Source organism: Pseudomonas versuta (assembly GCF_001294575.1).
Classification (GTDB): domain Bacteria; phylum Pseudomonadota; class Gammaproteobacteria; order Pseudomonadales; family Pseudomonadaceae; genus Aquipseudomonas; species Aquipseudomonas versuta.
Genome location: NZ_CP012676.1, coordinates 3,451,220 through 3,508,890 on the forward strand (window position 1 = coordinate 3,451,220; position 57,671 = coordinate 3,508,890).

The 57,671-nt window shown below is 59.2% G+C and carries 50 protein-coding genes and 2 pseudogenes (1 of these 52 cut by a window edge); 23 read left to right on the plus strand and 29 right to left on the minus strand.

All coding sequences use genetic code 11. The features are described 5' to 3' along the window. From AOC04_RS15470 to AOC04_RS15480, 3 genes and pseudogenes are all read left to right on the plus strand, one after another. Positions 1-622, plus strand: partial view of a cytochrome C assembly family protein gene (locus AOC04_RS15470; protein WP_060694857.1) — the 3' portion only. 191 nt of this gene lie to the left of the window's left edge; 622 of the gene's 813 nt are visible here — the last part of the coding sequence; the start codon falls outside the window, past its left edge; it ends in the stop codon at positions 620-622. Between the two features lie 195 nt (positions 623-817). Further along, positions 818-1,513, plus strand: a pseudogene (locus AOC04_RS15475) (transporter associated domain-containing protein); the annotation flags it as partial. A gap of 277 nt (positions 1,514-1,790) precedes the next feature. Next, positions 1,791-3,107: an MFS transporter gene (locus AOC04_RS15480; RefSeq protein ID WP_060694861.1), complete on the plus strand. Its 1,317-nt coding sequence runs from the start codon at positions 1,791-1,793 to the stop codon at positions 3,105-3,107. Positions 3,108-3,156: 49 nt separating this feature from the next. Here the strand turns inward: AOC04_RS15480 and purT are convergent, their stop codons facing one another. From purT to AOC04_RS15505, 5 genes are all read right to left on the minus strand, one after another. After that, positions 3,157-4,338 (minus strand): formate-dependent phosphoribosylglycinamide formyltransferase, encoded by a 1,182-nt coding sequence (purT, locus tag AOC04_RS15485; RefSeq protein WP_060694864.1) that lies wholly within the window; start codon positions 4,336-4,338, stop codon positions 3,157-3,159. A gap of 73 nt (positions 4,339-4,411) precedes the next feature. After that, positions 4,412-4,888, minus strand: a complete 477-nt coding sequence (locus AOC04_RS15490; protein ID WP_060694866.1) for a 7-cyano-7-deazaguanine/7-aminomethyl-7-deazaguanine transporter — start codon at positions 4,886-4,888, stop codon at positions 4,412-4,414. 203 nt (positions 4,889-5,091) lie between these two features. Next, positions 5,092-5,298 (minus strand): DUF1289 domain-containing protein, encoded by a 207-nt coding sequence (locus AOC04_RS15495; protein WP_060694868.1) that lies wholly within the window; start codon positions 5,296-5,298, stop codon positions 5,092-5,094. Continuing rightward, entirely contained in the window at positions 5,295-5,819 is a 525-nt protein-coding gene (locus AOC04_RS15500; protein ID WP_060694870.1) for a gamma carbonic anhydrase family protein, read from the minus strand. The genes AOC04_RS15495 and AOC04_RS15500 overlap by 4 nt, the downstream gene beginning before the upstream one ends. A 41-nt stretch (positions 5,820-5,860) precedes the next feature. Next, a complete protein-coding gene (locus tag AOC04_RS15505; protein WP_003440220.1) occupies positions 5,861-6,463 on the minus strand; it encodes a CoA pyrophosphatase in 603 nt (200 codons plus the stop codon). Positions 6,464-6,607: 144 nt separating this feature from the next. Here AOC04_RS15505 and AOC04_RS15510 point away from each other — a divergent pair, with 144 nt between their 5' ends. The 7 genes from AOC04_RS15510 (at position 6,608) to nagE (ending at position 15,218) form a co-directional block, all read left to right on the plus strand. Beyond that, positions 6,608-7,165 (plus strand): NUDIX hydrolase, encoded by a 558-nt coding sequence (locus AOC04_RS15510; protein ID WP_060694871.1) that lies wholly within the window; start codon positions 6,608-6,610, stop codon positions 7,163-7,165. 35 nt (positions 7,166-7,200) lie between these two features. Further along, positions 7,201-7,767, plus strand: coding sequence for a L,D-transpeptidase family protein (locus tag AOC04_RS15515; RefSeq protein ID WP_060694873.1), 567 nt, complete (start codon positions 7,201-7,203; stop codon positions 7,765-7,767). Positions 7,768-8,037: 270 nt separating this feature from the next. Continuing rightward, positions 8,038-8,781: a GntR family transcriptional regulator gene (locus tag AOC04_RS15520; RefSeq protein WP_162232794.1), complete on the plus strand. Its 744-nt coding sequence runs from the start codon at positions 8,038-8,040 to the stop codon at positions 8,779-8,781. A 27-nt stretch (positions 8,782-8,808) separates the two neighbouring features. Then, complete coding sequence (gene nagA, locus AOC04_RS15525; protein WP_060694876.1) at positions 8,809-9,906, plus strand: N-acetylglucosamine-6-phosphate deacetylase; 1,098 nt, start codon at positions 8,809-8,811, stop codon at positions 9,904-9,906. 13 nt (positions 9,907-9,919) lie between these two features. Further along, complete coding sequence (locus AOC04_RS15530) at positions 9,920-10,930, plus strand: SIS domain-containing protein (protein WP_060694878.1); 1,011 nt, start codon at positions 9,920-9,922, stop codon at positions 10,928-10,930. Positions 10,931-10,966: 36 nt separating this feature from the next. After that, positions 10,967-13,483, plus strand: coding sequence for a phosphoenolpyruvate--protein phosphotransferase (gene ptsP / locus AOC04_RS15535; protein ID WP_060694880.1), 2,517 nt, complete (start codon positions 10,967-10,969; stop codon positions 13,481-13,483). Between the two features lie 31 nt (positions 13,484-13,514). Then, positions 13,515-15,218, plus strand: a complete 1,704-nt coding sequence (gene nagE / locus AOC04_RS15540; protein ID WP_060694882.1) for an N-acetylglucosamine-specific PTS transporter subunit IIBC — start codon at positions 13,515-13,517, stop codon at positions 15,216-15,218. A gap of 104 nt (positions 15,219-15,322) precedes the next feature. Here nagE and AOC04_RS15545 read toward each other — a convergent pair whose 3' ends face one another. Both AOC04_RS15545 and purL read right to left on the minus strand, forming a co-directional pair. Then, positions 15,323-15,634 (minus strand): YqfO family protein, encoded by a 312-nt coding sequence (locus tag AOC04_RS15545; protein WP_060694884.1) that lies wholly within the window; start codon positions 15,632-15,634, stop codon positions 15,323-15,325. A 4-nt stretch (positions 15,635-15,638) separates the two neighbouring features. Then, on the minus strand, positions 15,639-19,535 hold the full coding sequence (gene purL, locus AOC04_RS15550; protein ID WP_060694885.1) for a phosphoribosylformylglycinamidine synthase: 3,897 nt from the start codon (positions 19,533-19,535) through the stop codon (positions 15,639-15,641). Positions 19,536-19,820: 285 nt separating this feature from the next. Between purL and mltF the strand changes: the two genes are divergently transcribed. Then, positions 19,821-21,278 carry a membrane-bound lytic murein transglycosylase MltF gene (mltF, locus tag AOC04_RS15555; RefSeq protein WP_060694887.1) on the plus strand — a complete coding sequence of 486 codons (1,458 nt, stop codon included), beginning with the start codon at positions 19,821-19,823 and terminating at the stop codon, positions 21,276-21,278. 152 nt (positions 21,279-21,430) lie between these two features. Here mltF and pdxJ read toward each other — a convergent pair whose 3' ends face one another. The 9 genes from pdxJ to lptF form a co-directional block, all read right to left on the minus strand. Beyond that, entirely contained in the window at positions 21,431-22,174 is a 744-nt protein-coding gene (pdxJ, locus tag AOC04_RS15560; protein ID WP_060694889.1) for a pyridoxine 5'-phosphate synthase, read from the minus strand. A gap of 43 nt (positions 22,175-22,217) precedes the next feature. Next, positions 22,218-22,907: a DNA repair protein RecO gene (gene recO, locus AOC04_RS15565; RefSeq protein ID WP_060694891.1), complete on the minus strand. Its 690-nt coding sequence runs from the start codon at positions 22,905-22,907 to the stop codon at positions 22,218-22,220. Positions 22,908-23,083: 176 nt separating this feature from the next. Then, complete coding sequence (gene era, locus AOC04_RS15570) at positions 23,084-23,986, minus strand: GTPase Era (RefSeq protein WP_060694893.1); 903 nt, start codon at positions 23,984-23,986, stop codon at positions 23,084-23,086. After that, entirely contained in the window at positions 23,979-24,668 is a 690-nt protein-coding gene (rnc, locus tag AOC04_RS15575) for a ribonuclease III (protein WP_060694895.1), read from the minus strand. Before rnc ends, era begins: the two co-directional genes overlap by 8 nt. Next, positions 24,665-24,832: a hypothetical protein gene (locus AOC04_RS23830; RefSeq protein WP_157883481.1), complete on the minus strand. Its 168-nt coding sequence runs from the start codon at positions 24,830-24,832 to the stop codon at positions 24,665-24,667. The genes rnc and AOC04_RS23830 overlap by 4 nt, the downstream gene beginning before the upstream one ends. A 96-nt stretch (positions 24,833-24,928) precedes the next feature. Further along, positions 24,929-25,783, minus strand: coding sequence for a signal peptidase I (gene lepB, locus AOC04_RS15580; RefSeq protein ID WP_060694898.1), 855 nt, complete (start codon positions 25,781-25,783; stop codon positions 24,929-24,931). Positions 25,784-25,788: 5 nt separating this feature from the next. Further along, positions 25,789-27,588: a translation elongation factor 4 gene (gene lepA / locus AOC04_RS15585; RefSeq protein WP_029612404.1), complete on the minus strand. Its 1,800-nt coding sequence runs from the start codon at positions 27,586-27,588 to the stop codon at positions 25,789-25,791. 162 nt (positions 27,589-27,750) lie between these two features. Continuing rightward, positions 27,751-28,812, minus strand: coding sequence for an LPS export ABC transporter permease LptG (gene lptG, locus AOC04_RS15590; RefSeq protein ID WP_060694899.1), 1,062 nt, complete (start codon positions 28,810-28,812; stop codon positions 27,751-27,753). Continuing rightward, the gene (lptF, locus tag AOC04_RS15595; RefSeq protein WP_060694901.1) at positions 28,805-29,923 is read right to left on the minus strand and encodes an LPS export ABC transporter permease LptF; all 1,119 of its coding nucleotides are present in this window, start codon (positions 29,921-29,923) and stop codon (positions 28,805-28,807) included. The genes lptG and lptF overlap by 8 nt, the downstream gene beginning before the upstream one ends. 318 nt (positions 29,924-30,241) lie before the next feature. Here lptF and AOC04_RS15600 point away from each other — a divergent pair, with 318 nt between their 5' ends. From AOC04_RS15600 to rlmF, 5 genes are all read left to right on the plus strand, one after another. Next, positions 30,242-31,732, plus strand: a complete 1,491-nt coding sequence (locus tag AOC04_RS15600; protein ID WP_060694903.1) for a leucyl aminopeptidase — start codon at positions 30,242-30,244, stop codon at positions 31,730-31,732. A gap of 63 nt (positions 31,733-31,795) precedes the next feature. Next, positions 31,796-32,236, plus strand: a complete 441-nt coding sequence (locus AOC04_RS15605) for a DNA polymerase III subunit chi (protein ID WP_060694906.1) — start codon at positions 31,796-31,798, stop codon at positions 32,234-32,236. Positions 32,237-32,243: 7 nt separating this feature from the next. Further along, a complete protein-coding gene (locus AOC04_RS15610) occupies positions 32,244-32,636 on the plus strand; it encodes a DNA polymerase III subunit chi (protein WP_060694908.1) in 393 nt (130 codons plus the stop codon). A gap of 181 nt (positions 32,637-32,817) precedes the next feature. Further along, the gene (locus AOC04_RS15615) at positions 32,818-35,664 is read left to right on the plus strand and encodes a valine--tRNA ligase (RefSeq protein WP_060694910.1); all 2,847 of its coding nucleotides are present in this window, start codon (positions 32,818-32,820) and stop codon (positions 35,662-35,664) included. 144 nt (positions 35,665-35,808) lie between these two features. Next, positions 35,809-36,825 (plus strand): 23S rRNA (adenine(1618)-N(6))-methyltransferase RlmF, encoded by a 1,017-nt coding sequence (gene rlmF, locus AOC04_RS15620; RefSeq protein ID WP_060694912.1) that lies wholly within the window; start codon positions 35,809-35,811, stop codon positions 36,823-36,825. A 166-nt stretch (positions 36,826-36,991) separates the two neighbouring features. On the opposite strand, the gene AOC04_RS15625 is transcribed toward rlmF, so the two are convergent. Next, on the minus strand, positions 36,992-37,273 hold the full coding sequence (locus AOC04_RS15625; RefSeq protein WP_003440137.1) for an HU family DNA-binding protein: 282 nt from the start codon (positions 37,271-37,273) through the stop codon (positions 36,992-36,994). A 386-nt stretch (positions 37,274-37,659) separates the two neighbouring features. On the opposite strand from AOC04_RS15625, the gene yejK reads away from it, so the two are divergent. Continuing rightward, positions 37,660-38,664, plus strand: coding sequence for a nucleoid-associated protein YejK (yejK, locus tag AOC04_RS15630; protein WP_060694913.1), 1,005 nt, complete (start codon positions 37,660-37,662; stop codon positions 38,662-38,664). Next, positions 38,664-39,014, plus strand: a complete 351-nt coding sequence (locus tag AOC04_RS15635; RefSeq protein ID WP_060694915.1) for a glutaredoxin family protein — start codon at positions 38,664-38,666, stop codon at positions 39,012-39,014. The genes yejK and AOC04_RS15635 overlap by 1 nt, the downstream gene beginning before the upstream one ends. A 165-nt stretch (positions 39,015-39,179) precedes the next feature. On the opposite strand, the gene AOC04_RS15640 is transcribed toward AOC04_RS15635, so the two are convergent. The 7 genes and pseudogenes from AOC04_RS15640 to AOC04_RS15670 form a co-directional block, all read right to left on the minus strand. Then, the gene (locus AOC04_RS15640; RefSeq protein ID WP_060694917.1) at positions 39,180-40,115 is read right to left on the minus strand and encodes a glutathione S-transferase family protein; all 936 of its coding nucleotides are present in this window, start codon (positions 40,113-40,115) and stop codon (positions 39,180-39,182) included. A 43-nt stretch (positions 40,116-40,158) separates the two neighbouring features. Next, positions 40,159-40,452, minus strand: a complete 294-nt coding sequence (locus tag AOC04_RS15645; RefSeq protein ID WP_060694919.1) for a GIY-YIG nuclease family protein — start codon at positions 40,450-40,452, stop codon at positions 40,159-40,161. 63 nt (positions 40,453-40,515) lie between these two features. Next, positions 40,516-41,808, minus strand: a complete 1,293-nt coding sequence (locus AOC04_RS15650) for an MFS transporter (RefSeq protein ID WP_060694921.1) — start codon at positions 41,806-41,808, stop codon at positions 40,516-40,518. 425 nt (positions 41,809-42,233) lie between these two features. Continuing rightward, positions 42,234-42,997 (minus strand): annotated as a pseudogene (locus tag AOC04_RS15655) (amino acid ABC transporter ATP-binding protein). Positions 42,998-43,010: 13 nt separating this feature from the next. Further along, positions 43,011-44,108 carry an amino acid ABC transporter permease gene (locus AOC04_RS15660; RefSeq protein ID WP_060694923.1) on the minus strand — a complete coding sequence of 366 codons (1,098 nt, stop codon included), beginning with the start codon at positions 44,106-44,108 and terminating at the stop codon, positions 43,011-43,013. Between the two features lie 10 nt (positions 44,109-44,118). Beyond that, on the minus strand, positions 44,119-45,300 hold the full coding sequence (locus tag AOC04_RS15665) for an amino acid ABC transporter permease (RefSeq protein ID WP_060694926.1): 1,182 nt from the start codon (positions 45,298-45,300) through the stop codon (positions 44,119-44,121). Between the two features lie 65 nt (positions 45,301-45,365). After that, entirely contained in the window at positions 45,366-46,394 is a 1,029-nt protein-coding gene (locus tag AOC04_RS15670; protein ID WP_060694928.1) for an amino acid ABC transporter substrate-binding protein, read from the minus strand. A 421-nt stretch (positions 46,395-46,815) separates the two neighbouring features. Here AOC04_RS15670 and AOC04_RS15680 point away from each other — a divergent pair, with 421 nt between their 5' ends. Both AOC04_RS15680 and rhlB read left to right on the plus strand, forming a co-directional pair. After that, complete coding sequence (locus AOC04_RS15680; RefSeq protein WP_060694931.1) at positions 46,816-47,472, plus strand: alpha/beta hydrolase; 657 nt, start codon at positions 46,816-46,818, stop codon at positions 47,470-47,472. 84 nt (positions 47,473-47,556) lie between these two features. Further along, positions 47,557-49,047 carry an ATP-dependent RNA helicase RhlB gene (gene rhlB, locus AOC04_RS15685; protein ID WP_060694934.1) on the plus strand — a complete coding sequence of 497 codons (1,491 nt, stop codon included), beginning with the start codon at positions 47,557-47,559 and terminating at the stop codon, positions 49,045-49,047. Between the two features lie 79 nt (positions 49,048-49,126). Here rhlB and moaE read toward each other — a convergent pair whose 3' ends face one another. The 3 genes from moaE to moaC are packed head-to-tail and all read right to left on the minus strand — an operon-like array spanning position 49,127 to position 50,297. Then, entirely contained in the window at positions 49,127-49,579 is a 453-nt protein-coding gene (gene moaE / locus AOC04_RS15690) for a molybdopterin synthase catalytic subunit MoaE (RefSeq protein WP_060694936.1), read from the minus strand. Between the two features lie 2 nt (positions 49,580-49,581). Further along, positions 49,582-49,827, minus strand: coding sequence for a molybdopterin converting factor subunit 1 (gene moaD / locus AOC04_RS15695; protein ID WP_060694938.1), 246 nt, complete (start codon positions 49,825-49,827; stop codon positions 49,582-49,584). Then, positions 49,824-50,297 carry a cyclic pyranopterin monophosphate synthase MoaC gene (gene moaC / locus AOC04_RS15700; RefSeq protein ID WP_060694940.1) on the minus strand — a complete coding sequence of 158 codons (474 nt, stop codon included), beginning with the start codon at positions 50,295-50,297 and terminating at the stop codon, positions 49,824-49,826. Before moaC ends, moaD begins: the two co-directional genes overlap by 4 nt. 148 nt (positions 50,298-50,445) lie before the next feature. Here moaC and AOC04_RS15705 point away from each other — a divergent pair, with 148 nt between their 5' ends. Next, complete coding sequence (locus AOC04_RS15705; RefSeq protein WP_060694942.1) at positions 50,446-50,892, plus strand: DMT family transporter; 447 nt, start codon at positions 50,446-50,448, stop codon at positions 50,890-50,892. 139 nt (positions 50,893-51,031) lie between these two features. On the opposite strand, the gene AOC04_RS15710 is transcribed toward AOC04_RS15705, so the two are convergent. Beyond that, on the minus strand, positions 51,032-51,931 hold the full coding sequence (locus tag AOC04_RS15710; protein WP_060694943.1) for a LysR substrate-binding domain-containing protein: 900 nt from the start codon (positions 51,929-51,931) through the stop codon (positions 51,032-51,034). Between the two features lie 39 nt (positions 51,932-51,970). On the opposite strand from AOC04_RS15710, the gene AOC04_RS15715 reads away from it, so the two are divergent. Both AOC04_RS15715 and AOC04_RS15720 read left to right on the plus strand, forming a co-directional pair. Beyond that, positions 51,971-53,104, plus strand: a complete 1,134-nt coding sequence (locus AOC04_RS15715; protein WP_060694945.1) for an efflux RND transporter periplasmic adaptor subunit — start codon at positions 51,971-51,973, stop codon at positions 53,102-53,104. Next, the gene (locus tag AOC04_RS15720; RefSeq protein ID WP_060694947.1) at positions 53,101-56,163 is read left to right on the plus strand and encodes a MexW/MexI family multidrug efflux RND transporter permease subunit; all 3,063 of its coding nucleotides are present in this window, start codon (positions 53,101-53,103) and stop codon (positions 56,161-56,163) included. Before AOC04_RS15715 ends, AOC04_RS15720 begins: the two co-directional genes overlap by 4 nt. A 38-nt stretch (positions 56,164-56,201) precedes the next feature. On the opposite strand, the gene AOC04_RS15725 is transcribed toward AOC04_RS15720, so the two are convergent. Beyond that, positions 56,202-57,596 carry a PhoH family protein gene (locus AOC04_RS15725; protein WP_060694949.1) on the minus strand — a complete coding sequence of 465 codons (1,395 nt, stop codon included), beginning with the start codon at positions 57,594-57,596 and terminating at the stop codon, positions 56,202-56,204. Positions 57,597-57,671 lie beyond the last annotated feature (75 nt).

A 57,671-nucleotide genomic window follows, 5' to 3' on the forward strand; every position in this document is an offset into this window, starting at 1 on the left:
TCTTGAGCTGGACTTCTTCAGCGCTGCCAGCCTGATTGCCGCGGCGGTCATTATCGTTACGCTGGTCGCGTGTGCCCGCATACCGGTAGAGAACCTGCTGCTGCTTCTATACCCGCTGGGGATGCTCACGGTCCTGCTGTCGCAGTTCGCCCCACCCGGTACGGTCCAGGCCATCGATGAAGAGCCCGGCATCCTTGCTCACATTCTGTTATCGCTGCTGGCCTATGGCATGTTCACCATTGCGGTGGTTCAGGCCTTGCTGCTGACCCTGCAAAACTACCAGCTCAAAAACAAACACCCTAAAGGCCTGATCAAGAACTTCCCGCCCCTGCAAACCATGGAAAGCCTGCTATTCGGTTTCCTGTGGGCCGGCTGGTCACTGCTGTCACTGTCACTGATCTCCGGCTGGCTGTTTTTGGGCAACCTGTTTGCCCAGCATCTGGTTCACAAAACCTTGCTCGCCTGCCTGGCGTGGATAGTGTTCAGCGTGCTGCTGCTGGGGCGCCACCACCTGGGCTGGCGCGGACATAAAGCCATACGCTGGACGTTTGCCGGTTTCTGCCTGCTGATGCTGGCCTACTTTGGCAGCAAGCTGGTTCGTGAATACATTCTGCATATCTGACGGGCGATGATTATGGATAGCTTGCCCCCCGGGCCGATGCTGGCAGTTTTTGCACTTTTGATCGCTGGAGCCGGGCTGCTCGCAGGCTTCCTGTTGGGCAGAAACAGCAAGAAGGTCCTTAGTACGCAAGTGCCGCAGACGCGCCACGAATCCTCCCTGCAAGACGACGAGCAGCCCAGCAGCCGGCCACAACTGCTCTCCGGCATCCATGCGCTGGACAACATCACGGTCAACGACATCCTGATTCCGCGCAGTGAAGTTGAAGGCCTGAACCTCGATGACTCCATCGAAGAACTGATCGAACAGTTGCGCCAGACCAAGCGCACGCGCCTGCCGGTGTTTCATAACGACATCAATCAGGTCGAGGCCATCCTTAACACCCGACACATCCAGCACCTGCTGCCTGATGCCAGCCTCACCAAAGAGGCGCTGCTGTCCGTCTGCACCGAACCCTACTTCGTCCCTGAAAGCACCCCCCTGCAACTGCAATTGCTCAACTTTCACAAGCAACAGCGCCGGCTGGGCGTGGTGGTCGACGAATACGGTGAGGTGCTGGGGATCGTGACCCTGGAAGACATCCTCGAAGAAATCGTCAGCGAGTTCGAAGACGAGCAAAACGTCGACAACCCGCTGATTGAACCCCTGCCGGACGGCCGCTTTGTGGTGGACGGCGCAGCCTCCATCCGCGAACTGAACAAAACCCTGGGCTGGCACCTGCCTTGCGACGGGCCGAAAACCCTTAACGGGCTCGTCACCGAAGCACTGGAAACCATTCCTGAAACCACTGTTTGCCTGAAAATCGGCCGCTATCGCCTGGAAATTCTCGAGACTGAAGAGAACCGCGTCAGCCGCGTACTGATCTGGCACAACAGCGTCAAACCCGCGGTTTAATCGCCGCGCAAGGTCTTGTTACATTCGAACGGGCCTCCCTATAATCATTTCCGCTTACACCCCGCTTGCGGGGCAAAGCCAGTCGATTAAAACACCGCATATATTCAGTGGGCGCTGGCGGGCCGGTTCCCACCGACTTATCTCCCTGCCTGAGACTGCGCTCGCCTGACTGACTGGCATTTGCCTCCAAAGGCCAAACGACCATAAAAACCGCTCTGCCCTGTCCGCCGCAAAGGCTGATGAAGGTCACGAGCTTATAACTGTCAGGGATATGCGCATGACCATCAGCACGACTTACAGCGAAGCCTCGCCCGAGAAGCCGGTCAATTCCACAGCCCGTGTCGCTACGGCCAGTTTTATCGGCACGGCCATCGAGTTCTACGACTTTTATGTGTATGCCACCGCCGCTGCACTGGTCATAGGTCCGGTCTTTTTCCCGCAGACGTCCGGTACCGCACAGATGCTGTCGGCATTTCTGACCTTCGGCATCGCCTTTCTCGCTCGCCCGCTGGGCTCATTTCTATTTGGCCATTTCGGTGACCGTGTAGGTCGCAAATCCACGCTGGTGGCTTCCCTGCTGCTGATGGGCGTGTGCACCACCCTGATCGGCGTGCTGCCGGGCTACGCGACCATTGGCGCCTGGGCACCGATCCTGCTCTGCGTGCTGCGCTTTGGACAAGGGCTGGGGCTCGGCGGGGAATGGGGCGGCGCAGCCTTGCTGGCCACTGAAAACGCACCTAAAGGCAAGCGCGCCTGGTTCGGCATGTTCCCGCAACTGGGTCCATCGATTGGTTTTCTCGCCGCCAACGGCCTGTTCCTGGCACTTGCCTTGACCCTCAGTGATGAGCAGTTCCGCTCCTGGGGCTGGCGCATCCCGTTCCTGCTGAGCGCCGCGCTGGTGATGGTCGGTCTGTATGTACGACTCAAGCTGGAAGAAACACCGGTATTCGCCAAAGCTGTAGCGCAACACGAACGGGTGAAGATGCCGATCGTCGAACTCTTCAGCCAGTACTGGGCACCGATGCTGCTGGGCGCGGCTTCGATGGTGGTGTGTTACGCGCTGTTCTATATCTCGACAGTGTTTTCACTGAGCTATGGCGTTTCAACATTGGGCTATACCCGCGAAACCTTCCTCGGCCTGCTGTGCTTTGCCGTACTGTTCATGGCCGCTGCCACCCCCCTGTCAGCCCTGGCCAGCGACCGTTACGGGCGCAAACCGGTGTTGATTGTCGGCGGCATACTGGCAATTTTGTCCGGGTTCCTCATGGAGCCGTTGCTCACCCATGGCACGACCTGGGGGGTAGCTCTGTTTCTGTGCATCGAGCTGTTTTTGATGGGGGTGACCTTTGCCCCGATGGGAGCCCTGCTGCCTGAACTGTTTCCGACCCGCGTGCGCTATACCGGCGCCTCGGCTGCCTACAACCTGGGCGGCATTGTCGGCGCCTCGGCCGCACCGTTTTTCGCCCAGAAGCTGGTGAGCATGGGCGGCCTGAGCTGGGTGGGCGGGTATGTGTCAGGCGCGGCAGTACTCAGCCTGATCGCAGTACTGTGCCTGAAGGAAACCAAGGAGGCTGACCTGAACAAGGTCATCTAAACCTGCAGGAGCGAGCGAGCTCGCTCCTGCAGCAGCTTGTTGCGGGGGGTTATAGCTCGACGACAACCGCTTTGGATGAACGGGTGGCCTTGGCCCGTGCCGCTTCAATCGACTCATCCCGGGCCAGTGCCACGCCCATGCGGCGCTGACCATTAACCTCGGGCTTGCCGAACAGACGCAAGGCCGTATCCGGCTCGCACAGGGCCGCTCCGAGGTTGGAGAAGGCGGTGCGGGTCGACTGACCTTCCACCAGGATCACTGCCGAAGCCGACGGCCCGAACTGACGGATCAACGGAATCGGCAACCCCAGAATCGCCCGTGCATGCAGGGCAAACTGCGACAAATCCTGCGAGATCAGCGTGACCAGGCCGGTGTCATGGGGGCGCGGCGAGACTTCGCTGAACCACACCTGATCGCCCTTGATAAACAGTTCGACCCCAAACAGGCCGCGACCACCCAGCGCCTCGGTCACTGCTCTGGCCACACGCTCGGACTCAGCCAGCGCGATCGGGCTCATTGCCTGTGGCTGCCAGGACTCCTGATAGTCGCCCTTCTCTTGACGGTGACCGACCGGCGCGCAGAATGTCGTACCGCCAATATGGCGCACGGTCAGCAAGGTGATTTCGTAATCGAAGTCGATAAAGCCTTCGATGATGACCCGGCCTTTGCCCGCACGACCGCCTTCCTGAGCGTAATCCCAGGCAGTTTTGACATCGTCGGCACTGCGCAGCAGGCTCTGGCCTTTGCCCGATGAACTCATGACCGGCTTGACCACGCACGGAAAGCCAAGATCCTGCACCGCTTTGCTGTAATCCTCGAAGGTGTCGGCAAAGTGGTACGGCGAAGTTGGCAGGTCCAGCTCTTCCGCCGCCAGACGGCGAATGCCTTCGCGGTTCATGGTCAGCAAGGTCGCACGGGCGGTCGGGATTACAGTAAAACCTTCAGCTTCCAGCTCGACCAGAGTCGCGGTAGCGATGGCTTCGATTTCCGGAACGATAAAATGCGGCTTCTCCAGCTCGATCACGGCGCGCAGTGCAGTTCCATCCAGCATGTTGATCACGTGGCTGCGGTGCGCAACCTGCATGGCCGGGGCGTTGGCGTAGCGATCGACCGCGATGACTTCGACCCCCAGACGCTGCAACTCGATGACGACTTCCTTGCCTAGCTCGCCGCAGCCACACAACATTACGCGGGTCGCTGTAGGCGACAGTGGAGTTCCGATACGGGTCATTTCAGGTCCTCAAGGAAGCAAATCATCGAAGGCGCTCGCAACGCTTGCGCCTGCAGGGAAGAAGGCCGGCATTTTACATGATCCGCGAGCGCTCAGCGGCTTTGCGCAAACGCCAGGCCATGGCCAGCCACACGCAGGTGACACCAGCGAATTTGGAGGCCATCGCGGTGAAGATCACGGCCGGGGTAAAGGCGTCGATCATGCCGAAAAAGATAAAGGTATCGAGGGGGATGCTCAGCGCAGAGCTGATCCACAAACGGTCATGCAACGGGCGCTTGGTAATGGAGAACACCAGCCAGTCAATACACTCCGACACGGCGAACGCGGTGGCGCTGGCCAGGGCAATCGAGGGATCAGAGGTGGCATACGACAGCACCAGCGCTACCAGCATGGCCAGAATGGCGCCGTGGCCGAATCGGGTTTGCACCATGTCACGCAGCACGAACACCAGCCCGCCCCAGGCCGACCAGATGATATCGAGGTGCGGCGCCGCGGAAAACGCGTAGTTAATCAATACGACGCTGGCGATATAAGCGATTAGAAACAACATGGACCTGGCGATACCTCTGAATAAGGCGCACAGGGTACTTGAGTCATGCCTGATTTTGTAGCGTGTACACCGAGGCTGGACAGTTCGATCGTGGGAGCCGGCTTGCTGGGGATTTACAGCCCCGCAGTCAGCCTCAAAGTGCCCATTGCCTGCATCGCAGGCAAGCCAGCTCCCACAGGGTATATCGCAACCTGCGGCAGGGACTACAGGCTATCCACCGTCCACACCATGCCACTGGATTTCGCACGTTCGTGACACAACGCCAGCACCTCACGCCGCTCGGGGTTGGTCATGCGGCTCCAGCGGGTGATTTCGGCAACCGAGCGCTGGCAGCCGGTACACAGATCATCGTCGTCGAGCGCGCAAATATTCACGCAAGGCGAGGCAACCGGGCGTTCTGCATCACTCATTGATCTTGCACCTGCAAATCGCGGGCATAACGCTGGCCATTCTTCACATAATGCGCAGCGCTGGCTTCCAGCAGTTTTTTCTGCTCGTCAGTCAGGTCGCGCACCACTTTGCCAGGCGAGCCCATTACCAGCGAACCATCGGGAATTTCCTTGCCTTCACCAATCAGCGAATTGGCGCCGATGATGCAATGCTTGCCGATTTTTGCGCCATTGAGGATCACCGCATTGATGCCGATCAGGCTGTAATCACCCACCGTGCAGCCATGCAGCATGGCGTTATGGCCAATGGTCACGCCGGTACCCAGGGTCAGTGGATAGCCCATGTCGGTGTGCATGACCGCGCCATCCTGCACGTTGCTGTCTTTACCGATCAGGATCAGTTCGTTGTCACCACGCAGCACCGCGTTAAACCAGACGCTGGCGCCTTCCTCCAGACGGACCTTGCCGATCAGGGTGGCATTGGGGGCAGTCCAGCTGGCGGGATGGGTTTCGACGAGCGAGTCGCCCAAGCGGTATTTCATGGGGAAGTCCTCAAGGCTGATACGGCTGTCTGCTGACAGCTCTAAATATTGATAAAGCGTTCAGGCGGGGTATGCAGGCTGATATTGACGTCGTCGTAAAGCAAGTTCATCAGTTCTACGATCATGATCGCCGTCAGCCCCCAGATCTTGTACACGCCAAAACGGTAGCTCGGCACATACCAGCTGCGGCCCTGGTAATCGATACGGTGGGTATGCTCGCGCGGGTCCTGGCGGAAGAACTCCAGCGGCACGCTGAACACCGCCGCGATCTCGGCATCATTGGCCAGATACTCAACGTAATCAGGCACCAGCCCGACATAAGGGGTTACTCGAATCCCGTGCAACGAGATCAACGGGCTGAGCGGGCCGATCACCTCGACCAGGCCCGGCGGCAAGCCGATCTCTTCTTCGGCCTCACGCAGAGCGGTAAAGATCAGGTCCGGGTCCTCAGGGTCGCGCCGCCCTCCCGGAAAAGCCACTTCACCACCGTGGGTAGACAACCCGCTGGCGCGCAGGGTCAGAATCAGTTCGGGCTCGGCACTGCGGGTTACCGGCAGCAATACTGCCGCCTCGGGAAAATGCCGATCTGTTTCCAGAGTCCGTGGGGTATAGCGGCTCACACGGCCAAGCAGCTCGTCCAGCATAGGTCATCTCGATCCGTCACTTATCGGGCATCATGCACCAAATCGCACCGGGCACCCAAGCCCCGCAGTGTCGCAGCAATCACCGCAACACTTGCCGTCAGCCCGACTCAGCCCCAAGATAAGCGCCTTACCAGAGAACCAAGCATGAAATTTTGCAGCCAGTGCGGCCATTCAGTCAGCCAACATATCCCGCAAGGCGATTCGCGCCTGCGTTATGTCTGCGACCACTGCCAGACCATTCATTATCAAAACCCCAATATTGTTGCCGGGTGCGTGCCCACCTGGGGCACTCAAGTGCTGCTGTGCCGACGCGCCATCGAGCCGCGCAAGGGGTACTGGACACTGCCCGCAGGGTTCATGGAAAACGGCGAGACCGTTGAACAGGCTGCCCGACGCGAAACCCTCGAAGAAGCCTGCGCCAACGTTGAAAACCTGGCTATCTATACCCTCATCGATGTACCGCACATCAATCAGGTGCATGTGTTCTATCGTGCCGAGTTGCTGACTCCGGACTTTGCCGCCGGTGAAGAGAGCCTTGAAGTCCGGCTTTTTGATGAAGCCGACATCCCTTGGTCAGAGCTGGCTTTTCGCACGGTCAGCCGTACCTTAGAATGCTTTTTCGCTGACCGCCCGGGTAACGTCTACCCCGTGCGCAGCGAGGCCGTGGCGCCTCTGGCCGGTCTGACCAAACCCCAACAATAATGTTGTTTGCCTTGTAACTCAGGAATATCCCTCTAATGCGTTGGTTGCTCGCTGCCCTCTGCCTGTCGTTTGCTGTTACTTGCCAAGCTTCCGTTGTCATTACCGTGAATGGCAAACCCGTCGATAAAAATCAGGTGCTCAAACCGGCCCAGTCAACACAGACGATCAGAGCCGACCAAAAAATCGAAAAAATCCTGGTGCTCAAGTCTGCCCGCAAGCTGCAGCTGATCAGCGATGGCAAACCGATAAAGAGCTACCGCATTTCATTGGGCAAACAGCCAAAGGGTCCAAAGCTGCAAGAAGGCGATAAACGCACCCCCGAAGGCCTTTACTGGGTCGACTGGCGCAAGAAAAGCGACAAGTTCAACCTGGCAATGCATATCAACTATCCCAATGTCAGTGACGCGGCCAAAGCCAGGCGTGAAGGGCTGAACCCCGGGTCGATGATCATGATCCACGGTACGCCGGACTCCGAAGACAACCCCGAAGAACTGTTCCACACCCTGGACTGGACCGATGGTTGTATCGCGATGAAAAACTACGAAATGCGTGAAGTCTGGAACCTGGTGAAGGACGGCACCCTCGTAGAAATCCGTCCCTGAGCGAAAATAAATTCTGGCGCCCTGGCGCCACGCCCTCCCGCCTGCTCTTAATACCTTTGCTCGCCGCCGGGCCCGAACGGGCCCGCAACCTCTCAGCGCTTTGCGCGCACTCTTAATACCACTTAAACACCATAGAAAGTCACCACAGCCAAACACCCTGTTTTCGGCCAGGAAAGCGCCTGCACGTGCGTTGACTTGGTATTGAAGTGGTATTACTTTCGCGCAATTACCGGGCGACAACACTCTAATAACCGCATCGGATGCACCGCCATGACCAGCCCCATCAACAACCTCGCAAAACTGCGCCCGGACGACAGCCAGTCCACGCCTTTGTACCTGCAACTGGCCCGCAACCTGGAGGCCGCGATCCATGCCGGCCTCTGGAAAGCCGAGCAGGCGCTACCTTCGGAGCGCAGCCTGAGTGAACAACTGGGCCTGTCACGCGTTACGGCTCGCAAAGCCCTGGAAATCCTGTTTGAACAAGGTCTGATCCGCCGCAGCCAGGGCTCCGGAACCTTCATTACGCCACGCCTGGAACAGCCCTTGTCACGGCTTTCCAGTTTCAGCGAAATGCTCCGGCTCAAGGGCTTCGTCCCGGGTTCCCAGTGGCTGCAGCGGGAAATCACCCAGCCGAGCCACGAAGAGCTGATCCGTCTGGCGCTGTCCCCAACGGATAAAGTTGCGCGCCTCAAACGCCTGCGCAAAGCCGACGACACGGTCATGGCCATCGAAATGAGCGCCCTGCCCGCGTCCTTGATCCCGCAGCCGCAGCTGATTGGCGACTCACTGTACGAGTACCTGGACAGCCTCGGCAAACCGGTGGTGCGCGCCCTGCAACACATTCAGGCGATCAACGCCTCGGCAGAGTTTGCCGCCCTGGTCGGGATTGAGACCGGGACCGCCATGTTGCTGATGACACGGGTCGGCTACCTCGAAGACAACACGCCGATCGAAGTCACCGATACCTATTGCCGCAACGATTTCTACGATTTTGTGGCTGAACTGCGCCGCTAAACCGATAACACGCCCGGAGGGCCGCTTATGTCCGAGAACAATATCCTCACGCCCCAAGGCTGGGTCCGCGGCCGCCTGCTGCACGAGAACGGCAAGGTCCTGAGCATCGAAGGCACCCCGTGCGATCCGGCGGATAACGATTTGCCCTACTTGCTGCCCGGCTTTATCGACTTGCATGTGCACGGCGGAGGCGGCAAAGACATCATGCAAGGCGCCCCGGCCTTCGAAACCATCACCCGCACCCACTTGCGCTTCGGCACCACGGCCTTGCTGGCCACGACCATGACCGCACCGAATCACGATATCAGCCGTGTGCTCGGTGCCCTCGGAGAGTTTTGCCAGCAACGCCTTACCGGCTGCGCCCGGGTACTCGGGGTGCATCTCGAAGGTCCGTTCATCAACCCCGGCAAGCTCGGCGCACAACCCAACTTCGCGCACACCGCGCTGATGGCCGAAGTCGAGGATTACCTGAGTCTGGCGCCGATCAAGGTCATCACCATTGCGCCTGAAATCGCCGGCCACATCGAATTGATCGGTGCGCTCAGCGCCCGGGGCATTCGCATGCAATTGGGGCATACCCTGGGCAGTTATGAAGAAGGCGTGGCTGCACTGGATGCCGGTGCCACCAGTTTTACCCATTTGTATAACGCCATGAGCCCGCTGCATCACCGCGAGCCCGGCATTCTGGGCGCAGCCCTGGCCCATGCCCGCTTTGCCGAACTCATCCCCGACTTGCTCCACGTGCATCCCGGCGCGATCCGCGCCGCCTTGCGCGCCATTCCCTGCCTGTACTGCGTCACCGATTCCACCGCAGCCACCGGCATGCCCGATGGCGAATACCAATTGGGCAGCCACACCGTCACCAAATGCCTGGGCGGTGTACGCCTGGCCGACGGCACCCTGGCAGGCAGCACGCTGACCATGGATCAGGCCCTGCGCAACCTGGTGAAAATCGGCCTGCCACTGGCCGAAGCCTCGCAACGCCTGTCGCAATACCCGGCGGACTACCTCGGCATTACAGAACGCGGGCGCTTGCAGCCCGGTAGCTGGGCCGATTGCGTGCGCCTGGATCGCTCATTGAATCTCACCGCTGTCATGGTCGAAGGGGAAGCACTTGTCTTTTAACAAGCCGTCCAAAATGCTGGAAGAGGCCCGGTCCGCGAGCGAAGCGGTCGAACGTCAATTGTTCAACCTCGAGTCGCGCCTGATCGACCTCGCCCGTGACCTGCGGGCCAGCCCGCCCGACGTGGCCATGACCCTCGCCCGCGGCAGTTCTGACCATGCTGCAAGTTACTTCGCCTACCTGACCATGCAGCATGTGGGCGTGCCCGTAGCATCGTTGCCGATGTCCGTGGTGACGTTGCGCCAGTCGCCGCTGCGAGTGAAGGGGCAGGCAGTATTTGCCTTTTCCCAGTCCGGCCAGAGCCCCGACATCATCGACAGCCTGAGCCTGCTGCGCGAACGCGGCGCGGTCAGTGTCGCGCTGGTCAATGCCGAAAACACACCGCTTGAAGCCGCCAGCGCCTACACCCTGCCCCTGTGTGCCGGCCCAGAACTCAGCGTAGCCGCCACTAAAAGCTTTATCGCCACCTTGAGCGCCAGTGCCCGCCTGGTGGCGCACTGGGCCAACGATAAAGCCCTGCTCGAAGCTGGCCACCTGCTGCCCGCCGGCTTGCGCGATGCCTGTACCCAGGACTGGACCAAAGCCATCGAGACCCTGCGTGATGCCCAGCAACTACTGGTGATCGGCCGCGGCGCAGGCTTTGCCATCGCCCAGGAGGCTGCGCTCAAATTCAAGGAAACGTCGACCCTGCAGGCCGAAGCCTTCAGCAGTGCCGAAGTGCGCCACGGGCCGATGGCCTTGATAGAAGAAAACTACCCGCTGCTGATTTTCGCCCCACGGGGTGTGGAGCAGGCAGGCTTGCTGACCCTGGCCCGAGACATGCGCCAGCGCGGCGCCCGGGTGCTGCTGGCGGCCCCCGATGATGTGGCCGAACGTGACCTGACCCTGAGCCAGGCAGCGCACCCGGACCTGGACCCGATTCTTGCCATTCAGAGTTTCTACGTGATGGCCGCTGGTCTGGCCCGGGCCCGAGGTCTGGACCCGGATCAGCCGCGCTTCCTGAGCAAAGTGACCCGTACCCACTAAGTTGTCCTCCCCCGCAGGTTTAATGAGTATCGCGCCATGCACAACAATAAAATGCTCACCCTCAGTGCGCCGCTCAGCGGGCCGGTCATCAAACTCGCCCAGGTGCCGGACGAAGTCTTTTCCAGCGGCGTGATGGGCGACGGGATTGCCATCGACCCACTGAACGACTGTTTGTATGCGCCCTGTGACGGGGTGATCGTGCACGTCGCCAAGACCGCCCATGCCCTGACCCTGCGTGCCGATAATGGCGCCGAGGTGCTGTTGCATGTGGGTCTGGACACCTTTGACCTGCAGGGTGAAGGTTTTCAACTGCTGGTGGAAAACGGCGCGCAAGTCAGTAACGGGCAACCCTTGCTGCGCTTCGACCCCGATTACATCGCGCAACGCTGCACCAGCCTGATCAGCCTGCTGGTACTGACCAATGGCGACCTGTTCGAGCTGCAATTGCTGGAACAGGACACCGCCGAGGCCGGAACGCCGCTGCTGCAGGTCGCTGCGCGCCAGGTAGAGGCCGTCGTTACAGCAACCGGCGACCCGGGACAGCAAGCCCTGGGCAGCGTGCGCATCACTCACCATGGCGGGTTGCATGCACGCCCGGCCGCGCTGATCCGACAGACCGCACTGGGTTTCAAGAGCAGTTGCCGGCTGCACATCGGCGCCAATTCGGCTCCGTGCCAGAGCATTGTCCGGCTGCTGGCTCTGGGCATCAGCGAGAACGATGAAGTTCACGTCAGCTGTAACGGCGAGGATGCCGACGCCGCGCTGCAGGCCATTTTGGCGGTGCTGGGCAAAACACACGTCAGACCCTCCCCTGCCCCGGTGCAAGCCGCACCGGCGCCGGTTCGTCCCGCGAATAAACCGGGTCAGTTAAGCGGGGTCTGCGCGGCGCCCGGTCTGGCCAGCGGCCCGCTGTATTTTTTAAGCACCGTGCAACTGCCTCCCGACCTTGGCAATCACGTCCCCGAGCAGCAAATGCAGGCGCTGCATTCGGCGCTGGAGCAGGTACGCGCCGAAATCCGCCTGACCCTGATCCAGGCCCGGGCTCAAGGCAACCTCGACGAAGAAGCCATTTTCGATACTCACCTGGCATTGCTCGAAGACAGCGAGCTGCTGCAGGCCAGCCACGGCGTCATTGCCCAGGGCCGGAGCGCGGCCCATGCCTGGAGTGCCGCGATCGAGCAGCAGTGCGCGATTCTGCAACAACTGGGCAATACCCTGCTGGCTGAACGCTCCAACGATTTGCGTGACCTGCAACAACGGGTCCTCAGAGCGTTACTGGGTGAGCGTGCGCAGTGCCAGTTACCCCCGGGGGCCATTGTTGCCGCACACGAACTGACGCCTTCCGATCTGTTGATGCTCAGCGCGCAGAACGTTGCCGGCTTGTGCATGGCCGCAGGCGGGGCCACGTCCCATGTCGCCATTCTGGCCCGGGGTAAAGGCCTGCCTTGCCTGGTAGCCCTCGGTTGCGAGCTGCTGGCGTTGCCGGCCGGACAGCAGGTGATTCTCGACGCCGACAACGCGTGCCTGGAACTGACACCCGCCGCCGGGCGCATCGAACAAGTTCAGCAAAGCATTCTCACCCGCCAGCAACGCTTTGCCCGGCAACAGCTGCAGGCCCATGAACCGGCAGTGACCGGCGACGGGCAGCAGATCGAGATTGCCGCCAATGTGGCCTCCAGCCACGAAGCCGCCAGCGCCCATGCCCATGGCGCGGATGGCGTGGGGTTGCTGCGCACCGAGTTTCTGTTTGTCGAACGCACCACTGCGCCCAATGAACAGGAGCAGATTGCGGCCTACCAGGGTGTCGTCGATGCGATGGGCGACAAGCCGGTGATCATTCGCACCATTGATGTGGGCGGCGACAAACAACTCGATTATCTGCCGCTGCCCGCCGAAGCCAATCCGGTACTGGGTCTGCGCGGCATCCGCCTGGCGCAATTGCACCCGCAGATCCTTGACCGGCAACTGCGCGCCCTGCTGCAGGTCAGCCCGGTGCAGCGTTGCCGCATTCTGTTGCCAATGATCACCGAGGTCGACGAGTTGCTGCATATCCGCAGCCGCCTGGACGCCTTGCGCGTTGAACTGGGCCTGAGCCGGCGCCCGGAACTGGGGGTGATGATCGAAGTGCCGGCTGCGGCCCTGATGGCTGAGCAATTGGCCGAGCATGCGGACTTTCTGTCCATCGGCACCAACGACCTGTCGCAGTACACCCTGGCCATGGACCGCGATCACGCGGGGCTGGCGTCACGGGTCGACGCCCTGCATCCGGCGCTGCTGCGCCTGATCGCCCATACCTGTGCCGGTGCAGCAAAGCATGGGCGCTGGGTGGGCGTGTGCGGTGCGCTGGCCAGCGACCCTTTGGCCACACCGGTGCTGATCGGGCTGGGGGTTCGCGAGCTGTCAGTCAGCCCGCTGCAAATCGGCGAAATCAAGGCCCGGGTCCGGGAGCTTGATGCCGGGATGTGTCAAACACTGAGCCAGAAGCTGTTGAACATGAGTAATGCCAGATCTGTACGTGAGGCCTGTCATCAGTACTGGCCACTTTGCGACTGACAACAACAAAAACAACGACGGAGAATCTCTCATGTATCAATACTTCATCGAAGGTCTGCAACGGCTTGGCCGGGCGTTGATGCTGCCGATTGCGATTTTGCCCATTGCCGGGCTGCTGCTGCGCCTGGGCGACACCGACTTGCTCAACATCGCAATCATCCACGATGCCGGCAACACGATTTTCGCCAACCTGGCGCTGATCTTCGCCATCGGCATTGCCGTGGGTTTTGCCCGCGATAACAACGGCACCGCAGGCCTGGCCGGGGCGATCGGTTATCTGGTGCTGATCTCGACCCTCAAGGCGCTCGACCCCCATATCAACATGGGCATGCTCGCCGGGATTGTCAGCGGCCTGATGGCCGGAGCGCTGTACAACCGCTTCAAGGACATCAAGCTGCCGGAATACCTGGCGTTCTTTGGCGGGCGGCGTTTTGTGCCGATCGTCACCGGGTTTGCGGCCGTAGCCCTGGGCGCCCTGTTCGGCCTGATCTGGCCACCGATTCAAGAAGGCATCAACAGCCTGGGCGTATTGCTGCTCGAAAGCGGCAGCCTGGGGGCATTCATTTTCGGCGTGCTTAACCGCATCCTGATCGTTACCGGGCTGCACCATATCCTTAACAACATGGCGTGGTTCGTGTTCGGCAGCTTCACCACCGACACCGGTCAAGTGGTGACCGGCGACCTCACCCGTTACTTCGCCGGTGATCCCAACGGCGGGCAATTCATGACCGGCATGTTCCCGGTGATGATGTTTGGCCTGCCGGCGGCGTGCCTGGCGATGTACCGCAACGCATTGCCGGAGCGGCGCAAACTGATGGGCGGGATTTTCCTGTCACTGGCGCTGACCGCGTTTTTGACCGGTGTCACCGAACCCATCGAATTTGCTTTCATGTTCCTCGCGCCCTTCCTCTATTTGTTGCATGCGTTGCTGACCGGGCTGTCGATGGCCATCACCAACCTGCTGGATATCCATTTGGGCTTCACCTTTTCCGGTGGTGCCATCGACATGTTGCTGGGCTGGGGCAAGTCCACCAATGGCTGGATGATCTTTCCCGTCGGGCTCGCCTACTTCGTCATTTATTACCTGGTGTTTGATTACTGCATCCGCCGCTTCAAACTCAAAACCCCGGGCCGAGAAGACAACCCGGTGACTGAAACCGCCGACCTCACCGAGAACCAGCGAGCCAACGGCTACATCCAGGCGTTGGGTGGTGCGGCCAATCTGATTACCGTCGGTGCCTGCACCACACGCTTGCGCCTGGAGCTGGCCGATCGCAGCAAGGCCCAGGACAACGAGCTCAAGGCGCTGGGCGCCATGGGCGTGATGCGACCGGGGCGTGCGGGCAGTCTGCAAGTGGTGGTCGGGCCAATGGCCGACAGCATCGCCGACGAGATCCGTTTAGCTTTGTCACAGGGCAACCACTCGACCTCCGCCAGTCAGGCGCACGTTTGTGCGGAGCAACCGACGCAAGAAGTCGAGCCCGAAGCCGCCAGAAAATGGCTGGGCGCGCTGGGAGGCAGCAGTAATGTGTTGCATGTGGAGTGCGTAGCGCTCACCCGCTTGCGAATCAAGCTTGGAGACGAACGTTCATTGTCAGAGAGTCAGCTCAAGGCATTGGGCAGCCAGGGCATCAGCCGGCACGCCGATGGCGTTTGGCATGTATTGGTGGGCGCGCAGGCGCAGGGATTGAGTGAGGCGTTGGGGCGCTTGATCAGGCCAGATCACGCACGCTAAAACAACTGCAGGAGCGAGCTGGCCCGGCGATGGCGTCAATGGGATCTCTCAGAGAGCTCTGCATTGTTTGCATCGCGAGGCCAGCTCGCTCCTGCGAGTTGGTGTTACAAATCCGCCAGACGCCACACTTCATAAGCAGGCGTTTCATAGGGGTGGCTGTGCTTGAGCGCAGCCACCACCCCATGAATCAGATCATCGGCAACGACCAGCTCAACCTTCCATTCCCCAACGTATTCGACCTGGCCGGTTTGCCCGATAAACGGCTGACTGCCGTCCAGCGCGCGAAACTGGCCCTGGCCCAATACCTGCCAGGCGCAGTGGTCATAGTTACCGATCCGTCCGCCACCGGCAGCGAATACAGCATCCTTGACCACTTCGACGTGGCTTGGGGGTACGAAGAAGCTGAGCTTGTACATGCCCTTAGTCGACCCATACACGAGCGTTACGGAACATGCGCAACCAAGGCGCATCTTCGTTCCACTCTTCAGGACGCCATGAGTTCTGCACGGCGCGGAAGACCCGCTCCGGGTGCGGCATCATGATAGTCACGCGGCCGTCACGGCTGGTGAGACCGGTAATCCCGCGCGGCGAGCCGTTCGGGTTGGCCGGGTAGCTCTCGGTAACCTTGCCGTGGTTGTCAACGAAGCGCAGTGCCACGCAACCCGACAGATCGGCTTGCAACAGGGCTTCGGGGCTGGCGAACTCGGCATGACCTTCACCGTGGGCGATGGCGATTGGCATGCGCGAACCGGCCATGCCCTGCAGGAAGATCGAATTCGACTCCTGCACTTGAACCATCGCCACACGGGCTTCGAACTGCTCGGAACGGTTACGCACAAAGTGCGGCCAGAGCTCGCTGCCCGGTACCAGTTCGCTGAGGTTGGACATCATCTGGCAACCGTTGCAAACACCCAGGGTGAAGCTGTCGCTACGCTCGAAGAAGCCCTGGAACGCATCACGTGCACGGGCGTTGAACAGGGCCGACTTGGCCCAGCCTTCACCGGCACCCAGTACGTCGCCGTAGGAGAAGCCGCCGCACGCAACCATGCCCTTGAAGTCGTTCAGGTCGACACGACCGGCCAGGATGTCGCTCATGTGCACATCGACCGCGTTGAACCCGGCACGGTCAAACGCCGCCGCCATTTCAACCTGACCGTTGACGCCCTGCTCGCGCAGTACGGCAACCTGTGGGCGAATGCCTTTCTTGATGTATGGCGCGCTGATGTTGGCGTTGACATCAAAGCTCAGCTGAACGCTCAGGCCCGGATTGTCTTCTTCCAGCAGCACGTCGAACTCTTGCTGGGCGCAGTCTGCGTTGTCACGCATACGCTGGATCTGGAAGCTGGTTTCAGCCCACTGACGTTGCAGCAGAGGACGCTGACCGGCGAAAACAGTCTCGCCATTGAAGGTGATCGTCACGTCTTCGCAGTTGCGCGGCTGACCAATCACCGACACGCATTCGCCCAGACCGGCCGCGCTGAACTGTGCGAGCACGTCAGCGGTAGCGTCCTGACGCACCTGAACCACCGCACCCAACTCTTCGTTGAACAGGATCGCAGGAATGTCGGCAGCGGTTTCAGCCAGGCCGTCGAGTGCCAGGTTGACACCGCAGTGACCGGCAAACGCCATTTCCATCACGCTGGTCAGCAGACCACCGTCGGAACGGTCGTGGTAAGCCAGCAAATGGCCGTCGGCATTCAAGCCCTGGATCACGGCGAAGAAGGCTTTGAGGTCTTCTGCGTCATCCACGTCAGGCGCATGACGGCCAAGCTTGCCGTAGGTCTGGGCCAGGATCGAGGCGCCCATGCGGTTCTGGCCACGGCCCAGGTCGATCAGAATCAGATCGGTCAGGCCCTTGTCCATGCGCAGCACCGGAGTCATGGTCTGGCGAACATCGAGCACCGGAGCAAAGCCGGTCACTACCAGCGACAGCGGCGAGGTAACGGTCTTGTCAGTGCCATCTTCGTTCCAGCGGGTTTGCATCGACATCGAGTCTTTGCCCACCGGAATGGTGATGCCCAGTTCAGGACACAACTCCATGCCGACCGCTTTCACGGTGTCATACAGACGGGCGTCTTCGCCGGGGTGACCCGCAGCCGACATCCAGTTGGCCGACAGTTTGATGTCGCTGATTTTACCGATACGCGAAGCCGCGATGTTGGTCAGGGTTTCGCCGATTGCCATACGGCCCGATGCCGGAGCATCCAGCAGTGCCAGCGGGGTACGCTCGCCCATGGCCATGGCTTCACCGGTGTACACGTCAAAGCTGGTGGCGGTAACCGCAACGTCGGCTACCGGCACTTGCCACGGACCTACCATCTGATCACGCGCAACCAGGCCGGTAATGGTCCGGTCGCCGATGGTGATCAGGAAGCTTTTGCTGGCCACGGCCGGGTGATGCAGGACGCGCTCGACACACTCGCCGATGTCCAGCGTGGACGGATCGAAGTCATCGCCCATTTCGGCTTCACGGACCGCCGAACGGTGCATGCGCGGAGCCTTGCCCAGCAACACTTCCAGTGGCATGTCCACCGGGTTGTTGCCGAAGTGGCTATCGGTGACGGTCAGCTGCGGTTCGGCAGTGGCTTCGCCAACCACGGCAAACGGGCAACGCTCGCGTTCGCAGATCGCCTTGAAACGCTCGAAATCAGCAACGCCCACCGCCATTACATAGCGTTCCTGGGATTCGTTGCTCCAGATCTCGTGCGGGGCCATACCCGGCTCGTCGTTTGGAATATTGCGCAGTTCGAAACGACCGCCACGCTCACCATCGTTGACCAGCTCGGGGAAGGCGTTGGACAGACCACCGGCGCCGACGTCATGGATGAAGCTGATCGGGTTTTTGTCACCCAGCTGCCAGCAACGGTCGATGACTTCCTGGCAACGGCGTTCCATTTCCGGGTTTTCGCGCTGCACCGAAGCGAAGTCCAGGTCAGCCGAGCTCGCACCGGTCGCCATGGAGGAAGCGGCACCGCCACCCAGACCGATGAGCATCGCCGGGCCGCCCAGCACGATCAGCTTGGAGCCAACGGTAATTTCGGCTTTCTGTACGTGTTCGGCGCGGATGTTGCCCATGCCGCCGGCCAACATGATTGGCTTGTGGTAACCGCGCACTTCTTCACCACGGGGAGTCGTGATCGACTGCTCGAAGGTACGGAAGTAACCGGTCAGGGCCGGACGGCCGAATTCGTTGTTGAACGCGGCGCCGCCCAGCGGGCCTTCGATCATGATGTCCAGCGCGGTAACGATGCGCTCGGGCTTGCCGTACGGCACTTCCCACGGCTGTTCAAAGCCAGGGATCTGCAGGTTGGACACGGTGAAACCGGTCAGGCCGGCCTTCGGCTTGGCGCCACGGCCGGTAGCGCCTTCGTCACGGATCTCGCCACCGGAACCGGTCGCCGCACCCGGGAACGGAGCAATGGCGGTCGGGTGGTTGTGGGTCTCAACCTTCATCAGGATGTGTACCGGCTCCTGTACCGCGCCGTACTGGCGGGTTTCAGGGTCCGGGAAGAAACGCCCTGCCACGCTGCCGACGATGACCGAAGCGTTGTCCTTGTAGGCCGACAACACGCCTTCGCTGTGCATCACGTAGGTGTTCTTGATCATGCCAAACAGGCTTTTATCCTGGCTCTGGCCGTCGATGTCCCAGCTGGCGTTGAAGATTTTGTGACGGCAATGCTCGGAGTTGGCCTGGGCGAACATCATCAGTTCGATGTCGTGCGGGTTGCGACCCAGGCCGTTGAACGCATTGACCAGGTAGTCGATTTCGTCTTCGGCCAGTGCCAGACCCAGCTCGACGTTGGCTTTTTCCAGCGCGGCGCGACCGCCGCCCAGCACGTCGATGGCCGTCAGCGGCTTGGGCTCGGCATGGCTGAACAGGCCGGCAGCCTGTTCAAGGTTGCCCAGCACGATTTGCGTCATGCGATCATGCAATGCAGCGGCAATCAGTTCGGCATCAGCGTCGCTGAACTGACCGGCCACATAGAACGCAATGCCACGTTCCAGGCGCTGGACTTTAGCCAGGCCACAGTTACGGGCAATGTCGCTGGCCTTACTCGACCAAGGGGAAATGGTGCCAAACCGCGGCAACACCAGGAACAGTCGGCCACTGGGCTCTTGGACCGGCACACTTGGGCCGTACTTCAAGAGACGAGCCAGGACCTGCAGTTCATCGCTGGTCAACTCACCGGTCACATCGGCGAAGTGGGCGAATTCAGCATACAAACCAGTGACAGCCGGAACCTTGAGGCTCAGTTGTGCAAGGAGTTTGCTGTGGCGAAAGGCAGAAAGGGCAGGAGCGCCGCGCAGGATCAACATCTTCGGGACAGCCTCGGGAGGGGTATGCTTTGAGGCCCGGCATTCTAGCCTAAACCATCGCTGACGGCACCCGAAACGGCACACCTGAAGCAAGCCAAAGCCGGTTAACCGACCAAAGCCTTATTCTTTATGGCTATCAGAGCTTTTGTGGATGGGCGGTCATGATCTTTAAACCACCTCTAATGCCCCATTCCATAAGGGTTTGGCCGTTTTTGGCAGTTGTTATCAGAATGACCGTAAATTGTCGAGATATGGCACCGGGGCTGCTTTGCGTATACTGCGCGGATGTTTTCTCTAACTGCATTCCGCCAGCGTGGAGCCAGATGGCTGTTCGCAACCGGACTCTTCCTGATGCTCGGCGCCTGCGTTGAAAAACCCAGCACCCTTGAGCGCGTAAAGGAGGATGGGGTACTGCGGGTGATTACCCGTAACAGCCCGGCCACCTATTTCGAGGATCGCAACGGCGAGACCGGCTTCGAATACGAGCTGGTGAAGCGCTTTGCCGATGATCTGGGTGTAGAGCTGAAGATCGAAACAGCCGACAACCTGGACGATATCTTCACTCAGCTGGGCGAACCTGACGGTCCCGTTTTAGCTGCTGCCGGTCTGGTCAGCAGCGAGAAACGCCTGCAGCAAGCCAAGTTCTCTCACCCGTACCTTGAAGTCACGCCCCAGATCATCTACCGCAACGGCCAGTCACGCCCCACCACTGCCGCCGATCTGGTGGGCAAACGCATCATGGTGCTCAAAGGCAGCTCCCACGCCGAGCAACTGGCCGAACTCAAGAAGCAATATCCCGGAATCGAATACGAAGAGTCCGACGCCGTCGAGGTTGTCGACTTGCTGCGCATGGTCGATGAAGGGCAAATAGACCTGACACTGGTCGACTCCAACGAAGTAGCAATGAACCAGGTGTACTTCCCCAACGTTCGCGTGGCCTTTGATCTGGGCGACGCCCGCAGCCAGCGCTGGGCGGTGATGGCCGGTGAAGACAACAGCCTGCTCAACGAGATCAATGCGTATCTGGACAAGGTCGAAAAAAACGGCACCCTGCAACGTTTAAAGGACCGCTACTACGGGCACGTCGATGTTCTGGGCTACGTCGGCGCTTACACCTTCGCCCAGCACCTGCAGCAGCGCCTGCCCAAATACGAAAAATTCTTCAAGGATGCGGCCAAAAAGGAGCAGGTCGACTGGCGTCTGCTGGCAGCCATGGGCTATCAGGAGTCCTTGTGGCAGCCCGCCGTCACGTCCAAAACAGGCGTTCGCGGCCTGATGATGCTGACCCAGAACACCGCGCAAGCGATGGGCGTGTCCAACCGGCTGGACGCACAGCAAAGCATCATGGGCGGCGCCAAGTATCTGGCTCTGATCAAGAGCGAACTGGACGACGATATCGAAGAGCCTGATCGCACCTGGTTTGCGCTGGCAGCCTACAACGTTGGCGGTGGTCACCTGGATGACGCCCGCAAACTGGCCAAGAAAGAAGGCCTGAACCCGAATAAGTGGCTGGACGTAAAGAAAATGCTGCCTCGCCTTGCGCAGAAGCAGTGGTACAGCAAAACCCGCTATGGCTACGCCCGGGGCGGCGAGCCGGTGCACTTTGTGGCCAACATCCGTCGTTACTACGACATCCTGACATGGGCCACACAGCCTCAGCTTGAGGGCGACCAGGTCGCTGACGGCAAGCTGCACATACCGGGCATCAACAAGACCAAGCCCAAGGAAGAGCCGCAGCTTTAAAGCAGTACCGCCAAACCCCGTAGTCGCTGCCAAGGAACGAAGGTTGCGAGCTTTTTTGCGTCGCGTTCAAAATCATTTGGCGCGGCTCTTAATATCAAGAGCTCGCAGCCTTCGTTCCTCGTCAGCGACTACCGGCCGAACCGTGACCGGGTTTAAGCCTTTGCCGCCGCCAGAATCAGTGCCTTCATCTCGGCCACTGCCGACTTGAAGCCAACGAACAGAGCATGCGCCACCAAGGCATGGCCAATGTTCAGCTCATTGATGCCCTTGATCGCCGCTACCGCTTCAACGTTGTGGTAGTGCAGGCCATGACCGGCATTAACGATCAGCCCTTGCGCCAGGCCAAATGCCACGCCATCAGCCACACGTTGCAACTCTTCGGCCACTTCGGTCGGGGTCTGCGCATCGGCATAACGCCCGGTGTGCAACTCGATAGCAGGGGCACCGACGCGTTTTGACGCAGCAATCTGCCGCTCATCAGCATCGATAAACAACGAGACTTCACAACCGATTTTCGCCAGACGCTCGACGGCAGCCTTGATCCGCGCTTCTTGCCCGGCAACGTCCAGACCACCTTCGGTCGTCAGCTCCTGACGGGTCTCGGGCACCAGACAGATATGGGCCGGACGAATGCGCTCGGCAAATACCATCATTTCTTCGGTGACGCCCATTTCGAAGTTCATGCGCGTTTGCAGTACATCCTTGAGCAGCAGTACATCACGCTCCTGGATGTGCCGACGGTCTTCGCGCAAATGCACGGTAATGCCGTCCGCGCCCGCCTCTTCCGCGTCCAGTGCAGCCTTGACCGGGTCAGGGTAACGGGTGCCGCGAGCCTGACGCAGCGTGGCTACGTGGTCGATATTGACGCCGAGAAGAATGCGATTGCTGGTAGTCACGAGGGCTCTCCTGAAGAGTTGAAGATTCGGCGCATAGCATACCTCAGGGCTTGCGAAACAACTCACGGCTGGCCAGTGGTTTACCTGCCAGATGCACCGCCAGTGCCTGACGCATCAGGCGCTTGGCCGCCAGCAATGCACCGGGAGCGCTCCAGTCAGCTTCGGCCATGGCGTGCAATTGCTCGCCATGAAACAGCCCCGGCTGCTGCAGCCACACCCTCTCCAGCCCGGCATCCACCTGCAACCGGTACAGGCCGTCTGCCTCCACCGGCTCGCCATGGATATCGAGCGACAATGAAAAGCCGTAGCCCAGATCATCCAGCAAACGCCATTCAAAGGCCCGCAGCAAAGGCTCCAGCGGCCGGCCTTCAGCCAGCGCCAACAAGGTCGCTGCGTAATGATGGAATATCGAGGGGTGCGGATCTTCAGCAGGTAACAGGCGAATCAGCAGCTCATTAAGGTAGAGACCGCTGAACAGCGCTTCACCATTGAGCCAGGTTGAAATACCGGCGCTTTCCATGCGCCCGACGTTTTTCAACTCACCACGCCCACGAAACTCGATCTCCAGCGGCACAAAGGGACGCGCCAGAGTCCCGGCCTTTCCGCGCGCACTGCGTAGCACCGCCCGCAGTCGACCTTGAGGCGTGAGGAAGTCCACCAGGGCACTGGTTTCACGATAGGGGCGACTGTGCAGGACGTAAGCGAGTTGCGGGATGGGGGTTTTGCTGGACATGGACGGTTTTAATCCTGAAAACCTAGGGCGACTTCCAAGGAGCCATCGCTGGCAAGCCAGCTCCCACAGGTTTTAAACCGGTCTTGTGGGAGCTGGCTTGCCAACCCACCCAAGTCTTGAACCGGTCTTGTGGGAGCTGGCTTGCCAGCGATTGTCGCGCCGCGGATGGCAGGCTGTTACAGGTCGCCGTAGCCCAGGGAACGCAGGGCGCGTTCGTCGTCGGACCAGCCGCCTTTCACTTTAACCCACAGGTTAAGCATGACTTTGGAGTCGAACAGCAGCTCCATATCCTTGCGCGCTTCGGTACCGATGCGCTTGATACGCTCGCCCTTGTCGCCAATGATGATTTTCTTCTGGCCATCACGCTCTACCAGAATCAGCGCGTGGATATGCAAGGTTTTGCCCTGCTGCTTGAACTCTTCGATCTCGACGGTGATCTGGTACGGCAGCTCGGCACCCATCTGGCGCATGATTTTCTCACGTACCAGTTCGGCGGCCAGGAAGCGGCTGCTGCGGTCGGTGATCTGATCTTCCGGGAAGAAGTGCTCGTTCTCCGGCAGATGATCGGCAATCACGCGCTCAAGGGCATCGAGGTTATGACCGTGCTGAGCGGAGATCGGGATGATCTGGGCGTTCGGCAGTTGCTCCTGAAGCCAGCTCAGATGCGGCATCAGCTCGGCTTTGTCTTCGATACGGTCGGTCTTGTTCAGAGCCACGATCAAAGGGCCGGTCACGTACTGAACACGCTCGAGCACCATCTGGTCCTCGTCGGTCCACTTGGTGCGATCAACGACAAAAATCACCACATCAACGTCTTTCAACGCAGCCGATGCGGTTTTGTTCATGTAGCGGTTCAGGGCTTTCTCGCCACCTTTGTGCATGCCCGGAGTATCGACGTAGACCGCTTGCACGTTACCTTCGGTCTTGATGCCCAGCATGTTGTGGCGGGTGGTCTGCGGCTTGCGCGAAGTAATCGCCAGCTTTTGACCCAAAATGTGGTTCAGCAGTGTGGATTTACCCACGTTTGGTCGACCAACAATGGCGACATAGCCACAGCGTGTTGCAGTTGAATCAGTCATGGCCATTCTCCACGCCAAGGGCTATCAGTGCTGCGGCGGCCGCTACCTGTTCGGCAATACGACGGCTCACACCCTGACCCCGGCTTTTTTCATTCAATAGGGCAATTTCGCACTCAACGAAGAACATGCGGCAATGCGGTTCGCCCTGGATATCCACCACTTCGTAACGTGGCAGGTCACAGGCACGCGACTGCAAGAACTCTTGCAGCCGGGTCTTTGGATCTTTATTGGTGTCGACCAGGGTCAGAGTCTCGAACTCACTGGCAAGCCAGGCCAATACGCGGTCACGAGCGGCTTCCATGCCCGCATCCAGGTAAATGGCGCCGATCAGCGCTTCAAGGGCATCGGCCAAAATCGACTCACGGCGAAAGCCACCGCTTTTCAGTTCGCCCGAGCCCAGACGCAGGTATTCACCCAACTCAAAACCACGGGCCAGCACGGCCAGGGTTTCGCCTTTTACCAGACGGGCACGCAGACGGGACAGTTGGCCTTCACGGGCCAGCGGGAAGCGGTCAAACAATGCTTCGCCGGCTACAAAATTGAGGATGGCATCCCCCAGGAACTCGAGGCGCTCATTGTTGCGCCCCGCGAAACTGCGGTGTGTCAGGGCCAGAACCATCAGTTCCTGGTCCTTGAAGGTATAGCCGAGCTGACGCTCTAAACGCTCTAAAGAAAAACTCACGATTTACCCACGCTGAGTTCGTGGCCGAATGTCACCACCGGACCGATATTAGGGATCAGTGATGCTCGTTTATCGCATAGCAAATGGACAGGGAACAGGCTGTTCGCCGCCGTCACACTTAACGCTTTGTTCAAATCCACATCCTGAATACTGTTGACCGGCATGCCTGAAGCAGCACCCCGACCTTAAGAACCGCAGACCCGGGATTTATCCGCAGGCCTGAAAAGCATTCGGCGCTGTTATTAACAGCGCCGTCTTGGCTACTTGATCAATCCAACCCGCGAGAAATTAGGCAGGTTGTTCGACTTGGGTTCCGGCCAGCTCATCCACACAGCGAAGGCCTTGCCGACGATGTTCTTGTCGGGAACCATGCCCAGTTCGTCTTTGGGAATGTTCGGATCATCCCAATAACGGCTGTCGTTCGAGTTGTCACGGTTGTCGCCCATCATGAAGTAGTGCCCGGCCGGAACCGTCCACTCCTTGTCAGGCGGCGCGCGATAACGGCTCATTTCCTTGCGGATCATGTGCTCGACTTCGCCCAGCTTCTCTTTGTAGAGTTCCGCGCTGCCCAGGGTACCCGGCTCCGTGCCCACCATCTGCTCGGCAACCAATTGATCATTGACGTACAAATGCTTGTCGCTGGTGTAGCGAATCTTGTCGCCCGGCAGGCCGACTACACGCTTGATGTAGTTGACCGTAGGGTCGCTCGGGTAGCGAAACACCATCACATCGCCCCGCTTCGGATCACCCACCTCGATGATTTTCGTATCGAGAACCGGCAAGCGGATCCCGTAGGAAAACTTGTTCACCAAAATGAAATCGCCCACATCCAGGGTCGGCTTCATCGAGCCGGACGGAATCTGGAACGGCTCAACCAGAAACGAACGCAACACCAGCACGATGAACAACACAGGGAAGAACGATTTGCCGTATTCAACCAGCATCGGCTCCTTGTTGAGCTTTTCGATTACCTGCGTATCAACCGGCGTAACACTGGCTTGATAGTTGGCAATGGCCTTGCGCCGGCGCGGTGCCAGGAAGACCAAATCGAGCAGCGCCAGCAAACCGCACACGGCAACAGCAATGACCAGCAACAGCGGGAAATTTAGTGACATAGGACCTAGCTATCCAACCTGAGCACTGCAAGGAAGGCTTCTTGTGGAATTTCCACGTTACCTACTTGCTTCATGCGTTTTTTACCGGCTTTCTGCTTTTCCAACAGCTTGCGCTTACGGCTAACGTCACCACCGTAGCATTTGGCCAGTACGTTTTTTCTGAGCGCTTTAACAGACGAGCGCGCAATGATTTGGCCACCAATGGCAGCCTGAATTGCCACATCGAACATCTGACGCGGAATCAGCTCTTTCATCTTCTCGGTCAGCGCACGCCCTTTGTAGTGAGCGTTGTCGCGGTGAACGATCAGAGCCAGTGCGTCAACCTTCTCGCCGTTGATCAAGACATCAAGCTTGACCAGGTTGGCCGATTGATAACGGTCAAAATGGTAGTCGAGCGAAGCATAGCCGCGACTGGTGGATTTGAGACGGTCAAAGAAGTCCAGAACCACTTCGTTCATCGGCAAATCGTAAGTCACTTGTACCTGGGAGCCGAGGAACAGCATGTCGTGCTGAACGCCGCGCTTCTCAATGCACAGGGTAATGACGTTGCCCAGGTGCTCTTGAGGCACAAGGATATTGGCACGAACGATAGGTTCGCGAATATCTTCAATGGAAGACACGTCCGGCAGCTTGGACGGGTTGTCCACGTAAATGGTTTCACCCGTTTTGAGCAGCAGCTCGAAAATTACGGTAGGTGCCGTGGTGATCAGGTCCAGATCGTACTCGCGCTCAAGGCGCTCCTGGATGATCTCCATGTGCAGCATGCCGAGGAACCCGCAACGGAAGCCGAAGCCCAGTGCGTCGGAGCTTTCCGGGGTGTACTGCAGCGACGAGTCGTTCAGCGTGAGCTTTTGCAGTGCTTCACGGAAGTCTTCGAAATCGTCAGAGCTGACCGGGAACAAACCGGCGTAGACCTGCGGCTGAATGCGTTTGAAACCAGGCAGTACGTCAACATCGGGCGTGGAGCTCAAGGTCAGGGTATCGCCCACTGGCGCACCGTGAATGTCCTTGATGCCGGCGATGATGAAGCCTACTTCACCGGCTTTCAGATCAGTGGTCGCCGTGTGCTTGGGATTGAACACGCCCACGCTGTCGACCAGGTGCACCTTGCCGGTGGACTTGACCAGGATCTTGTCGCCCTTTTTCACGCGCCCGTGGCGCACGCGAACCAGGGACACAACGCCCAGGTAGTTGTCGAACCAGGAGTCGATGATCAAGGCTTGCAGCGGATCTTCGTAGTTGCCGGTTGGCGCAGGAATGGTCTGCACCAGGCGCTCAAGCACTTCGTCGACGCCCAGACCGGTCTTGGCGCTGCAAGTCACTGCGTCCGTGGCATCGATGCCGATGATTTTTTCGATTTCGTCGCGGACGCGATCAGGATCGGCCTGCGGCAGGTCGATCTTGTTCAAGACCGGCATGACCTCAAGCCCCTGCTCGATCGCGGTGTAGCAGTTGGCTACGGACTGGGCTTCTACGCCCTGCCCCGCATCGACCACCAGCAACGCACCTTCACAGGCCGCCAGAGACCGGCTGACTTCGTAGGTGAAGTCAACGTGGCCCGGGGTATCAATGAAGTTCAGCTGATAGGTTTTGCCGTCTTTGGCCGTGTAATACAGGGTAACGCTGTGGGCTTTGATGGTGATCCCGCGCTCGCGCTCGAGGTCCATGGAGTCCAGAACCTGGGCTTCCATTTCGCGCTCGGCGAGGCCGCCGCACATCTGAATAAAACGATCGGCCAGCGTCGACTTGCCATGGTCAATGTGGGCGATGATGGAGAAATTGCGGATATGACTCAAATCACTCACGGGTCAACACTCAAAAAAAGTCGCAGGCAGACTGCCCGCCGAAAAATAGCCGGGAATTGTACCTGATCCTCGCGCCAAGCGTCACGTTCACAGGCCAATGGCCCCACACAAAAAAGCCCCTATCGCGAGATAGAGGCTTTTGATTGCATCAAGAGCGGTTAATTAACGAGCCCTGCGCAACAGCCAGATACCGGCCAGCGCACAAATACCGGCGGGCAGCAGCACCGCAAACAGCGGTGAGAAGCCAAACACCAGACTGGCTGGCCCCAGCAGGTCTTGCGCAATTTTGAACGCAAAGCCCACCAACACACCGGTAAACACTCGCTGTCCCAGGGTAACGGAACGCAACGGACCGAAAATAAAGGAGATGGCCATCAACACCAGCGCCGCCGTAACCAATGGCTGCAACACCTTTACCCAAAATGCCAGCCAGTAACGGCCGTTGTTCAGCCCTTGGTCTTTCAGGTAGTGGATGTAACTCCACAGGCCGGTGATGGAGAGCGCATCCGGCGCCATGACCACGGTATTGAGCAACTGCGGGCTCAACGACACATCCCAACGCTCTTCAGGCAACTTGATGACTTCAGTGCTGCGGTCATGGAAAACCGTCGTTGCAACGTCGCTCAACAGCCATTGGTCCTGGTCGAACTGGGCCTTCTTGGCGAAACTCGCCGACAACAGATGGCGCTCTTTATCAAACCGGTAGCGGGTTACGCCCAGCAGCATGCCGTTTGGCTGAACAGCGTTGATATGGATGAACTCTTCACCCTGACGGTGCCACAGACCATGCTTGGAACTTTGCGCGTCACCGCCACCTTGCGCCAGAGCACGGTTGGCCTGGGCAATGGTTTCAGTTGCCGGGGCGACATACTCGCCAATCAGGATACCGGCCAGCATCAAGACCAGCATTGGCTTCATGACCGCCCAGACGATACGACCGGTGGACACGCCAGCCGCACGCATGATCGTCAGTTCGCTGTTGCTCGCCAGGCTGCCAAGGCCGATCAGGCAGCCGATCAGCGCCGCTACCGGCAACATTTCGTACATGCGGCGCGGCGCTGTCAGCATCACAAAACTGAAAACGTCCATGATCGTGTAGGTATCAGAGACGCTCTTCACCTCATCGATGAACGCGAACAGCGACGCAAGCCCCAGAATGATCCCCGTTACCGCCAGGATCGCCAGAAACACGCTTTTACCAATATAGCGATCGAGCTTAACCACGAGCCATCTCCTTGACGCTACGGCGATTCGCCAGTTTCAAGCGCAACGGCTCCCAGTAAAACAACAACAGGCCAATGATCAGGAACAGGCCATGCACCCACCACAAACCGAGCACCGGTGAAATCTTGCCTTTTTCCAGGGCTCCGCGGACCAGAATCAAAGCGGTCACATACGCCATATAAAGAAGTATGGCCGGCAACAACTTGAGGAAGCGCCCCTGACGCGGGTTGACGCGAGACAGCGGAACCGCGATCAGCGTCACGATAAAGACCAGCAGCGGCATGGAGAAACGCCATTGCAGCTCTGCTTGTGCACGAACATCCGGGTTGCCGACAAGATCCATGGTCGGCATCGCATCGCGGTCGGTCACTTCATCGCTGACATCAGGCTTGGGCAGTAACACACCGTAGGTGTCGTACTTGATGGCGCGGTAGTCGGCCAGGCCCGGGTTACCGTCATAACGGTAGCCGTTATCCAGAATCAGCCAGCGACTACCGTCGGCACGCACTTCCTGGCGCCCCTTTTCTGCAACCAATACAGTAATGCCACGATCCTTGGCCTCCTGACCCGCAGTCTTCTGCGTTATGAACACCCCGTTCAGGTGGGTCCGGTCGTTAGTCAACTGTTCGGTATAAGTGACCCGCGAACCGTCATTCAATGCCTGAAAGCGGCCAGGTTCCAACGTGTCGAATTCGGTCAGGGCATCTTGCTTGTTCAGCAGCAGCTGAAACTGATTGGCGCCTTGCGGGGCCAGGCTCAGACTCAACCAGGCCACAATCAGGGCGACGATGACGGCCGGCACCATGGTAATGCCCAGCAAGCGCTGCTGACTCATACCGGTAGCCGACAGTACGGTCATCTCGCTTTCGAGATACATGCGCCCGTATGCCAGCAAAATGCCCAGAAACAGCCCCAAGGGCAGAATCAGCTGCATAAAGCCCGGAAGACGAAAGCCCATGATCAAGAACAACGAGCTCGGATCCATAGCCCCGGATGCAGCCTGGGCCAGGTATTTGATGAAACGACCGCTCATGATGATGACCAGCAGCACAGCGCTGACAGCGCTCAATGTAAGCAGGACTTCGCGGGACAGATAACGGAAGACGATCAAACCAGACACTCCAGGGTCGTCAGGCTAAGGCGGCCAAACAAGCAGCATAACGAGTCGACACAGGCTCAAATAGATGAGCCGGGCCATTTAAAAAGATGGCGCATTATCCTGTGAATGGCCTCGCCTGTCACTGCGCATGCTCACCCAAGTATTCAAAGCTGCAATATGCGCGCAAGCGAGGGTTGTCAGGCTCGACTGACGGGGTTCAAACTGCCCGCCTTGACGCCCGCCTGGATCACAGGTGAAGCGCCTCATTTATCAGGCAAGCAAACACTGCCGTTTGTGCGCACGTTGACCATTTGATTCAGGGACCCGGACATGGAACTGGTTGTAAAAAGCGTCAGCCCAGAAACGTTGAAAACGGCCACTCTCGTGGTCGCCATCGGTGAAGGCCGCAAGCTCGGCCATACCGCCAAAGCCATTGACGAACTCACTGACGGCGCCATCAGCGCGGTACTCAAGCGTGGCGACATCGCCGGCAAAACCGGCCAGAGCCTGTTGCTGCACAGCCTGCCAAACCTTAAAGCCGAGCGTGTTCTGTTGCTGGGCACCGGCAAGGATGAGGAGCTGGGCGACCGTCCATTCCGTAAAATCATCAGCACCGCGCTTAACGTCCTCAAAGGCCTGGGCGGCAGTGATGCCGTACTCGCGATCGACGAACTGGTGGTCAAGGGTCGCGACAGCTACGGCAAAACCCGCCTGCTGGCAGAAACCCTGATCGACGGCGAATACAGCTTCGACCGCTTCAAAAGCCAGAAAGCAGAACCCCGCGCCCTGAAAAAAATCACCCTGCTGACCATCAAGGCCGCACAGGCTGAAGTTCAGCGCGCCATCACCCACGCCCAGGCAATTGCCAGCGGCATGGCGTTCACCCGCGACCTGGGCAATCTGCCGCCCAACATCTGCCACCCGGTCTTCCTCGCTGAACAAGCCAAGGAACTAGGCAAGGAATACAAAGGCCTGAAGGTCGAAATTCTTGACGAGAAGAAGATCAAGGACCTGGGCATGGGCGCGTTCTACGCCGTCGGCCAGGGCAGCGACCAGCCGCCACGCCTGATCGTGATGAACTACTCGGGCGGCAAGAAATCCGAGAAGCCATTTGTACTGGTCGGCAAGGGCATCACCTTCGACACCGGCGGCATCAGCCTCAAGCCAGGCGCCGGCATGGATGAAATGAAGTACGACATGGGCGGCGCTGCCAGCGTGTTCGGCACCCTGCGTGCCGTTCTCGAACTCAAGCTGCCGATCAACCTGGTGTGCATTCTGGCCTGCGCTGAAAACATGCCAAGCGGCGGCGCTGCGCGTCCGGGCGACATCGTGACCACCATGAGCGGGCAAACCGTGGAAATCCTCAATACCGACGCCGAAGGCCGTCTGGTGCTGTGCGATGCCCTGACCTACGCCGAACGCTTCAAGCCCCAGTCCGTAATTGACATCGCCACCCTGACCGGCGCCTGCATGGTTGCTCTGGGTGCTCACACCTCGGGCCTGATGGGCAACAACGACGAACTGATCGGCCAACTGCTGGAAGCCGGTAAACAAGCCGACGACCGCGCCTGGCAACTGCCATTGTTCGACGAGTACCAGGAACAACTGGACAGCCCGTTTGCCGACATGGCCAACATCGGCGGCCCTAAAGCCGGCGCCATCACTGCCGGCTGCTTCCTGTCGCGCTTTGCCAAAGCCTTCAACTGGGCTCACCTGGACATCGCCGGCACCGCATGGGTCAGCGGCGGCAAGGACAAGGGCGCCAGTGGCCGCCCTGTGCCCCTGCTGACTCAGTACCTGCTGGATCGCGCCAACGCTTGAAGCTGACAATCGCAGGCCGCGCCGTCTATTAACAGGCGGCACGGCCTCGATTCAGGAATTGCAATGACCCAAGAATTAACCAAAGTCGATTTTTACATCCTTCCCAGCGCCGACCCGGCGGCACGCCTGGATTTTGCCTGCAAACTCACTGACAAAGCCTGGCGCCTGGGTCACCGGGTATACCTGCACTGCAGCGATGCAGCCCAACGTCAGGATCTGGATAAGCGCCTGTGGCGTTTCAAGGGCGAAAGCTTCGTCCCCCACAGCCACACTGAAGACCAACCCGATGGCGTGATAGTGATGGGCCTGACCGAGGCACCTGCCAGCCATCAGGATTTACTGATCAACCTGGACCTTAAAGTCCCCGAATTCTTCAAACGCTTCGCCCGCGTGGCCGAAGTAGTGGTCGAAGACCCCGCCGTCCGACTGGCCGCACGGGAGAGTTTCCGCTTCTACCGCGAACAGGGCTATCCTCTGCAAGACCACAAGCTACAACGACTCTGAGCACACGATGGACACCTCCAACTCGCCGCAAAAAGCTGCACACCTGCTCGATGACCTTGAATCCATTCGCCAGTTGCTGGGGGATGAAAACCTGCAGCCACCCCTGCTGACCGAGATGGTGGGCGGCGAAGGTGCGCAGGTTTCTCAGATCCCGTTGCTTTCTGAAGTCATCAGTGAGGAGCCCGAATCGGCCCAGATACCGCTGGCCGGCATAGCCCCGGCGCCCAAGGCCGAAAAAGCCCCGGACGCCTTGCTGGTTCATCTGGACAAAGAGCTGCGCACCGCGGCGCAAGCGATCATGCAAGATGTGATCAACGACTTCGCCCCGCACATCGAAACCGAAATCAAACGCCGCCTCGATGCACATATGGAGCGCTTGCTCGCCCAGCATCAGAATTGATGCAGGCGCAAACCCCGTAGGAGCGAGCTTGCCTCGCGATCTTTTGATTGTTTAAAAAATCGCGAGGCAAGCTCGCTCCTACAGACTTCCCTCCCCATGCAACCCACAACTCGCCCTCTGCCTCCCGCCCCGCTATACTTGCCGGCTTTCCTGAATTAATGCCAATAGGGTCCCGCCGCGCATGGATAAGACCTACCAGCCGCACGCCATTGAAACTTCCTGGTACAAAACCTGGGAAGAACAGAATTATTTCGCCCCGCAAGGCGCGGGCGACCCGTACACCATCATGATTCCGCCGCCGAACGTCACCGGCAGCCTGCATATGGGCCACGGTTTTAACAACGCGATCATGGACGCCTTGATCCGTTTCCGCCGCATGCAGGGTCGCAACACCCTGTGGCAGCCGGGCACCGACCACGCGGGTATCGCCACCCAGATGCTGGTTGAGCGTCAGATCGAAGCACAAGGTCTGAACCGCCACGACCTGGGCCGCGAGAAGTTCCTGGACAAGATCTGGGAATGGAAAGATCAGTCCGGCGGCAACATCAGCCGTCAGATCCGTCGCCTTGGCTCGTCCGTAGACTGGAGCCGCGAGCGCTTTACCATGGACGACGGCCTGTCCGAAGCCGTGAAGGAAGCCTTTGTGCGCCTGCACGAAGACGGCCTGATCTATCGTGGCAAGCGCCTGGTCAACTGGGACACCAAGCTGCACACCGCAATTTCCGACCTTGAAGTGGAAAACCACGACGAGAAAGGTTTCTTGTGGAACCTGCGCTACCCGCTGGCTGACGGCGCCAAAACCGCTGAAGGCCTGGACTACCTGGTAGTTGCGACCACCCGTCCGGAAACCATGCTCGGCGATGCTGCCGTCGCGGTAAACCCGGAAGACGAACGCTACAAGGCCCTGATCGGAAAATTCGTCGAGCTGCCACTGGTTGGCCGGCGTATCCCGATCATCGCTGACGACTACTGCGATCCTGAATTCGGCACCGGCTGCGTGAAAATCACGCCGGCCCACGACTTCAACGACTACGAAGTGGGCAAGCGTCACAACCTGCCGCTGCTAAACATTTTCGACAAAAACGCAGCCGTACTGCCTGCCGCCCAGGTATTCAACCTCGACGGCACGCTGAACGAAACCATCGACGGCACCCTGCCGGCCAAGTACGCCGGCCTGGACCGCTTCGAGGCGCGCAAGCAAATCGTCGCCGACTTCGACGCCGCGGGCCTGCTGGTCAGCGTCGACGATCACGCGCTGAAAGTACCGAAGGGCGACCGCTCGGGCACCATCATCGAACCGTGGCTGACCGATCAGTGGTACGTATCGACCAAGCCATTGGCAGAACCTGCCATTGCCGCCGTTGAAGATGGCCGTATCGCGTTCGTGCCCAAGCAGTACGAAAACATGTACTTCTCGTGGATGCGCGACATCCAGGACTGGTGCATCAGCCGTCAGCTGTGGTGGGGCCACCGGATTCCGGCCTGGTACGACGAGTCGGGCAAGGTCTATGTAGGCCGCGACGAAGCCGAAGTCCGAGCCAAGAACAACCTGGGGCCGGATGTTGCGCTGCAACAGGACAACGACGTGCTCGACACCTGGTTCAGTTCGGGTCTGTGGACGTTCTCCACCCTGGGCTGGCCGGAAAAAACCGATGCGCTGAAAACCTTCCACTCAACCGACGTGCTGGTTACCGGCTTCGACATCATTTTCTTCTGGGTTGCCCGGATGATCATGCTCACCATGCACCTGGTGAAAAACGAAGACGGCACCCCGCAAGTTCCGTTCAAGACCGTGTATGTACACGGCCTGGTACGCGACGGTCAGGGCCAGAAGATGTCCAAGTCCAAGGGCAACGTCCTGGACCCGCTGGACATCATCGACGGCATCGAGCTCGAAGACCTGGTAGCCAAACGCACCACCGGCCTGATGCAGCCAAAACTGCTGAAGAAGATCGAAAAGCAGACCCGTGACGAATTCGCAGACGGCATCGCCAGCTACGGCACCGACGCCCTGCGTTTCACCTTCTGCTCGCTGGCATCCACCGGTCGCGACATCAAGTTCGACATGGGCCGCGTTGAAGGCTATCGCAACTTCTGCAACAAGATCTGGAACGCCGCACGCTACGTGCTGGACAAAGGCGAAGACTGCGGCCAGAACGGCGAAGCCTACGAACTGTCACTGGCTGACCGCTGGATCATCTCGCAGCTGCAGCGCACCGAAGCCGAAGTGACCCGTCATCTCGACCAGTTCCGCTTCGACCTCGCCGCTCAAGCGTTGTACGAGTTCATCTGGAACCAGTATTGCGACTGGTACCTGGAACTGTCCAAGCCTGTGCTGTGGGACGAAAACGCTCCGGTTGAACGCCAGCGCGGCACGCGTCGCACCCTGGTACGGGTACTGGAAGTGGCCTTGCGTCTGGCGCACCCGTTCATGCCGTTCATCACCGAAGAAATCTGGCAGCGCATCGCGCCGCTGGCCGGCGTCGAAGGCAAGACCATCATGTTGCAACCGTGGCCGGTGGCGAACGAAGCGCGCATCGACCAGGCTGCCGAAGATGATATCGAATGGCTCAAGGGCCTGATGCTCGGCACGCGCAACATCCGTGGCGAGATGAACATCGGTCCTGGCAAGCCTTTGCAGCTGTACCTGAAAAACGTCAGCAGCGAAGATCAGCGCCGTTTGACCGAGAACGATGCCCTGCTCAAAAAGCTGGCTAAACTCGAATCCATCACCGTGCTGCAAGACGGCGCCGAAGCACCGCTGTCCGCTACCGCTCTGGTTGGCGAGATGGAAGTGCTGGTGCCAATGGCCGGCCTGATCGACAAAGATGCAGAGTTGGCGCGCCTGGACAAGGAAATCCAGCGCTTGCACGGCGAAGTTGCCCGCGTTGGCGGCAAGTTGTCGAACGCCGCATTCGTTGACAAGGCTCCGGCCGAAGTCATCGAGAAAGAACGTGCCAAGTTGGCCGAAGCCGAACAGGCTTTGAGCAAACTGGCAGAACAGCACGCGCGGATTTCCAGCCTGTAATAACGCTGCGCACCTGATCGCGGGCAAGGCCTACTGGCCTGCTGTTCACTTAAGCGAAAGCCGACCCTTCAGGTCGCGCCGGTCTTAAGTGAACAGCAGGGTTTGAGGCCTTGCCCGCGATTGCTTTTGTGGAATGAATTGAACATGACGACCCCACGTACTTCCAAAGCCACACGCCACAAGCCCAAGTCCGCTGCAGAGGCCAAACCGGTCGAGCCGCGCGTCAAGCCCAGCCTGCACCCGCGCAACCGTCACCAGGGCCGTTACGACTTCCCGCAGCTGATCTCGGTCTGCCCTGAACTGGCCGAATTCGTGATCATCAACCCGTATGGCAAAGAGAGCATCGACTTTGCCAACCCGACCGCCGTACGCGTATTCAACCGCGCCCTGCTCAAGGCGTTTTACGGCATTGCTCACTGGGACATCCCGGCTGACTACCTGTGCCCGCCGGTTCCCGGGCGCGCCGACTACGTGCACTTCCTGGCCGACCTGCTGGCCAGCATGAACGACGGCGAAATCCCCCGCGGCCAGAACGTGCGCGTGCTGGACATCGGCATGGGCGCCAACTGCGTCTACCCGCTGATCGGCCATAGCGAATACCGCTGGCAGTTCCTGGGCACTGAAGTCGACCCGACTGCAGTCAAGGCGGCCAAGGCCATTGTGCAGTCCAACGGTCTTAACAAAGCCATCAGCCTGCGCCTGCAGCCTAACCCGCAGAAGATCCTGCTGGACCTGCTGGAGAGCACCGAGCGTTTCGACCTGACCATGTGCAACCCGCCGTTCCACGCGTCCCTGGACGAGGCTACACGCGGCAGCGAGCGTAAATGGCGCGCACTGGGCAAGGCAGATCCCAAGCGCAAGCTGCCGGTTCTGAACTTTGGTGGCCAGGCGGCCGAATTGTGGTGTGAAGGCGGCGAGCAGCGCTTTGTGACTCAACTGATCCGTGAAAGCGTGCAGGTGGGCCGCCAGATCCTGTGGTTTAGCGTACTGGTGTCCAAGGCGTCTAACCTGCCGGCAATCCAGACCGCGCTGAAAAAAGCCGGAGCGCGTGAAAGCCAGGTCGTCGACATGTCCCAGGGCAACAAGCAAAGCCGCTTTGTGGCCTGGACATTCCATGACAAGGATCAGCAGCAAATGTGGCGCGAAAAAAACTGGAAGTAAGCACCCCGTAACCCCGTAGGAGCGAGATTGTCTCGCGATCTTTTACACAATCAAAAGATCGCGAGACAAGCTCGCTCCTACAAGGGAAGACGGTGTTTTCAGGATTTGCACCCATAAAAAAGCCGCGCTTCGAAGTGATTCGAAGCGCGGCTTTTTTGAATCAGTCTTACTTGTTAACAGCGTCAGTCAGGCCTTTGGCCACAACGAGCTTGATAACTTTTTTGGCTGCGATTTCGATGGCAGCGCCAGTCGAAGGGTTACGGCCAGTGCGGGCAGGACGCTCGGTCACTTTCAGTTTGCCAATACCTGGCAGAGTGATTTCGCCGCCATTTTCCAATTGATCAGCAACGATCTGGGCCAGTTGGTCCAGAGCGTTACGCGCGGTAGTTTTTGGCGCGTCGATAGCTTCAGCGATATCGGCGATCAGTTGGTCTTTAGTAATAGCCATTGAGATGTTCCTTCCCTATCAAATTCATTTGGTTTGCAGAGTGCAATGTCAGCCATCGAGCCAGATCTCAAGGGTCTGGCACACCCGCCAGCTTTCACGACGAATCGCGGATGTAGATAGCTAAAACGGGGTTTGGTTCGACCTGACATATGCTGAATGCATGCATTGCGCCGTTTCCGAGCGCAAGACCGGGCAAAACTAGCACAGAGACAGCGAAATATCCGCCTCTACCTAGCCATTTGGTCAGCTTTATAGGCTTAAAACCGTAAAAAAACCGTCAAGCCCCGTCTCAAGCGCCCCAAACCCCGACCCTGCGCTCAGGTGCGGTACACTTGGCGCCTTTGCGGGGTGTGCACCCTGTCCTCTCATTACTCGCCGAGAAGCCCATGCCGATCCGTCACTGCATCGTCCATTTAATTGAAAAAAAACCCGACGGTACGCCCGCTGTTCTCCACGCCCGCGACTCTGAACTGGCCGAGTCTCAAGCCATCGAGAACATGCTCGCTGACCTCAACGAAAGTTATAACGCCAAGCAAGGCAAGGCCTGGGGTTTTTTCCATGCCGAGTCGGGGGCCCATCCGTTCAGCGGCTGGCTCAAGGAATACCTGGACGGTGGTACGGACTTCACCGCCTTCAGCCGCGTGGCTGTGGAGCACCTGCAAAAGCTGATGGAAGAATCCAACCTGTCGGTGGGCGGTCACGTGTTGTTCGCCCATTACCAGCAGGGCATGACTGACTATCTGGCCATCGCCCTGCTGCATCACAGCGACGGCGTAGCAGTGAACGCGGAGCTGGACGTGACGCCTTCGCGCCATCTGGACCTGGGCCAACTGCACCTGGCCGCACGGATCAACATTTCCGAGTGGCAGAACAACAAGCAGTCCAAGCAGTACATTTCGTTTATCAAGGGCAAGAACGGCAAGAAAGTCTCGGAATACTTCCGCGACTTTATCGGTTGCCAGGAAGGGGTCGACGGCCCCGGCGAGACCCGCACCCTGCTCAAGGCGTTCAGCGACTTCGTTGAAAGCGAAGACCTGCCTGAAGAGTCGGCCCGCGAAAAAACCAAGACCCTGGTCGATTACGCCAGCAGCCAGGCCAAGATCGGTGAACCGATGGGCCTTGTCGAGTTGTCCGAACTGATCGACGAAGAGCGCCCGAAAGCCTTCTATGACCATATCCGCAACAAAGACTACGGGCTGTCCCCGGAAATTCCGGCAGATAAACGCACCCTGAACCAGTTCCGCCGCTTCACCGGACGCGCCGAGGGCCTGTCCATCAGCTTTGAAGCGCACCTGCTGGGCTCCAAGATCGAATTCGACGAAGAAGCCGGCACGCTGGTGATCAAGGGCCTGCCTACCCAGTTGCTCGACCAGCTCAAGCGCAACAAGTAATGCTCAATGGCATCTTGAAGAAAGTCCTGTTTGTTCTGGTGGTGGTGGTCATCTTCCAGAACTGGGGCAAGATCGAGCGAGTGCTTCACCCCTCGGCCGCGGTGCCCGAGCAAACCCGGGCCAGTGCCCGGGTGGTGCTGTATGCCACCGAGTGGTGCGGCTATTGCAAGGCCACCCGGCGCTTTCTGGATCAGAAAGGCATCCCGTTCCAAGAGTTTGATATCGACAAGGATGCCGCCGCCCGCCAGGCCTATGAAGCCCTGGGCGGACGCGGAATTCCGATTCTGGACGTGAACGGCACCTTGCTCAGAGACTTCAACCCCGATGCGATAATGGCTGCGCTGAAATAACGCTGCGGGTCAGCAAAACCGTAACTTCCCCCGAATCTGATCGCCGGCAAGCCGACTGCCGCAGTTTTTGTGTGAGTCGGCTTGCCGGCGATTCAATTCAGGCAAACCGATTCCCACTGCTGCTTTTGTGGGAGCTGGCTTGCCGGCGATGCAAGCGGCCCGTGCTTATTGACCCACCGCCTCAATCCGGAACCCGATCCGCGGAAAATGCACATGCACGACCCCGGCCCGTGGATCCTCGCGACGCACTACCAGCTCTTCTGCGCCGATGTAGACCAATTCGCCCTCTACCGGATCAACCCCATAGTCCGTTGCCGCAACGGTCACGCGCTGGCCTTTGCTAAAGCCAAACCCCGAATCGAACTCAGGCAAGGCAACCGGCTCGGCACCTTTGGCAACCGCCAGCGCCTGCTCGGCAGTCATTTCAATCGGGGTGCCCTGTCCGAAGTCCAGAACGCGCTGCAACCAGGCTGAAACTGCCGGATACGCATCAACCAGAGGTGCAGTCACAGGCGTGGCCTTGAGGAACCACAGCGAGTGCGCCAGCGCAAAGTCGGCAATTGAAGGTTTACCGAACAGGTAGTCACCCTGCTCATGCTGCAACTGCTGCTCCAGCCGCGCCATGATCACCGGCCATTGCAATAAAGCCTGCTCGGCGGGGACACGGGTGGCACTGCCACCGCTGAACAGGCCAGCGCGATCGGCCACGAACGCCTTGAGCATTTCCGGCGGCATTTTGGCAAACCTCACCGCCGCAGACTCTGGCTGGAACACCAGGCTTACTGCATGCTGAAACACCACCGAATCAGCCCACGCGGCAAAGGCACTGACCACCAGCTCCTGACCCAGAGGAAACAGTGCTGGTGCCGATTTCTCCTGCTCCAGTCGGCGCGCAATCAAAGCGGTGTCGCAGTAAATATCCGCTCCGGCCTGCAATACCGGAGTCTTGCGATAACCACCGCTCAGCGCTGTCAGCTCAGGCTTGGGCATCATGGGCGGGATGTGTACCGAGTGCCACGCAAGCCCCTTGAAGCCCAGTAGAAGGCGTGCCTTTTGTGCGAAAGGGGAAGCTGCGTAGTGATGAAGAATCAACTCTGACATTCAAATATCCGCCGCAAAAGAGTGAGCCCGCAGCATAACGCACTTAATCAAACTGACCTGCCTGGCTTTGCACCAGGCATTCCTTGGCACTTTTCTTGAGCTTTTTGATCAGTCGTTCCTGGCGCAACGCTTCGCCTTTATCAGGCCAGGATTCGGTATAGACCAGAGCAACGGCCGGGCTGGAAGCGAAAAAACGTGCGCCTTTGCCACTTTGATGCTTGGCAAAACGCCGCACCGGATCATCACTGATCCCGCAATACAGCGAACCGTTAGCGGCCCGTACCAGGTACACAAACCAGGGTTTGCAACACAGCGGATCTGAAAGGGCCTGAGTCATGACTGGGTCCGTGGCGGGCAATCTATGCACAATAATATTCAATGCTGCGAAACATTAAGGGCTTCAAATCTTTTCGCTCTGCGCATTCACATACAAGGCCCGCCCTGCGCCGAGCCCGGCAGCGATGGCAATGATGCCGATCACGCCGAAAATCCAGCCCACCGCGCTCCAGCCACCGGTCATTTCATGCACAACACCCACCGCCAGTGGCCCCATAGACGCCACCGTGTAGCCGATCCCCTGGGCCATGCCCGACAAGTTGGCCGCCACATGGGCATCCCGTGAGCGCAGCACGATCAAGGTCAGCGCCAGGCTAAACGCCCCGCCCTGCCCCAGGCCCAGCACAATCGCCCAGCCCCACAAGCCATCCAGCGGTGCATACAGGCAGCCAAACAGACCGGCCAGAGTCATGCTCATCATCAATACAATTGCCAGCCGCTGGTCTTTGCCACGTGTCGACAGCCAGGGGGCACTCAGTGCGGTGATCAGTTGCACAATGACTGAACCCGACATCACCAGCCCGGCCTGAGTCGGGGTCAGGCCTCGACCGATCAGAATCGAAGGCAGCCAGCCAAAAACGATGTAGGACAGCGAGGACTGCAAACCCATGTACAACGTCACTTGCCAGGCCAGAGGATCACGCATCAGGCCACTCACCCGATAGGCCACCTTGTGCGCCCCCTGTCGCTTGCCTGCCTGGGGCAGCCAGAAAATGGCCGCCACCAGCGCAGGTAACGCCCAAAACCCGAGCCCCAGCGCCCAGCTGTCATTCAGATAATTGCTCAACGGCACGGTCGCACCCGCCGCCAGTGCGGCCCCCAGGCACAAGGCCATGGTGTAGACCCCCATCATCGTTCCGGCATGCCCGGCAAAATCGCGCTTGATGATGCCGGGCAACAACACACCGATCACACCAATACTGGCTCCGGCCAGAATACTTCCGGCAAAAAGCCCGACTTCCCCCAGGCAACTGCGCAGGGCAATTGCGCCGCCCAATGTAAGAAGAATGCCCAGCACTACCCGTTCCGTACCGAAACGCCGGGCAAGGATCGGCGCCAAAGGCGCAAATACGCCCAGGCAAAGCACTGGCAAGGTGGTCAACAAACCCGCCTGGGCCGCAGACAACCCCAGGCTGTCAGACACTTGAGAGAGCAATGGCGCCATGCTCGACAACGCCGGACGCAGGTTCAGCGCCACCAGCACCAGCCCCAACAGCAACAACCACGCACGCACCACCACAGGCGCTTGCTGCACTTGCTCGTCGTCGGCTTCGGCATCGATCAGCAGCTCCTCCAGATCATCCAGATGACGCACCGGTTCGGTGCTGTTTATCGATGGCGAGGCATTGCGCGGCATGGGAACTCCGGTTTGGGCAGTCAAGAAGTCCGGCAGAACGCCATGACTTGATAGCGGGAAGTGTCTGACGTGAAGCAGGCCAGTCAGCACATTCCTCTGAAAAGTTTGCCGACATGGTAGTCAGCACCCTGAGCAAGGGCAATCAAGTGCGGGTTAAAAGGTGGGCAAAGTATTGGCGGGGCGGGAGATGGCCAGCGCCACAAAACTGTAAGAGCGCGCTGTTTACGAAGCACTGAAGAGCTCGCGAGCAAGCTCGCTCCTACAGGATATGTGCTGTTAATGCAGAATCTGATTCAGGGACAGTTTGGTCCGGACATGTTCTGCGGGGACGGGAGATGCCTAACGCCACAAAACTGTAGGAGCGAGCTTGCTCGCGAGCTGTTTACCGAAGCACGCAAGAGCTCGCTCCTACAGGATGTGTGCTGTTAATGCAGAATCTGGTTCAGGAACAGTTTGGTCCGGTCATTTTGCGGGTTGTCGAAGAAATCGTTCGGGGCGGCCTGCTCGACGATTTCACCCTTGTCCATAAATATCACCCTGTTGGCCACGGTACGGGCAAAACCCATTTCGTGGGTTACGCAGAGCATGGTCATGCCGTCGTCGGCCAGGCCGATCATGGTATCCAGCACTTCCTTCACCATCTCCGGGTCAAGCGCTGAAGTCGGCTCATCGAACAGCATGATCTTTGGCTTCATGCACAGTGCCCTGGCAATCGCTACGCGCTGCTGCTGCCCCCCGACAACTGCCCCGGGAACTTGTGCGCCTGCTCCGGAATCCGTACCCGCTCCAGATAATGCATGGCGATTTCTTCAGCCTGACGCTTGGGCATCTTGCGCACCCACATCGGCGCCAGCGTGCAGTTTTGCAGGATGGTCAGGTGCGGGAACAAGTTGAAGTGCTGAAACACCATGCCGACTTCACGGCGCACCGTTTCAATCTGCTTGATGTCGTTGGTCAGCTCGACCCCATCGACCACGATGCGCCCTTGCTGGTGCTCTTCGAGCCGGTTAAGGCAGCGAATGGTGGTCGACTTGCCCGAACCGGATGGCCCGCACAATACAATCCGCTCACCCGGCTGCACATTCAGGTTGATGTCCTTGAGCACGTGGAACTGGCCGTACCATTTATTGACGCCCTGCATTTGAATAATGCCTTCAGGGCTCGCAGGTTTCTTGATTGCTTCACTCATGTCGCACTCCTACCTAACGCTTGTGGCCAGTGTCCAGCTTGCGCTCCAGATGCATGGAGTAGCGGGACATACCAAAACAGAAAATCCAGAACACCAACGCCGCAAACACATAGCCTTCGGTCGCCATACCCAGCCATGTCGGGTCGGCAGCAGCTTGCTTGACGCTGTTGAGCAGGTCGAACAGGCCGATGATGATCACCAGGCTGGTGTCCTTGAACAGGGCGATAAAGGTATTGACGATGCCGGGGATCACCAGCTTCAGGGCCTGGGGCAGAATCACCAGCCCCATGCTGCGCCAGTAACCCAGCCCCATCGCGGCGGCCGCTTCGTACTGACCTTTGGGAATGGCCTGCAAACCACCGCGTACCACTTCCGCGACATAGGCCGACTGGAACAGGATCACGCCAATCAAGGCCCGCAGCAATTTGTCGAAGTTCATGCCCTCAGGCAGAAACAACGGCAGCATCACCGATGACATGAACAGCACGGTGATCAACGGCACGCCGCGCCAGAACTCGATAAACGTCACACACACCACGCGAATCGCCGGCATGTCCGAACGTCTTCCCAGCGCCAGCAAAATCCCCAACGGCAAAGCACCTGCGATACCGACCGTGGCAATCACCAGCGTCAGCATCAGGCCGCCCCACTGGCTGGTGGCCACGTTGCTCAGCCCCCAGTAACCGCCATGCAGCAGGCTGTAAGCCAGCACCGGGTACACCACCAAAAAGCCCAGGCCGTAGATCGCCTTGTGCTTGAAGCGCGAGATAAACAACGGCGCGATGCCGATCACGGCCAACCACACCGTCAGGTCGACCCGCCAGCGCAAGTCACGCGGGTAATAGCCGTACATGAACTGGCCGAAGCGCTGCTGAATGAAGACCCAGCAGGCGCCGTCCTTGGTGCAGTCGGCCCGGGTAGTGCCCACCCAATTGGCGTCAAAGATCGCCCAGCTCAAGAGCGGTGGCACGATCAACCAGATCAGATAAAAGGCAAACAGCGTAAGCAAGGTGTTGAGCCAACTGGAAAACAGATTGGCCCGGGCCCAGGCGACGATGCCGATGCGGTTGCCCGGCGGCGGCATGTCAGGTTTGAAAACATGAGTCGTCATAGTCCCGTCCTCATCGCTCGATCAGCGCAATGCGCGTGTTGTACCAATTCATCAGCAGCGAAATGCTGATGCTGATGGCCAGGTAAACGCTCATGGTGATGGCAATGACTTCAATCGCTTGCCCGGTCTGGTTGAGTACCGTGCCGGCAAACAGTGAAACCATTTCCGGGTAACCGATGCCCGCCGCCAGCGACGAGTTCTTCACCAGGTTGAGGTATTGGCTGGTCAGCGGCGGAATAATGACCCGCAATGCCTGCGGGATGATCACCTTGCGCAGCGTCGGTCCGGGGCGCAGGCCCAGCGAGCGCGCGGCTTCGGTCTGGCCATGACTCACCGACTTGATGCCCGAGCGCACGATTTCAGCAATGAACGCCGCCGTATAAACGGTCAATGCGATGGTCAGCGCCAGCAACTCCGGTATCAGCACCCAGCCGCCTACAAAGTTGAAGCCCTTGAGCTGCGGCATTTCCCAGTGCACCGGCGAGCCGAAGATCAACATGCACACGCCCGGAATCAACAGCATCAGGCCCAGCCCGGCCCAGAACTTGTGAAACGGCACGCCGGTCGCTTCAAACCGCTTGTTGGCCCAGCGCGCCATCAGCACCACTGCCACAATCGCCAGCAACACGCTGACTACAAATGGCCAGAACGCATCGGTACCAATGGCCGCCGGCATGTTCAGGCCGCGGCTGCTCATATAGAAAGTGTCAGCAAAGTTGTGACTGTTGCGTGGCCCCGGCATGGTCAGGAAGACCGCGAAGTACCAGAACAGAATTTGCAGCAATGGCGGGATATTGCGGAATACCTCAACGTAAACCGTTGCCAGTTTGTTGATCATCCAGTTAGGCGACAACCGGGCAATACCGATAATAAAACCCAGAATGGTCGCCAGGATCACGCCTATTACCGACACCAGCAGCGTGTTCAGCAGGCCGATCACAAACACCCGGGCATAACTGTCCGACTCGGTGTAATCAATCAAATGCTGCGCAATGCCAAACCCGGCACTGCGTTCAAGAAAGCCAAAACCCGAAGTGATACCCCGGTGTTGCAAGTTGGTCTGGGTGTTGTTGAACAGATACCAGCCCATGAAGACCACCAACGCGACAGTGATGATCTGAAATAACCACGCACGCACACGTGGATCGCTGAGGCTGAGCCTCGGCTTGGGTGCGCCGACTTTAGTCTGCATGAAGTGCCCCTGAAAAAATGGATCAGAACGTCACCCGGTGGTTGGCCCACCGGGTGACAGGTCCATCAGCGCACAGGTGGTGCGTATTGGATGCCGCCGTTGTTCCACAAGGCGTTCAGCCCGCGGTCGATGGCCAGAGGAGTGCTTTTGCCGAGGTTTTTCTCAAACACTTCGCCGTAGTTGCCGACCTGGCTGACGATCTGCACCACCCAGTCTTTTGGCAGCTTCAGGTCTTTGCCATATTCGCCGTCAGCACCCAGCAAGCGGGCAACATCGGGGTTCTTGGTGGATTTGGCTTCAGCCAGGACGTTTTTCGAGGTGATGCCGGCTTCTTCAGCATTGAGCATGGCGAACAGGGTCCACTTGACGATGCTGAACCAGTCCTCATCACCCTTGCGAACTACAGGGCCCAGGGGCTCCTTGGAGATGGTTTCGGGCAATACCACGTAGTCCTTCGGGTTCGCCAGTTTGCTGCGCTGTGCATAAAGCTGCGACTTGTCGGAAGTCAGCACGTCGCAACGCCCGCTTTCCAGCGACTTGGCGCTTTCGTCGGAGGTGTCGAAGGTGATCGGGGTGTATTTCAGGTTATTGGCCCGGAAGTAATCCGACACGTTGAGCTCAGTGGTAGTACCGGCCTGGATGCAAATGGTTGCACCGTCCAGTTCCTTGGCACTTTTTACCCCCAGCTTGTTATTGACCAGAAAGCCGACGCCGTCGTAATAAGTGACCCCGGCAAACACCATGCCCATGCCCGCATCACGGGAACTGGTCCAGGTGGTGTTGCGTGACAGCACATCGACTTCGCCCGACTGCAGCGCGGTGAAACGCTCCTTGGCGTTCAACTGGCTGAACTTGACCTTGGTTGCATCGCCAAATACCGCTGCGGCCACTGCGCGGCAGATATCGGCATCGATCCCCAGAATTTTGCCATCCTTGTCAGGCACCGAAAAACCCGGCAAACCATCACTGACGCCACACTGCACAAAACCCTTCTTTTTAACGCCGTCGAGCGTTGCGCCTGCGTGAGCAAAACCACTGACACTCAATACGATGGCTGCGGTGGCCAAAGCCAGAGTGGATTTCAACTGCTTCATTCAAACCTCCAAGTGCTGCTTTTGTTGTGTTTGAACAAGACCCGCCGCCCCCTTGTGAGGCGCTGTTGACCCGTGTTGGCTTTTTATTGGGTCAAGCGGCATAAGCCTTGAGCGATAGATGTATCGCACGAACCTTCAAACTGAAGCGCTCACTTGAGCTGCTGAATTCCTTGTCGAACTTCAACGTCAGGCTTTTTTGCAGTCCCCCCGTCGGCAGTAGCCTGTTAGTGTTACCGGCGAAGGTGAACGCATTAACGTCCCTGTCCACATAGCAAAGCGCGTACCACTCTGGAGACTTAATCGTTTCAGGTCGCAATTGCAGAAAAAACGTTCAGGCAGGCGACATCTTCCATAACTTTCTTACGAACACGCACCTTTGCCGCGCACCCATGCAGCGCGCACGCACAATGATGGAGCAGCCATGACCGAACCCCTGATTATCCAGCCCCAAAAGACCGCAGATGCCTGTGTTATCTGGCTTCACGGTTTGGGCGCCGACCGTTATGACTTCATGCCGGTGGCCGAGATGCTGCAACAGACGTTATTGACCACCCGTTTTGTTTTGCCCCAGGCCCCCACCCGCGCGGTGACGATCAATGGCGGTTATGCCATGCCCAGCTGGTACGACATCAAGGCCATGAGCCCGGCACGTTCTATCAGCGAAGAAGAGCTGGAAGAATCGGCCGCCACCGTCATCAAGTTGATCGAAGAGCAGAAGAGCAGCGGAATAGACGCCAGCCGGATTTTCCTCGCCGGATTTTCCCAGGGTGGCGCCGTGGTGTATCACACCGCTTACGTGAGATATGAAGGTGCATTGGGTGGCGTACTTGCCCTCTCCACCTATGCCCCGACGTTCACTGACGTACTGCCGTTAGCCGCCAGTCAGCAGCGCATCCCTGCCCTGTGCCTGCATGGCCAGTACGACGAGGTCGTCCAGAATGCCATGGGCCGTACGGCCTATGAACGGTTGAAGGCTGCAGGAGTGGCCGTAACATGGCAGGAATACCCAATGGGTCATGAAGTGTTACCCAAAGAGATCAGCGACATCGGTGCCTGGCTGACCAAACAACTGGGCTAAAACCGAAACATCCTGTCGTTCACTACGCCGAGCACGCGACTTGCATTACACTGCCCGGCGTACACTCCTTAACCAACTGATGAGATGACCGTGCTCAAAGCACTCAAAAAAATATTCGGTAAAAGCGAGGCTGAGCCACTCGCATCAGCTTCAGTGACACCTTCGAGCATCACCAGCCCGCGCACCGACGCGCAACAGCCTGGTCGCTCTGCTCCTGCTCAAGCCTCGGTGAACACTCCCGACGTACAGCCCGCTCCTGAACCGGTACAGATCGAACAACCCAAAGTTGCAAAACCACGGCGTGAAGCGGCCCCCAAGCCGCCGGTCATACCCTGGAAACTCGAAGACTTCGTGGTCGAACCGCAAGAAGGCAAAGTCCGCTTTCACGACTTCAAGCTCGCCCCGGAGCTGATGCACGCCATTCAGGATCTGGGTTTCCCGTATTGCACCCCGATTCAGGCAGGCGTACTGGGCTATACCCTCAGCGGCCGTGACGCCATCGGTCGCGCCCAGACCGGCACCGGCAAAACGGCCGCATTCCTGATTTCGATCATCAGCCAGCTGACCCAGACCCCGCCGCCCAAAGAACGCTACATGGGCGAACCGCGCGCGCTGATCATTGCGCCGACCCGCGAGCTGGTGGTGCAAATCGCCAAAGACGCAGCCGACCTGACCAAGTACACCGACCTCAATGTCATGACATTCGTCGGCGGCATGGACTTCGACAAGCAGCTCAAACAGCTTGAAGCCCGTCATTGCGACATTCTGGTAGCCACTCCGGGCCGTCTGCTGGACTTCAACCAGCGCGGTGAAGTGCATCTGGACATGGTCGAAGTCATGGTGCTCGACGAAGCCGACCGCATGCTTGATATGGGTTTTATCCCGCAAGTACGCCAGATCATTCGCCAGACCCCGCCGAAAGCCGAGCGCCAGACGCTGCTGTTCTCTGCGACCTTCACCGAGGACGTGATGAACCTGGCCAAGCAATGGACCACCGACCCGGCCATTGTCGAAATCGAAGCGCTCAACGTCGCCAGCGACATGGTAGAGCAACACGTTTACGCGGTTGCCGGGGCAGACAAGTACAAGTTGCTGTTCAACCTGGTGAACGACAACGGCTGGGAGCGGGTCATCGTTTTCGCCAACCGCAAGGACGAAGTGCGCCGCATCGAAGAACGCCTGGTGCGTGACGGCATCAACGCCGCGCAACTGTCGGGTGACGTGCCTCAGCACAAACGCATCAAGACCCTCGAAGGTTTCCGCGAAGGCAAGATCCGCGTACTGGTGGCCACCGACGTGGCAGGTCGCGGGATTCACATCGACGGGATCAGCCACGTCATCAACTTCACCCTGCCCGAAGTGCCGGACGACTACGTGCACCGTATTGGCCGTACAGGCCGGGCGGGCGCCAGCGGTGTCTCGATCAGTTTTGCCGGTGAAGACGACTCGTATCAATTGCCGTCGATCGAAGCGTTGCTGGGCAAAAAAATCAGCTGCGAAACACCGCCGACCGAATTGCTGCGACCTGTAGTACGGGCCGTGCGCAAGCCCCATGATCCGACCGTAACGGCCTGATCACCTCCCTGTAGGAGCGAGCTTGCTCGCGAGCTTTTAACGGCTCGCCAGCAAGCTCGCTCCTTCAGGGGCCACGCCGTTATTTCTTCCAGCGGTCCGCTGCTTCCTCATCGCTCACGCGACCTTCGACCCAACGCGGGCCATCCGCGGTCTGTTCCTTTTTCCAGAACGGCGCCCGGGTTTTCAGGTAGTCCATGACAAAGGCGCAGGCATCGAATGCGGCCTGACGATGGGCACTGGCCACGCCGACAAAGACTATCGGCTCGCCCGGCTCAAGCGCCCCAACACGGTGCAACACTTCAAGCTTGAGTAGCGGCCAGCGCTGTTCGGCTTCAAGCACGATCTTGCCCAGGGCTTTCTCGGTCATGCCCGGGTAGTGTTCCAAGAACATCCCCGCCACATCGCGCCCGTCGTTGAAGTCACGCACATAACCGACAAAACTCACCACCGCGCCCACCCCCAGGTTGGCCGCGTGCAGCGCATTGACCTGCGCCCCCGGATCGAAAGCTGCCGCTTGCACCCGCACCGTCATGTTCAGCCTCCCGTCACGGGCGGGAAAAACGCCACTTCGTCGCCGTCCGCCAAGAGCTCGTCAGGCTTGCACAGTTCCTCATTGCGCGCACACATCAGGTTCGACTCGGCCAATACCTGCCAGGCCCCGCCCCGCTGCATCAGGTACCCGCGCAACTGATCGATGGAGCTGAACTCACCTTCCACTGTTTCGCCATCCAGCCCCAGGGCTTCACGGTAGCGAGCAAAAAACACCACCTTGAGCTTCATGACGCGTCAGCCTGAAAGTGCCCGCTCTTGCCGCCGAGTTTTTCAAGCACGCGCAGGTTTTCGATCGTCATGCCGCGATCGACCGCCTTGCACATGTCATAAATCGTCAGGGCTGCGACGCTGGCGGCGGTCAGCGCTTCCATCTCGACTCCGGTCTGCCCCGACAGTTTGCAGCGGGCCACGATCAGAACCGCATCACTGCCCTGGGCACTGAGCTCAACCTTGACGCTGGTGAGCATTAGCGGGTGGCACAACGGGATCAGATCCGAGGTTTTCTTCGCCGCCTGAATGCCGGCGATCCGCGCCACGGCAAAAACATCGCCCTTGGGGTGACCGCCACTGACGATCATTTCCAGGGTTTCAGGGCGCATGCGCACCACGGCTTGGGCCGTCGCCTCACGGGATGTCACGGCTTTATCGGTGACATCGACCATGTTGGCGCGGCCTTGGGAATCCAGATGAGTCAGCACAGGGGGGGTACTCCAGAGGGGAGCTGCGATTGTAAACCCGAGGTTCGGTTCAAGGCCATCGACCCCGCGAATACCCCGCATCAGAACATCGAATTGGCCGCCTGCTCGTCTTGGCCGTACAACGGTTGAAACTTTGGAGGCCGTACTCATGCCACTTTTTGTTGCCATTGCCCTGAGCCTGCTTGCCGGTGCTGCAGTGCCCTTGCAAGCCGCCAGCAACGCCCGGCTGGGGGTGACGCTGGGGCATCCGTTCTGGGCCACAGTCATTTCATTGCTGGTCAGCAGCGTCGCCATTGCGCTGGTGATGCTCATCGTCAAAGTCCCGCGGCCCAACCTTGGCGCCCTGCTGAGCGGTCCCTGGTGGATCTGGCTCGGCGGCCTGGCCGGAGTGTTTTACATCACCGTCGCGCTGATCAGCGTACCGCGTCTGGGCGCACTCAATTTCATCATGGCCGTGGTACTGGGCCAGCTGATTATTTCGCTGGTGATTGATTACTTCGGCTTGCTCGGGCTGCCAAAGAACACCCCGGGCCTGCAGAAAATACTCGGGGTGAGCGTGGTACTGGCAGGGTTCGTGATTGCCTCACGGGGCTGACGAAATGACTCAACTGCCCCAACAGCAATACTGCCAAAACTGTAGGAGCGAGCTTGCTCGCGAGCTCTTCAATATCAAAAGCTCGCGAGCAAGCTCGCTCCTACAGATCGAAAGGTCGGGAGGTCGGGAGGTCAAAGGATCAGGCGCTGACCTGTTTGACCAGTTCGCGCAGCCAGCGATGGGCCGGGTCCTGGTTAAAACGGTTATGCCAGGCCTGCACATAGTTGAACGGGGCAACCGTCAGCGGCGGTTCCAGCGCCACCAGCGTGTCCCCAAGCGGCACGTTGGCCAAGGTGCGGGTGGCCACGGTGAGGATCAAGTCGGTGCCGGCAATCATCCCGGGCGCCGCGCCCCAATGAGGCACGTTGACCGCCACCCGACGTTTTAAACCACGGGCCCGCAACACGTTATCGACTTCACCCCGGGTGTTGCCGTCCATCGACACCAGCAGGTGCGGGCGCGCCAGGTAGCTGTCCAGATCAAGCACACCATTTTCAGGGAGAGAACGACGGTTGAGCAGGCAGGTAAAGGTTTCTTCAAACAGCACCTCAGTGCAGATATCCGCCCCCAGAGCGGGAAACACACCGATGGCCAGGTCGATCCTGCCCTGCCCGACTTGCTCAAGCATGCCCTGGCGGCTGTCCTGGATCACCACCAGCGAGGTGTCCGGCGCCTGCGCCCGGAGTTGCACCAGCAATTTTGGCAGCACGATCGCCGCCCCGTAATCGGACATGGCGATGCGGAAGGTGCGTTGCGAGTCTGCCGGCACAAAGTCGATGGACTGGCCGAGCAAGGTTTCAATCTGCCCCAGGATCTCCTTGAGCGGTGCCTGAAGGTTTTGCGCCAACGCACTGAGCACGACCTCGTTGCCCTGGCGAATCAGCAACGGATCATCGAGCAACACCCTGAGTTTATTCAGCGAGTGGCTGATGGCCGGCTGACTCAAATGCAAACGGACGCCGGTACGGGTCACGTGTTTTTCAGTCAGCAGCGCATCGAGCACTACCAACAAATTCAGATCGATATTGCGCAATAACACCCGACTCTCCTGTCTTGGCCAACTCCTAGGGAGCGCTTCATGCTTGAACCCGAACAACACACTGAAACAGCGCGTAAGCGGAGCAAGCTTACCTCAGGCTACGTTTTATACGCGCTTTTAGCCGTGGTGCCATTGCTGCTCGCCTGGGCCGTATGGCACTGGCAGCAACCGGCGGCCGTTGCTTTTGCAGCGACGCCGGTGAAGGTGGCAGTGGCTACCGTCAGCAACCGGCCACTGGTCAGTTATGTGCAAGCCATCGGCGAGCTGGAAGCGGTGCAAGCAGTCAGCGTGCCCGCCGAGATCGGCGGGCGGATTGTCGAGCTGCCGATTGAGTCCGGACAACGCGTGAGCCGCGGGCAGATTCTGGTTCGGCTCAACGATGCGCCACAGCGCGGGCAATTGCTGCGCTTGCAAGGCCTGCTCGACAACACCCGCACACGCCTGGAGCGGATGAAACAACTGATCGGCGCCAATGCCATCTCCCGTGAAGCGCTGGACAACGCCCAGGCTCAATACACGGCTGCCCGCGGCGCTGTGCAAGAGCTGATCGCCGAGATCGAGCAACGTACGATTCGTGCCCCCTTTGCCGGAACCCTGGGTATCCGGAAAGTGCATTTGGGCCAATACGTGAATGCCGGTGACACCCTGATCAATCTGCTCGGCAACCAGGGCCTGTACGTCAATTTCAGCGTGCCCGAACAAGTTGCATCGCGCTTTACTCCCGCCAGCACGTTGCAGGTCGAGCTCGACGCCCTGCCCGGCCAGCCTCTGACAGCGGTGCTCAACAGCATCGATCCGTTCCTCGACCGCTCGCGCACCCTGAGTCTGCAGGCCCGCCTGCAAAACCCGCCCGACAGCGCCTTGCCGCGCATGTTCGCCCGAGTGCGATTACCCCTGCCCCTGCCCGCAAATACCCTGAGCGTGCCTGAAACAGCCGTCACCTACAGCGCGTATGGCGAGGATGTCTATGTCGTCAACCCTTCGCTTACGCCCACCGTGCGCCGGGTTTCAGTCAAAACCGGTGAGCGCCGGGATGGCCGGGTAGTGATCAGCCAGGGAGTGGCCGCCGGTGATCAAGTGGTGATCAGCGGCCAGATCAAACTCAGCGATGGCGCCAGCATCGAGCCCGTCCTTCATAGCGCCCTGAGCGTAGATGCGGGAGCCGGCGAATGAAATTCACCGATATTTTCGTCCGCCGTCCGGTGCTCGCCCTGGTCGTGAGCCTGATCATCCTGTTGGCCGGGCTCAAAGCCTGGATGGACCTGCCGGTCCGTCAGTACCCGTTACTGGAGAGTTCGGTGATTACCGTCACTACCGACTATCCCGGTGCTCCGGCCGATCTGATGCAGGGCTTTGTTACCCAACCGATCAACCAGTCACTGGCCTCGGTGGAAGGGGTGGATTACATCAGTTCCTCGTCGGTGCAAGGCCATAGCGTGATTACCTTGCGCATGGCCCTCAACCAGGATTCGGCCAAAGCCTTGAGCGAAGTGATCGCCAAGGTCAATCAGGTCAAATATCGCCTGCCGGAACAGGCCTACGACCCGGTCATCGAGCGCTCGGCCGGTGAGGCAACGGCTGTGGCCTATGTCGGTTTTTCCAGCGACACGCTCTCGGCCGCAGCCATGAGCGACTACCTGAGCCGGGTAGTACACCCCTTATTCGCCACCCTCGAGGGCGTGGCCAAAATCGAGACCTTTGGCGGCCAGCGCCTGGCGATGCGTGTCTGGCTCGACCCGCAGCGCATGGCCGCCCACGGCGTCAGCGCCGATCAGGTTGAGCAGGCGATCCGCGCCAACAACTTCCAGGCCGCGCCGGGGCAGATCCAAGGTCAGTACGTAATCTCATCGATTCAAGTCAACAGCGACCTGAGCACCCTTGATGAGTTTCGCCAACTGGTGATCAGCAACCGCGGCGACCACCTGCTGCACCTGGGGGACATAGCCGAGATCGAGCTGGGCTCCGCGGCCTACGAAACCAGCGCCCTGATGGACGGCAAACCCGCCGTACACCTGGGCCTGTACGCCACACCCGGGGGCAACCCGCTGCAGATCGTCGAGGGCATCAAGCGCCTGCTGCCCGAGATCCGCAAAACCCTGCCGCCGGGGGCCGAAACTGCGCTGGCGTTCGAGACCGCGCACTTCATTGAGGCATCAATCATGGAGGTCATCAAAACCCTGATTGAGGCCATGTTAATCGTGGTGGTGATTATTTATCTGTGCCTGGGCTCGTGGCGTAGCGTGCTGATTCCGATCCTCAGCATTCCCCTGTCCCTGATGGGCGCACTGGCCTTGATGGCGCTGGCCGGTTTCAGCATCAACCTGCTCACCCTGCTGGCAATGGTGCTGGCTATCGGCCTGGTGGTGGACGACGCCATTGTGGTCACCGAAAACATCCACCGCCATATCCGCCAGGGTCTGGCTGCGCAGCAGGCGGCGCTGATCGGCGCACGGGAAATAGCCTCGCCGGTCATCGCCATGACCATCACCCTGGCGGCGGTATATCTGCCCATCGGCCTGATGAACGGCCTGACCGGCGCCCTGTTCAAGGAGTTTGCCCTGACCCTGGCGGGCGCCGTGCTGGTGTCCGGGGTGATCGCCCTGACCCTGGCCCCGGTGATGTGCGCCAAACTGCTGCCCGCAGGTGACAACGAAGGCCCCATGGGGCTGCTGGCCCGGCGTTTCTTCCAGCGCTTGTCGCGCAGCTATCAGCGAGCCCTGGTGCACTCGTTGCGTCGCCGCGGCGCAGTGCTGGGGTTTGGCTTGCTGGTGCTGCTCAGCTTGCCGCTGCTCTATGGCCAGGCAGACAAGGAACTGGCGCCCAACGAAGACCAGGGCAACCTGTTGCTGGCAATCAAATCGCCGCAGCATGCCAATCTCGATTTTGTCGAGCGCTACGCCGGGCAACTGAGCCTGCTTCTCGGCGCCATCCCCGAAGCCACAGGCACCTGGATCATCAACGGCACCGACGGCATCGCGGCCAGCTATGCCGGGATCAATCTGAAGGAGTGGAGCCAGCGCGGGCGCAGTGCGGCGCAGATCCAGAGCGAACTTCAGCAGCAGGTGGATGCCGTAGAGGGCAACTCGATCTTCGTCTTCCAGATGCCCCCCCTGCCCGCCTCGACCGGCGGCTTGCCGGTGCAAATGGTGATCCGCAGCACTGAAGATTACCGCGCGCTGTTTCAGGCCATGGAAGTGATCAAGCAACAGGCCCGGGCCAGTGGTTTGTTCGCAGTGGTCGACAGCGACCTGGAGTTCAACAATCCGCTGACCGAAGTGCGCATTGACCGTAGCAAAGCCAACAGCCTGGGCATTCGCCTGCAAGACATCGCCAGCACGCTCGCGGTGCTGGCCGGCGAAAACTACACCAACCGGTTCGGCCTGCAGGGCCGCTCCTACGATGTGATCGCGCAAACCCGGGCCAGTCAGCGCATGACCCCCGATGCCCTGAACGGTTTCTATATCAACACTGAGGCCGGCACCCAAGTACCGCTGTCGACCGTGGTCAGCCTGCACAACGACATCCAGCCCAATCGCCTCAAGCAGTTCAACCAGCAAAACTCGGCAACCTTCCAGGCCATCCCGGCACCGGGCGTCAGCTTGGGTGAAGCGGTGGCCTTTTTGGCTGCACAAGGCGAACAACTGCCTGCCAGTTTCCACCATGACTGGCAGTCCGATTCGCGGCAATTCATCCATGAAGGCAACGCCCTGCTGCTGACCTTTGTACTCGCCCTGATTGCGATCTATATGGTGCTGGCAGCGCAGTACGAGAGCCTGCGTGACCCGTTGATCATCCTGATTACCGTGCCACTGTCGATCTGCGGCGCCTTGCTTGCGCTGGCACTGGGCTGGGCCACGCTCAACATCTATACCCAGATCGGCCTGGTGACCTTGATTGGGCTGATCAGCAAGCATGGGATTCTGATGGTGGAGTTTGCCAACGAACTGCAAGTGCTCCATGGCTACTCCCCGGCGCAGGCCATCATCCGCTCTGCATGCATTCGCCTGCGGCCGATCCTGATGACCACCGCGGCGATGGTCGTCGGCCTGGTGCCGCTGTTGTTTGCCAGTGGTGCGGGGGCCAGCAGCCGCTTCGGGCTGGGCATCGTGATTGTGGTGGGAATGATCGTGGGGACGTTGTTTACGCTGTTTGTATTGCCGTCGGTCTATACGGTGATCTCAAAGAGACGCCCCCAATACCTGCAGGATCGAGCTTACTCGCGAGCTGTTTAAAAGCTCGCGAGCAAACTCGCTCCTACAGGTTAATTGCCTCAGAGGTGAGATTCGGCGTACTCGGCCAGAATCGAACGCGGCACCCCTTGCAGGGCTATATGCACACCGTTGGGGAAATCCTTGAAACGCTCCGTCAGGTAGGTCAGCCCCGAACTGGTGGCCGACAGGTAAGGGGTGTCGATCTGCGCCAGGTTGCCCAGGCACACCACTTTCGAACCTGCGCCCGCACGGGTGATGATGGTTTTCATCTGGTGCGGTGTCAGGTTCTGGCACTCGTCAATCAGGATCAGGCTTTGCTGGAAGCTGCGGCCACGGATGTAGTTCAGGGATTTGAACTGCAACGGCACCTTGCTCAGGATGTAATCAACGCTGCCATGGGTGTTTTCGTCCTCCATATGCAAGGCTTCAAGGTTATCGGTGATGGCCCCCAGCCAAGGTTCCATTTTCTCGGCTTCAGTACCCGGCAAGAAGCCGATCTCCTGATCCAGCCCTTGCACGCTGCGGGTACAGATAATGCGCCGGTAACGCTTGCTGACCATGGTTTGTTCGATCGCTGCGGCCAGCGCCAGAATGGTTTTACCCGAACCCGCCGCACCCGACAGGTTGACCAGATGAATGTCCGGATCAAGCAAGGCAAACAGTGCCAGTGCCTGATAGATATCCCGCGGTTTCAAGCCCCACGCTTCCTGATGCAGCAGCGGCTCCTGATGCAGGTCGAGTATCAGCAGGTGGTCCTTGCGAATCTCCTTGATCCAGCCGACGAACCCCTGTTCATCAATGATGAACTCGTTGATATGCACGGCAGGCAGGTTGTCGATCAACTGCACCTGGTGCCAGGTCCGACCATGGCCCTGACGGGTTTCGACTTTGCTGACCCGGTCCCAGAACGAGCCCGTCATGGTGTGATAGCCACGGGGTAGCAGCGCCACGTCGTCAACCAGCTGGTCAGTGCTGTAGTCCTCGGAGGCGATCCCGCACGCCCGGGCCTTGAGGCGCATGTTGATGTCTTTGGTCACCAGCACCACACGCCGCTCAGGGTCACGGGTGTGCAGATCGATCAGCTGGTTGATGATGATGTTGTCGTTGAGGTTTTCAGGGAGCAGCGCGTTAGGCTCCCTGCGCTTGTTCATCAGAATCGATAAAAAGCCTTTGGGACCGCTTTTGCCCCGCAGGATAGGTACACCCGCCTCGACGTCTTCGGGAGAAGACGCACCCAGTGTCTGATCAATCAGACGAATCGCCTGGCGACACTCCGCAGCCACCAGTAATTTTCCGGTTTTGAGTTTGTCGAGCTCTTCGAGCACGGTCATCGGGATGGTGACGTGGTGCTCCTCGAAATTGAGCAGCGCGTTTGGATCGTGAATCAGAACATTGGTATCGAGTACATAAAGGATTGGCTGGTTGGAAGAAGGAGTGCGTCCGTGATCATCCATACTCGGTCACCTTTGTGGGAGCCATTCGACGCAATACCACAACAGTGCTGCGCCTCGAAGTGACTGCCGAACTCA

Excerpts from the sequence above, each read along its gene's own strand:
- moaE (WP_060694936.1), bottom strand. The coding sequence starts at position 49,579 with ATGACGGTGCGGGTGCAAGCGGCAGCTTTCGATCCGGGGGCGCAGGTC.
- AOC04_RS15495 (WP_060694868.1), bottom strand. The coding sequence starts at position 5,298 with ATGAGTGATGCAGAACGCCCGGTTGCCTCGCCTTGCGTGAATATTTGC.
- AOC04_RS15520 (WP_162232794.1), top strand. The coding sequence starts at position 8,038 with ATGACCAGCCCCATCAACAACCTCGCAAAACTGCGCCCGGACGACAGC.
- lepB (WP_060694898.1), bottom strand. The coding sequence starts at position 25,783 with ATGTCACTAAATTTCCCGCTGTTGCTGGTCATTGCTGTTGCCGTGTGC.
- AOC04_RS15635 (WP_060694915.1), top strand. The coding sequence starts at position 38,664 with ATGCTCAATGGCATCTTGAAGAAAGTCCTGTTTGTTCTGGTGGTGGTG.
- purT (WP_060694864.1), bottom strand. The coding sequence starts at position 4,338 with ATGACCCGTATCGGAACTCCACTGTCGCCTACAGCGACCCGCGTAATG.
- AOC04_RS15480 (WP_060694861.1), top strand. The coding sequence starts at position 1,791 with ATGACCATCAGCACGACTTACAGCGAAGCCTCGCCCGAGAAGCCGGTC.
- AOC04_RS15720 (WP_060694947.1), top strand. The coding sequence starts at position 53,101 with ATGAAATTCACCGATATTTTCGTCCGCCGTCCGGTGCTCGCCCTGGTC.
- purL (WP_060694885.1), bottom strand. The coding sequence starts at position 19,535 with ATGTTGATCCTGCGCGGCGCTCCTGCCCTTTCTGCCTTTCGCCACAGC.
- AOC04_RS15610 (WP_060694908.1), top strand. The coding sequence starts at position 32,244 with ATGGACACCTCCAACTCGCCGCAAAAAGCTGCACACCTGCTCGATGAC.
- ptsP (WP_060694880.1), top strand. The coding sequence starts at position 10,967 with ATGCACAACAATAAAATGCTCACCCTCAGTGCGCCGCTCAGCGGGCCG.
- recO (WP_060694891.1), bottom strand. The coding sequence starts at position 22,907 with ATGTCCAGCAAAACCCCCATCCCGCAACTCGCTTACGTCCTGCACAGT.
- AOC04_RS15530 (WP_060694878.1), top strand. The coding sequence starts at position 9,920 with ATGCTGGAAGAGGCCCGGTCCGCGAGCGAAGCGGTCGAACGTCAATTG.
- yejK (WP_060694913.1), top strand. The coding sequence starts at position 37,660 with ATGCCGATCCGTCACTGCATCGTCCATTTAATTGAAAAAAAACCCGAC.
- AOC04_RS15705 (WP_060694942.1), top strand. The coding sequence starts at position 50,446 with ATGCCACTTTTTGTTGCCATTGCCCTGAGCCTGCTTGCCGGTGCTGCA.
- AOC04_RS15715 (WP_060694945.1), top strand. The coding sequence starts at position 51,971 with ATGCTTGAACCCGAACAACACACTGAAACAGCGCGTAAGCGGAGCAAG.
- AOC04_RS15680 (WP_060694931.1), top strand. The coding sequence starts at position 46,816 with ATGACCGAACCCCTGATTATCCAGCCCCAAAAGACCGCAGATGCCTGT.
- mltF (WP_060694887.1), top strand. The coding sequence starts at position 19,821 with ATGTTTTCTCTAACTGCATTCCGCCAGCGTGGAGCCAGATGGCTGTTC.
- rhlB (WP_060694934.1), top strand. The coding sequence starts at position 47,557 with ATGACCGTGCTCAAAGCACTCAAAAAAATATTCGGTAAAAGCGAGGCT.
- AOC04_RS15650 (WP_060694921.1), bottom strand. The coding sequence starts at position 41,808 with ATGCCGCGCAATGCCTCGCCATCGATAAACAGCACCGAACCGGTGCGT.
- AOC04_RS23830 (WP_157883481.1), bottom strand. The coding sequence starts at position 24,832 with ATGCCGGTCAACAGTATTCAGGATGTGGATTTGAACAAAGCGTTAAGT.
- AOC04_RS15645 (WP_060694919.1), bottom strand. The coding sequence starts at position 40,452 with ATGACTCAGGCCCTTTCAGATCCGCTGTGTTGCAAACCCTGGTTTGTG.
- AOC04_RS15605 (WP_060694906.1), top strand. The coding sequence starts at position 31,796 with ATGACCCAAGAATTAACCAAAGTCGATTTTTACATCCTTCCCAGCGCC.
- AOC04_RS15670 (WP_060694928.1), bottom strand. The coding sequence starts at position 46,394 with ATGAAGCAGTTGAAATCCACTCTGGCTTTGGCCACCGCAGCCATCGTA.
- rlmF (WP_060694912.1), top strand. The coding sequence starts at position 35,809 with ATGACGACCCCACGTACTTCCAAAGCCACACGCCACAAGCCCAAGTCC.
- AOC04_RS15545 (WP_060694884.1), bottom strand. The coding sequence starts at position 15,634 with ATGTACAAGCTCAGCTTCTTCGTACCCCCAAGCCACGTCGAAGTGGTC.
- AOC04_RS15600 (WP_060694903.1), top strand. The coding sequence starts at position 30,242 with ATGGAACTGGTTGTAAAAAGCGTCAGCCCAGAAACGTTGAAAACGGCC.
- AOC04_RS15500 (WP_060694870.1), bottom strand. The coding sequence starts at position 5,819 with ATGAAATACCGCTTGGGCGACTCGCTCGTCGAAACCCATCCCGCCAGC.
- era (WP_060694893.1), bottom strand. The coding sequence starts at position 23,986 with ATGACTGATTCAACTGCAACACGCTGTGGCTATGTCGCCATTGTTGGT.
- AOC04_RS15625 (WP_003440137.1), bottom strand. The coding sequence starts at position 37,273 with ATGGCTATTACTAAAGACCAACTGATCGCCGATATCGCTGAAGCTATC.
- AOC04_RS15665 (WP_060694926.1), bottom strand. The coding sequence starts at position 45,300 with ATGCAGACTAAAGTCGGCGCACCCAAGCCGAGGCTCAGCCTCAGCGAT.
- AOC04_RS15510 (WP_060694871.1), top strand. The coding sequence starts at position 6,608 with ATGAAATTTTGCAGCCAGTGCGGCCATTCAGTCAGCCAACATATCCCG.
- AOC04_RS15725 (WP_060694949.1), bottom strand. The coding sequence starts at position 57,596 with ATGGATGATCACGGACGCACTCCTTCTTCCAACCAGCCAATCCTTTAT.
- AOC04_RS15660 (WP_060694923.1), bottom strand. The coding sequence starts at position 44,108 with ATGACGACTCATGTTTTCAAACCTGACATGCCGCCGCCGGGCAACCGC.
- nagA (WP_060694876.1), top strand. The coding sequence starts at position 8,809 with ATGTCCGAGAACAATATCCTCACGCCCCAAGGCTGGGTCCGCGGCCGC.
- AOC04_RS15515 (WP_060694873.1), top strand. The coding sequence starts at position 7,201 with ATGCGTTGGTTGCTCGCTGCCCTCTGCCTGTCGTTTGCTGTTACTTGC.
- AOC04_RS15640 (WP_060694917.1), bottom strand. The coding sequence starts at position 40,115 with ATGTCAGAGTTGATTCTTCATCACTACGCAGCTTCCCCTTTCGCACAA.
- AOC04_RS15505 (WP_003440220.1), bottom strand. The coding sequence starts at position 6,463 with ATGCTGGACGAGCTGCTTGGCCGTGTGAGCCGCTATACCCCACGGACT.
- moaD (WP_060694938.1), bottom strand. The coding sequence starts at position 49,827 with ATGAAGCTCAAGGTGGTGTTTTTTGCTCGCTACCGTGAAGCCCTGGGG.
- AOC04_RS15615 (WP_060694910.1), top strand. The coding sequence starts at position 32,818 with ATGGATAAGACCTACCAGCCGCACGCCATTGAAACTTCCTGGTACAAA.
- AOC04_RS15490 (WP_060694866.1), bottom strand. The coding sequence starts at position 4,888 with ATGTTGTTTCTAATCGCTTATATCGCCAGCGTCGTATTGATTAACTAC.
- nagE (WP_060694882.1), top strand. The coding sequence starts at position 13,515 with ATGTATCAATACTTCATCGAAGGTCTGCAACGGCTTGGCCGGGCGTTG.